Source organism: Nocardia sp. NPDC003979, assembly GCF_053605015.1.
The window spans coordinates 1-43,650 of the sequence record NZ_JBSGIJ010000032.1 but is presented as its reverse complement, the minus strand read 5'-3'; the positions used below and the strand labels follow the sequence as shown (position 1 = coordinate 43,650).

The 43,650-nt window shown below is 68.1% G+C and carries 43 protein-coding genes; 26 read left to right on the top strand and 17 right to left on the bottom strand.

Translation table 11 applies throughout. The features are described from left to right. Positions 1–120 precede the first annotated feature (120 nt). Complete coding sequence (locus tag ACWEVR_RS32630) at positions 121–1,092, bottom strand: helix-turn-helix transcriptional regulator (RefSeq protein WP_452470057.1); 972 nt, start codon at positions 1,090–1,092, stop codon at positions 121–123. Between the two features lie 61 nt (positions 1,093–1,153). On the opposite strand from ACWEVR_RS32630, the gene ACWEVR_RS32625 reads away from it, so the two are divergent. The 10 genes from ACWEVR_RS32625 (at position 1,154) to ACWEVR_RS32580 (ending at position 9,965) form a co-directional block, all read left to right on the top strand. Next, positions 1,154–1,645: a pyridoxamine 5'-phosphate oxidase family protein gene (locus ACWEVR_RS32625; protein WP_452470056.1), complete on the top strand. Its 492-nt coding sequence runs from the start codon at positions 1,154–1,156 to the stop codon at positions 1,643–1,645. A 65-nt stretch (positions 1,646–1,710) separates the two neighbouring features. Continuing rightward, positions 1,711–2,280: a TetR/AcrR family transcriptional regulator gene (locus ACWEVR_RS32620; protein WP_452470055.1), complete on the top strand. Its 570-nt coding sequence runs from the start codon at positions 1,711–1,713 to the stop codon at positions 2,278–2,280. Beyond that, positions 2,277–2,810, top strand: a complete 534-nt coding sequence (locus ACWEVR_RS32615; RefSeq protein WP_452470054.1) for a hypothetical protein — start codon at positions 2,277–2,279, stop codon at positions 2,808–2,810. Before ACWEVR_RS32620 ends, ACWEVR_RS32615 begins: the two co-directional genes overlap by 4 nt. A 58-nt stretch (positions 2,811–2,868) precedes the next feature. Further along, positions 2,869–4,092 (top strand): cation:proton antiporter, encoded by a 1,224-nt coding sequence (locus tag ACWEVR_RS32610; protein ID WP_452470053.1) that lies wholly within the window; start codon positions 2,869–2,871, stop codon positions 4,090–4,092. 27 nt (positions 4,093–4,119) lie between these two features. Continuing rightward, complete coding sequence (gene argC / locus ACWEVR_RS32605; RefSeq protein WP_452470052.1) at positions 4,120–5,178, top strand: N-acetyl-gamma-glutamyl-phosphate reductase; 1,059 nt, start codon at positions 4,120–4,122, stop codon at positions 5,176–5,178. Next, positions 5,175–6,401: a bifunctional glutamate N-acetyltransferase/amino-acid acetyltransferase ArgJ gene (gene argJ, locus ACWEVR_RS32600; RefSeq protein ID WP_452470051.1), complete on the top strand. Its 1,227-nt coding sequence runs from the start codon at positions 5,175–5,177 to the stop codon at positions 6,399–6,401. The genes argC and argJ overlap by 4 nt, the downstream gene beginning before the upstream one ends. Next, positions 6,398–7,303, top strand: a complete 906-nt coding sequence (gene argB / locus ACWEVR_RS32595; protein WP_067644438.1) for an acetylglutamate kinase — start codon at positions 6,398–6,400, stop codon at positions 7,301–7,303. The genes argJ and argB overlap by 4 nt, the downstream gene beginning before the upstream one ends. Continuing rightward, positions 7,296–8,498, top strand: a complete 1,203-nt coding sequence (locus ACWEVR_RS32590; RefSeq protein ID WP_452470050.1) for an acetylornithine transaminase — start codon at positions 7,296–7,298, stop codon at positions 8,496–8,498. The genes argB and ACWEVR_RS32590 overlap by 8 nt, the downstream gene beginning before the upstream one ends. Continuing rightward, positions 8,495–9,427, top strand: a complete 933-nt coding sequence (gene argF, locus ACWEVR_RS32585) for an ornithine carbamoyltransferase (RefSeq protein WP_067644433.1) — start codon at positions 8,495–8,497, stop codon at positions 9,425–9,427. The genes ACWEVR_RS32590 and argF overlap by 4 nt, the downstream gene beginning before the upstream one ends. A gap of 34 nt (positions 9,428–9,461) precedes the next feature. After that, positions 9,462–9,965, top strand: coding sequence for an arginine repressor (locus ACWEVR_RS32580; RefSeq protein WP_067499094.1), 504 nt, complete (start codon positions 9,462–9,464; stop codon positions 9,963–9,965). A gap of 166 nt (positions 9,966–10,131) precedes the next feature. Here the strand turns inward: ACWEVR_RS32580 and ACWEVR_RS32575 are convergent, their stop codons facing one another. From ACWEVR_RS32575 to ACWEVR_RS32560, 4 genes are all read right to left on the bottom strand, one after another. Beyond that, the gene (locus ACWEVR_RS32575) at positions 10,132–10,932 is read right to left on the bottom strand and encodes an aldose epimerase family protein (RefSeq protein WP_452470049.1); all 801 of its coding nucleotides are present in this window, start codon (positions 10,930–10,932) and stop codon (positions 10,132–10,134) included. Between the two features lie 56 nt (positions 10,933–10,988). Then, positions 10,989–11,141 carry a hypothetical protein gene (locus ACWEVR_RS32570; protein WP_157102182.1) on the bottom strand — a complete coding sequence of 51 codons (153 nt, stop codon included), beginning with the start codon at positions 11,139–11,141 and terminating at the stop codon, positions 10,989–10,991. 245 nt (positions 11,142–11,386) lie between these two features. Further along, positions 11,387–11,521: a hypothetical protein gene (locus ACWEVR_RS32565; RefSeq protein ID WP_255284058.1), complete on the bottom strand. Its 135-nt coding sequence runs from the start codon at positions 11,519–11,521 to the stop codon at positions 11,387–11,389. A 21-nt stretch (positions 11,522–11,542) separates the two neighbouring features. Continuing rightward, a complete protein-coding gene (locus ACWEVR_RS32560) occupies positions 11,543–11,683 on the bottom strand; it encodes a hypothetical protein (protein ID WP_166655845.1) in 141 nt (46 codons plus the stop codon). Between the two features lie 174 nt (positions 11,684–11,857). On the opposite strand from ACWEVR_RS32560, the gene ACWEVR_RS32555 reads away from it, so the two are divergent. From ACWEVR_RS32555 to ACWEVR_RS32545, 3 genes are all read left to right on the top strand, one after another. Further along, on the top strand, positions 11,858–13,060 hold the full coding sequence (locus ACWEVR_RS32555; protein WP_452470048.1) for an argininosuccinate synthase: 1,203 nt from the start codon (positions 11,858–11,860) through the stop codon (positions 13,058–13,060). A 194-nt stretch (positions 13,061–13,254) separates the two neighbouring features. Beyond that, on the top strand, positions 13,255–14,676 hold the full coding sequence (argH, locus tag ACWEVR_RS32550; protein ID WP_067644424.1) for an argininosuccinate lyase: 1,422 nt from the start codon (positions 13,255–13,257) through the stop codon (positions 14,674–14,676). Between the two features lie 31 nt (positions 14,677–14,707). Further along, positions 14,708–15,031: a DMT family transporter gene (locus ACWEVR_RS32545; RefSeq protein ID WP_067499105.1), complete on the top strand. Its 324-nt coding sequence runs from the start codon at positions 14,708–14,710 to the stop codon at positions 15,029–15,031. Positions 15,032–15,064: 33 nt separating this feature from the next. Here the strand turns inward: ACWEVR_RS32545 and ilvA are convergent, their stop codons facing one another. After that, complete coding sequence (gene ilvA, locus ACWEVR_RS32540) at positions 15,065–16,279, bottom strand: threonine ammonia-lyase (RefSeq protein WP_452470047.1); 1,215 nt, start codon at positions 16,277–16,279, stop codon at positions 15,065–15,067. Positions 16,280–16,396: 117 nt separating this feature from the next. Further along, complete coding sequence (locus ACWEVR_RS32535) at positions 16,397–17,575, bottom strand: serine hydrolase domain-containing protein (protein ID WP_452470046.1); 1,179 nt, start codon at positions 17,573–17,575, stop codon at positions 16,397–16,399. Positions 17,576–17,681: 106 nt separating this feature from the next. Between ACWEVR_RS32535 and ACWEVR_RS32530 the strand changes: the two genes are divergently transcribed. The 3 genes from ACWEVR_RS32530 to ACWEVR_RS32520 all read left to right on the top strand — a co-directional run bounded on the left by ACWEVR_RS32530 (position 17,682) and on the right by ACWEVR_RS32520 (position 20,706). Next, entirely contained in the window at positions 17,682–18,404 is a 723-nt protein-coding gene (locus tag ACWEVR_RS32530; protein WP_452470045.1) for a GntR family transcriptional regulator, read from the top strand. An 83-nt stretch (positions 18,405–18,487) separates the two neighbouring features. Next, positions 18,488–19,975, top strand: coding sequence for an NCS1 family nucleobase:cation symporter-1 (locus tag ACWEVR_RS32525; RefSeq protein ID WP_452470044.1), 1,488 nt, complete (start codon positions 18,488–18,490; stop codon positions 19,973–19,975). Continuing rightward, complete coding sequence (locus ACWEVR_RS32520; protein WP_452470043.1) at positions 19,975–20,706, top strand: aspartate/glutamate racemase family protein; 732 nt, start codon at positions 19,975–19,977, stop codon at positions 20,704–20,706. Before ACWEVR_RS32525 ends, ACWEVR_RS32520 begins: the two co-directional genes overlap by 1 nt. Before the next feature lies 1 nt (position 20,707). Here the strand turns inward: ACWEVR_RS32520 and ACWEVR_RS32515 are convergent, their stop codons facing one another. The 4 genes from ACWEVR_RS32515 to ACWEVR_RS32500 all read right to left on the bottom strand — a co-directional run bounded on the left by ACWEVR_RS32515 (position 20,708) and on the right by ACWEVR_RS32500 (position 24,954). Next, positions 20,708–21,079 (bottom strand): hypothetical protein, encoded by a 372-nt coding sequence (locus ACWEVR_RS32515; protein WP_243750151.1) that lies wholly within the window; start codon positions 21,077–21,079, stop codon positions 20,708–20,710. Between the two features lie 238 nt (positions 21,080–21,317). Continuing rightward, complete coding sequence (locus ACWEVR_RS32510) at positions 21,318–22,193, bottom strand: geranyl diphosphate 2-C-methyltransferase (protein WP_452470042.1); 876 nt, start codon at positions 22,191–22,193, stop codon at positions 21,318–21,320. Beyond that, positions 22,190–23,536: a family 2 encapsulin nanocompartment cargo protein terpene cyclase gene (locus ACWEVR_RS32505; protein ID WP_452470041.1), complete on the bottom strand. Its 1,347-nt coding sequence runs from the start codon at positions 23,534–23,536 to the stop codon at positions 22,190–22,192. Before ACWEVR_RS32505 ends, ACWEVR_RS32510 begins: the two co-directional genes overlap by 4 nt. A gap of 11 nt (positions 23,537–23,547) precedes the next feature. Continuing rightward, a complete protein-coding gene (locus ACWEVR_RS32500; RefSeq protein WP_452470040.1) occupies positions 23,548–24,954 on the bottom strand; it encodes a family 2B encapsulin nanocompartment shell protein in 1,407 nt (468 codons plus the stop codon). A gap of 485 nt (positions 24,955–25,439) precedes the next feature. On the opposite strand from ACWEVR_RS32500, the gene ACWEVR_RS32495 reads away from it, so the two are divergent. After that, positions 25,440–28,397 (top strand): AMP-binding protein, encoded by a 2,958-nt coding sequence (locus tag ACWEVR_RS32495; RefSeq protein WP_452470039.1) that lies wholly within the window; start codon positions 25,440–25,442, stop codon positions 28,395–28,397. Between the two features lie 57 nt (positions 28,398–28,454). Here the strand turns inward: ACWEVR_RS32495 and rffA are convergent, their stop codons facing one another. Further along, positions 28,455–29,591 (bottom strand): dTDP-4-amino-4,6-dideoxygalactose transaminase, encoded by a 1,137-nt coding sequence (gene rffA, locus ACWEVR_RS32490; protein ID WP_452470038.1) that lies wholly within the window; start codon positions 29,589–29,591, stop codon positions 28,455–28,457. Continuing rightward, positions 29,588–30,628: a glycosyltransferase gene (locus ACWEVR_RS32485; RefSeq protein WP_243750153.1), complete on the bottom strand. Its 1,041-nt coding sequence runs from the start codon at positions 30,626–30,628 to the stop codon at positions 29,588–29,590. The genes rffA and ACWEVR_RS32485 overlap by 4 nt, the downstream gene beginning before the upstream one ends. Before the next feature lie 214 nt (positions 30,629–30,842). Here ACWEVR_RS32485 and ACWEVR_RS32480 point away from each other — a divergent pair, with 214 nt between their 5' ends. The 3 genes from ACWEVR_RS32480 to ACWEVR_RS32470 are packed head-to-tail and all read left to right on the top strand — an operon-like array spanning position 30,843 to position 33,749. Continuing rightward, positions 30,843–33,074, top strand: a complete 2,232-nt coding sequence (locus ACWEVR_RS32480) for a hypothetical protein (protein ID WP_452470058.1) — start codon at positions 30,843–30,845, stop codon at positions 33,072–33,074. Then, on the top strand, positions 33,071–33,514 hold the full coding sequence (locus ACWEVR_RS32475; protein ID WP_067499127.1) for a GtrA family protein: 444 nt from the start codon (positions 33,071–33,073) through the stop codon (positions 33,512–33,514). The genes ACWEVR_RS32480 and ACWEVR_RS32475 overlap by 4 nt, the downstream gene beginning before the upstream one ends. Positions 33,515–33,524: 10 nt before the next feature. Further along, positions 33,525–33,749 carry a Trm112 family protein gene (locus ACWEVR_RS32470; RefSeq protein WP_067499129.1) on the top strand — a complete coding sequence of 75 codons (225 nt, stop codon included), beginning with the start codon at positions 33,525–33,527 and terminating at the stop codon, positions 33,747–33,749. A 6-nt stretch (positions 33,750–33,755) separates the two neighbouring features. On the opposite strand, the gene ACWEVR_RS32465 is transcribed toward ACWEVR_RS32470, so the two are convergent. From ACWEVR_RS32465 to ACWEVR_RS32450, 4 genes are all read right to left on the bottom strand, one after another. Beyond that, positions 33,756–34,376 carry a TetR/AcrR family transcriptional regulator gene (locus tag ACWEVR_RS32465; RefSeq protein WP_452470037.1) on the bottom strand — a complete coding sequence of 207 codons (621 nt, stop codon included), beginning with the start codon at positions 34,374–34,376 and terminating at the stop codon, positions 33,756–33,758. A gap of 52 nt (positions 34,377–34,428) precedes the next feature. Next, positions 34,429–35,184: an ABC transporter permease gene (locus ACWEVR_RS32460; RefSeq protein ID WP_452470036.1), complete on the bottom strand. Its 756-nt coding sequence runs from the start codon at positions 35,182–35,184 to the stop codon at positions 34,429–34,431. After that, positions 35,181–35,912: an ABC transporter ATP-binding protein gene (locus ACWEVR_RS32455; protein WP_452470035.1), complete on the bottom strand. Its 732-nt coding sequence runs from the start codon at positions 35,910–35,912 to the stop codon at positions 35,181–35,183. The genes ACWEVR_RS32460 and ACWEVR_RS32455 overlap by 4 nt, the downstream gene beginning before the upstream one ends. Before the next feature lie 73 nt (positions 35,913–35,985). Further along, positions 35,986–37,482 (bottom strand): multicopper oxidase family protein, encoded by a 1,497-nt coding sequence (locus tag ACWEVR_RS32450; RefSeq protein WP_452470034.1) that lies wholly within the window; start codon positions 37,480–37,482, stop codon positions 35,986–35,988. Positions 37,483–37,637: 155 nt separating this feature from the next. On the opposite strand from ACWEVR_RS32450, the gene ACWEVR_RS32445 reads away from it, so the two are divergent. The 6 genes from ACWEVR_RS32445 (at position 37,638) to tyrS (ending at position 43,274) form a co-directional block, all read left to right on the top strand. Next, positions 37,638–38,810, top strand: a complete 1,173-nt coding sequence (locus tag ACWEVR_RS32445) for an NAD(P)/FAD-dependent oxidoreductase (RefSeq protein WP_452470033.1) — start codon at positions 37,638–37,640, stop codon at positions 38,808–38,810. A gap of 4 nt (positions 38,811–38,814) precedes the next feature. Further along, positions 38,815–39,693: an RNA polymerase sigma-70 factor gene (locus ACWEVR_RS32440; RefSeq protein WP_439268877.1), complete on the top strand. Its 879-nt coding sequence runs from the start codon at positions 38,815–38,817 to the stop codon at positions 39,691–39,693. 38 nt (positions 39,694–39,731) lie between these two features. Continuing rightward, positions 39,732–40,355 (top strand): DNA-3-methyladenine glycosylase, encoded by a 624-nt coding sequence (locus ACWEVR_RS32435; RefSeq protein ID WP_452470032.1) that lies wholly within the window; start codon positions 39,732–39,734, stop codon positions 40,353–40,355. Positions 40,356–40,463: 108 nt separating this feature from the next. Further along, complete coding sequence (locus ACWEVR_RS32430; protein ID WP_452470031.1) at positions 40,464–40,889, top strand: DoxX family protein; 426 nt, start codon at positions 40,464–40,466, stop codon at positions 40,887–40,889. Positions 40,890–41,090: 201 nt separating this feature from the next. Beyond that, positions 41,091–41,936 carry an alpha/beta hydrolase gene (locus ACWEVR_RS32425; protein ID WP_452470030.1) on the top strand — a complete coding sequence of 282 codons (846 nt, stop codon included), beginning with the start codon at positions 41,091–41,093 and terminating at the stop codon, positions 41,934–41,936. 51 nt (positions 41,937–41,987) lie between these two features. After that, positions 41,988–43,274, top strand: coding sequence for a tyrosine--tRNA ligase (tyrS, locus tag ACWEVR_RS32420; RefSeq protein ID WP_452470029.1), 1,287 nt, complete (start codon positions 41,988–41,990; stop codon positions 43,272–43,274). Positions 43,275–43,650: the final 376 nt, after the last annotated feature.

Below are 43,650 nucleotides of genomic sequence, written 5' to 3'. Positions count from 1 at the left end.
GACTCGCGCTTCGCGCATGCGCTTCGAGCGCTGTTCGCGCGGCCGGGCCGCTGCGCCGCTTCGCGGCGGACCCTCCTCGAGGTCGGGTCGTGCGGGGCTGGGAGTGCGGTCATGGCGGATTTAGGTGGTGCGGTAGCGTGCGGCCATGGCCTCGGTGATTGTCCGGAGGTGGGCGCGGAACTCGGGTGGAGCGAGGACCTCGACGTGGTTTGCCAGGGGGAGTAGGGCGTGGGTCAGTACTTCGTAGGACTCTGAGGGGATGGTGATGTCGGCCCAGCCGTGGGGGTCGGTTGGGCCGAGGGAGGCCAGTGCGGCGTGGACGGCTGCCGGGTCGTTCATGAGGCGCAACAGGCCGAGGTGTGCGGTGGCGATTCGGCATTGCGCGGTGACTTTCAGCATGGAACGCCCGAAGTCGGTTGCTGCGGCCTGCCAGTGGTCGGCGAGGTCGAAATCGGTTGGGCGGTTGAATGTTTCGCCGGTGAAGTGGGTTGTGACGATCCGGCTCGCCCGATAGGAACGGATATCGGAGCGGACGCGCGCGACGAGGTACCAGGTGCCCGCTTTCATCACCAGGCCCAGCGGGTCGACCGTTCGTTCGACCGCGTCGTCACCTCGCCGGTAGGTGATCGCGAGGCGGCGGTCGTGCCAGACGGCGTCGGCGATGGTTGCGAGAGTGGGGGTTTCGTCGGGGCGGTGGAACCAGCCGGGCATATCGATGTGGACGCGCTCGGCGATGCGGGTTGCCCGGCCGCGCAGTTCCGGTGGCAGCGCGGCCAGCATTTTCAGCTGCGCGGTGGCGAGGACGGTGCCGAGGCCGAGGTCGGCGGCGGCGCCCGGTAGGCCGGCCAGCAAGACGGCGTCGGCCTCGTCGGAGGTGAGGCCGGTGAGCCGGGTTCGGTACCCGTCGACCAATCGCACCCCGCCGCCGCGCCCGGGTTCGCTGTACACCGGCACACCCGCCGCCGACAGCGCCTCCACATCCCGGTACACCGTGCGCACCGACACCTCCAGCTCCCGCGCGAGCTCCCCGGCCGTCGACCCGCCGTTGGCTTGCAGCAGGAGCAGTAGCTGCACCAGCCTGCTCGCTCGCATACCCCGAGACTAGCCGTGAACCTTGACACAGGATGTCAAGGTTGGGTCGTAGCGTGAGCGTATGACCACTTGGAGCCAGTTCACCGAGGAAGCGCCGCGTATCGCCGAGCTGTTCCTGCGCAGACACCGAGCCACCGGCAAGCTGTGCATGCTCGGCACCCTCCGTGCCGACGGATGGCCACGGATCAGCCCGATCGAACCGATGGTCTTCGAGGGCATGCTGGTGCTGGCGGGCATGCCGGACACGCGCAAGTTCGACGACCTCGCCCGTGACCCACGCTTCTGTCTGCACACCGCAACCGTTGACACCAACGTCACCGAAGGCGACGCCAAACTCTTCGGCACCGTCACCGACCTGAAGGACGAATCCGTCCACGCCCGCTTCGCGCAGAAACTCTTCGACGACAGCGGTTTCGACATCCGCGGCCAGAAGTTCGACCACTTCTACATCGCCGACCTCACCAGCGCCTCCACTGTCGAAGTCGCCGACGACCAACTCGCCATCACCATCTGGAAACCCGGCGAGGGCGAACGAGTCGTCACCAAACGCTGAATCCCTCCACCGCCCGCGTCCGACTGACTATGGACTATGGCTGACTGGTCAGTCATTATAAATTCATGCCGAAGCGAGTGGATATAGAGGCGCGGCGGACCGAAATTCTGGAGGCGGCCGTCCGGGTCTTCGCCAGGAAAGGGTTCGCCGCGTCGCGGATCGAAGATGTGGCGGCGGAGGCCGGGGTCGCGAAAGGAAGTGTCTACCTCGCGGTCAGCAGCCGGGAAGAACTGCTGACCGCCGCGTTCGACCAGTACCGTGCCCGCGCGGAACAGCAGCTCGCCGCGCCCGGAAGCGGTCCAGCGCTCGATCGGCTGGCGCAGCTGATCCGGTCGACCGTGGCGATGCTGGCGGCCCACCCGGACTACGCGCGCGTATTGCTGGACGTGTGGTCGGCCAGGACACCGCTGGATATGGCCGCCGTCTACGAGGGCTACCGGGCGGCCGTCGCGGAACTGCTGCGTGCGGCCGACGCCGAGGGGCAATTGCGGGCGGGTATCGGTGACGCGCACGCCGCGGTGATCGTCGGCGCGATCGAAGGGTGCCTGGTGCAGTGGCTGGCCGACGACCGCGTCTCCCTCACCGAGATGACCGAACCCCTGGTGCAGGTGTGCGTGGAAGGTATCCGCCGATGACGATCACCGACCGGCTCATCGCCCCTGGAGCCACGAGAAGTGAAGCAGCCCTGTGCTATTCGTCGGCGGTCGTCGGTGGGGTGACAGCTGCGCTGCTCGCGAGAAGCGCGGGTGGCTCCGCGCTGGTCGTCGCGGTGGTCGCCCTGATCGGCTTCGACCTGTTCGGCGGTGCCGTGGTCAATGCGACGGCATCGGCCAAAAACTGGTTCCACCGGCCCGGCCGAACCTCCCGTCATCACCTCGCCTTCGTCGCCATCCACGTCCAACCGTTCCTGCTGGCGCTGGTGGTCCCGGGGTTCGGGTGGTGGGTCGCGGCGGCCATCTACAGCCTCGTCCTCGCGGCGGCCGTCGTCGTGCTCTCGGTGCCCGATCAGCTGCGCGTGCCGGTCGCCTTCGCCGCCACAGTATTCGGCGTCGCGATCACCACGACAATGCTCACAGTGCCGACCTTCCTGCTCTGGTTCGGCCCGGTCCTGCTGATCAAACTCCTCCTCGCGCACCTGCAACCCGATACACCGCACGCAAGGTGACGGATCGCCCGCGCGCGGTGTCGGGGATCGGCTGGTGCGCTGTGCCACGATGACCCGCATGGAGCTGCTCGCTTCCGCCGGTGCCGACGGGCCGACGCCGATCGTGTCGCTGTTCTGGATCGCGCTGGTCGCGGTGATCGCACCGGTGGTGTCGCGCCTGCTGCGCGGATATCTGCCCGATGTGGTCATCCTGCTGGTCGCGGGTGCGGTACTCGGCCCGTACGTCCTCGGATGGGCCGACACCGGAGGCGGCGTCGACCTCGTCAGCGAGCTCGGGCTGGGGATGCTGTTCCTGCTCGCGGGCTACGAACTCGACCCGGCCCTGCTACGAGGGAAATCGGGGCGAACGGCCTGGCTGGTCTGGCTCGTGTGCCTGGTCTTCGCGTTCGGGATCGTCACGCTGGCCACCGACCGGTCGACGGGCACCCGCATCGCCGTGGCCATCGCGCTCACCTCCACCGCGCTCGGCACACTCCTGCCGATTCTGAAGCAGGCCGGAATCGCCGACTCGCCACTCGGTCGCGCGGTGATGACGCACGGCGCGGTCGGCGAACTCGGGCCCATCGTCGCGATGTCGGTGCTGCTGAGCAGCCGCGACTCCATGTCGGCGCTCGTCACCGTGCTGATGTTCGTGATCGCGGCGGTGCTCGTCGGGCTGATCCCGGTGCGCATGCTCGACCGGATGCCCGACCTCGGATCGGCGCTCGGCCGGCTCGACGGCGGCACCTCGCAGCTCCCGGTGCGCGGCGTCGTGCTGCTACTCCTCGTCCTGATGGTGATCGCCGAGGAATTCGACCTCGACGTGGTGCTCGGCGCCTTCGCCGCGGGCATGATCCTGCGCAAACTCATCGCCGCGGGCCACCCCGACGTGGACGCCTCGCTCGAGGCCATCGGTTACGGCCTGCTGATCCCGGTGTTCTTCGTGGTCTCCGGAATGGGTATCGACGTGTCCGCCGTCGCGGGCAATCCGGCGCTGTGGGTGTGGTTCGTGCTCACCATCGCGATCGCACGCGGTCTGCCGGTGTGGCTGAGCGAACGTTTCGTGCCGCACGGGCTGAACCTGCCCACCGGCCGCGAACGGGTGCAGTTGGCCCTCTACGCGGCCACCGGTCTGCCGATCATCGTCGCGGTGACGCAGGTCGCGACCCGCAGCGGCCTGCTGAGTAGCGAGGTAGCCTCGATACTGGTGGCCGCGGGCGCCACAACGGTGTTGGTGTTCCCGCTGGTCGCGCGACTGATCGGGGCACGTGGCGCCGAGTCCGTCACACCCGCGCATGAATGAGCTTGCATACTCGTGCATAATCATCACATGGTGGAAACGTCCGGAGGACCCGTATTACGGGTGGCGGTTGCCGGTGCCAGTGGGTACGCCGGTGGCGAGGTGTTGCGTCTGCTGCTCGGCCATCCCGAATACCGAGCCGGGCGCCTCGAGATCGGGGCGCTGACCGCCGGATCCAACGCGGGCACCGCCCTCGGCGCACTGCAGCCGCAGCTGCTGCCGCTGGCCGACCGCGTCCTGCAGGAAACCACCCCGGAGACCCTGGCCGGACACGACATCGTGTTCCTCGGTCTGCCGCACGGCCAGTCCGGCGCGATCGCGCAGGCCCTGCCCGAGTCGACGGTCGTCATCGACTGCGGCGCCGACTTCCGGCTCACCGACCCCGCCGCCTGGGAGAAGTACTACGGCAGCGCCCATGCGGGCAGCTGGCCCTACGGTCTGCCCGAACTGCCCGGCGCGCGCGCCCGGCTCACCGGTGCCCGCCGCATCGCGGTGCCCGGTTGCTATCCGACGGTGTCCAGTGTCGCGCTCGCCCCGGCCGTCGCGGCGGGCATCATCGAGCCGAACGTGAACGTCGTCGCGGTGAGCGGCGCCTCGGGTGCGGGCCGCAAACTCGACATCGGCCTGCTCGGTTCCGAGGTCATGGGCAGCGTGCGCGCCTACAGCGTGGCGGGCGCCCACCGGCACACCCCGGAGATCGCGCAGAACCTGAAAGCCGCGGGCGGCGTGGATGTTTCGGTGTCCTTCACGCCCGTGCTCGCGCCGATGCCGCGCGGCATCCTCGCCACCTGCACCGCACCGGTGAAGGTCGACGCCGCGCAGGCCCGGGCCGTCTACGAAAAGGCCTACGCCGACGAACCTTTCGTGCACCTGCTGCCCGAAGGCATGCTGCCGCAGACCGGTTCGGTGCTCGGCTCCAACGCCATCACCCTGCAGGTCGCCGTCGACGCCGACGCGGGCCTGCTCGTGGTGATCGGCGCGATCGACAATCTGACCAAGGGCACCGCGGGCGCCGCGGTGCAATCGATGAATCTGGCCGTCGGTTTCGACGAGACCGCAGGACTTTCCACCGTAGGAGTGGCACCGTGACAACCCCTGATCCGCACGCGCCGGACCACGGCAAACTCATCCACACCCAGGGCGTCACGGCCCCGCTCGGCTTCCGCGCGGCGGGCATCGCGGCGGGCATCAAGGCCAGCGGCAAGCCCGACCTCGCGCTGGTGCTCAACGAGGGTCCCGAATACGCCGCGGCGGGCGTGTTCACGCGCAACCAGGTGAAGGCCGCCCCGGTGCTGTGGTCGCAGCAGGTGCTGAAGTCCGGTCACGTACGCGCCGTCATCCTCAACTCCGGTGGTGCCAACGCGTGCACCGGCCACGGTGGTTTCCAGGACACTCACCGGACCGCCGAGGAACTCGCTGCCGCACTGAGCAATTGGGGTACCGAGACCGGCGCGGGCGAGATCGCGGTCTGTTCCACCGGCCTGATCGGTGACCGGCTGCCGATGGACAAACTCATCCCCGCGATCACCGAGATCGTGCACGAGATGGGCGGCGGTCTCACCGGCGGCTCCGACGCGGCCCACGCCATCATGACCACCGATACGGTGCCCAAGGAATCGGCCTTCCACCACGAGGACAAGTGGAACGTCGGCGGCATGGCCAAGGGCGCGGGCATGCTCGCACCCTCGCTGGCCACCATGCTCGTCGTGCTCACCACCGACGCGGTGGCCACCCCCGAACAGCTCGACGAGGCGCTGCGCAAGGCCACGAAATACACCTTCGACCGGCTCGACGTCGACGGCTCCTGCTCCACCAACGACACCGTGCTGCTGCTGGCCAACGGCGCGAGTGGCGTCACCCCGTCGCAGGACGACCTCGACGCCGCCGTGTTCACCGTGTGCGACGACCTGGCCGCCCAGCTCATGGCCGACGCCGAAGGCGTCACCAAGCGGGTGCGGGTCACCGTCACCGGTGCGGCCACCGAGGACGAGGCGCTCACCGTCGCCCGTGCCGTCGCCCGCGACAACCTGGTCAAGACCGCGCTGTTCGGCTCCGACCCGAACTGGGGCCGGGTGCTCGCCGCCGTCGGCATCGCCCCGGTGACCCTCGACCCGCATCGGATCGCGGTGTCGTTCAACGGGAATCCGGTCTGTGTCGACAGTGTCGGCGCTCCGGGCGCGCGAGAGGTCGACCTGTCCGGCGCCGATATCGACGTGCTGATCGAGCTCAATGTGGGTGAGGGCACCGCCATGGTGCGCACCACCGACCTCTCGCACGGCTACGTCGAAGAGAATTCGGCGTACAGCTCATGAACGCCGGTGTGCTGCACAGCCTCTCGGCACTCGACAAGGCGCATGTCCTCGCCGACGCGCTGCCGTGGCTGCAGAAGTTCCGCGACAAGATCGTCGTCGTGAAGTACGGCGGCAACGCCATGATCGACGACGACCTCAAGTCCGCCTTCGCCGCCGACATGGCGTTCCTGCGCACCGTCGGCGTGCACCCCGTTGTCGTGCACGGCGGCGGCCCGCAGATCAATGCCATGCTGAAGAAGTTGGGCATGGAAGGCGAATTCCGCGGCGGTTTCCGCGTCACCACCCCCGAGGTGATGGATGTGGTGCGGATGGTGCTGTTCGGTCAGGTCGGGCGCGAGCTGGTCGGGCTGATCAACGCGCACGGGCCGTACGCGGTCGGCATCTCCGGTGAGGACGCGCACCTGTTCACCGCCACCCGGCGCACCGTCGCCGTCGACGGGGTGGCCACCGATATCGGCCTGGTCGGCGATGTCACCGAGGTCAATCCCGGCGCCGTGCTCGACCTGATCGACGCGGGCCGCATCCCGGTGGTCTCCACCATCGCCCCCGACGCCGACGGCGTGGTGCACAACATCAACGCCGACACCGCCGCGGCCGCGCTGGCCGAGGGCATCGGCGCCGAGAAGCTCGTCGTCCTCACGGATGTCGAGGGTCTCTACACCGACTGGCCGGACCGATCCTCGCTCACCAGCCGGATAGACGCCGACGCTCTCGCCGAGTTGCTGCCGAGCCTGGACGCGGGCATGGTGCCGAAGATGGAGGCCTGCCTGCGCGCGGTCCGTGGCGGAGTGCCGAGTGCCCACGTGATCGACGGGCGCGTCCCGCATTCGGTACTACTTGAACTGTTCACCGGAGAAGGAATCGGAACCATGGTGACCCCGGGGGAGGCCGAAGATGAGTGAAGTGGCGAAACTGCAGCAGCGGTGGTCGGCCGCGATGATGAACAACTACGGCACCCCGAAGGTGGCGCTGGTGCGTGGCGCCGGGGCGGTGGTCTACGACGCCGACGGCAAGCGCTACGTCGATTTCCTCGGTGGTATCGCGGTCAACAGCCTCGGCCACGGGCATCCCGCCATCCTCGAGGCGGTCACCCAGCAGCTCGGCACCCTCGGCCACGTGTCGAATCTGTACGCCAGCGAACCCGTGATCGAACTGGCCGAGAAGCTGCTCGCCCACTTCGGTGACGGCGAGGGCAAGGCGTTCTTCTGCAACTCCGGCACCGAGGCCAACGAGGCCGCGTTCAAGATCGCCCGGCTCACCGGCCGGTCCAAGATCGTCGCCGCCGAGGAGGCGTTCCACGGGCGGACCATGGGCGCGCTCGCGCTCACCGGTCAGCCGTCCAAGCGGGCGCCGTTCGAGCCGATGCCGCCCGGCGTCGTGCATGTGCCCTACGGTGACGCCGCCGCCCTGGAAGCCGTCGTCGACTCCGACACCGCCGCGGTGTTCCTCGAGCCGATGATGGGGGAGAGCGGTGTGGTCGTCCCGCCGTTCGACTACCTCGCCAAGGCGCGCGAAATCACCTCGCGGGCAGGCGCTTTGTTGATCCTGGACGAGGTGCAGACCGGAATCGGCCGCACCGGAACGTTTTTCGCACACCAAGCGGCCGGCATCGTGCCCGACGCGATCACCCTCGCCAAGGGCCTGGGTGGTGGCCTCCCGATCGGCGCCGTGCTGGCACAGGGACGGGCGGCCGAACTGCTCACCCCGGGTCTGCACGGCACCACCTTCGGCGGCAATCCGGTCTGCGCCGCGGCGGCGCTGGCCGTGCTGCGCACCATCGACTCCGAGGACCTGCTGAGCCATGTCGAATGGGTCGGCAAGAAGCTCAGCGACGGCATCGCCCTGCTCGAGCACCCCGAGATCGACCACGTGCGTGGGGCGGGTCTGCTGATCGGCATCGTGCTGAAGAACGACATCTCCGCCCACGTGGACGAACGGGCGCGCGAGGCGGGATACCTGCTGAATCCCGCCAAGCCCAACGTGATCCGGTTGGCACCGCCCCTGGTGCTCACCGAAACCCAGGCCGACAATTTCGTCGCCGACCTGCCCGAGATCCTCGACAAGGCCGCCGCCGATGCCAAGGGAGCGACCAAGTGACCCTGCGCCATTTCCTGCGCGACGACGACGTGAGCCAGGCCGAACAGGCCGAGATCCTCGCTCTCGCCGCCGAACTCAAGAAGAACCCCTTCGCGCACCGCCCGCTGGAAGGCCCGCGCGGAGTGGGGGTGATCTTCGAGAAGAACTCCACCCGCACGCGGTTCTCCTTCGAACTCGGCATCGCCCAGCTCGGCGGGCACGCCGTTGTCGTCGACGGCCGCGACACCCAGCTCGGCCGTGAGGAAACCCTCGGCGACACCGGCAGCGTGCTCTCGCGTTACGTCGACGCCATCGTGTGGCGCACCTTCGAGCAGTCGCGGCTGGACGAAATGACCGCCACTGCAACGGTTCCCGTGGTGAACGCGCTGTCCAACGAGTTCCACCCGTGCCAGGTCCTCGCCGATCTGCAGACGATCGCCGAGCGCAAGGGTTCGCTGGCCGGACTCAACCTCACCTTCTTCGGCGACGGCGCCAACAACATGGCGCACTCGCTGCTGCTCGGTGGTGTCACGGCGGGCATGAACGTGACCGTCGCCGCGCCCGCCGGTTTCGAGCCGCTGCCCTGGATCATGGAGGCCGCCGCCAAGCGTGCCGCCGAAACCGGTGCGACGGTGGCGGTTACGGGCGATCCCGTCGCCGGAGCCACCGGCGCCGACGTGCTCGTCACCGACACCTGGACCTCCATGGGTCAGGAGAACGACGGGCTCGATCGCGTCGGGCCGTTCCGCCCGTTCCAGCTCAACACCGAACTGCTGGCCGCCGCCAACCCAGAAGCGATTGTCCTGCACTGCCTTCCGGCACACCGTGGCGAGGAGATCACCGACGAGGTGCTCGACGGTTCGCACAGTGTGGTGTGGGACGAAGCCGAGAACCGGCTGCACGCCCAGAAGGCGCTGCTGGTGTGGCTGCTCGCGAAAGCCGCCGCGTGAGACCGCGATCCGGGGCCGGCGCGGAGGGCAGGCGATGAGCGCACCCGAGAAGGGCACACCCGCCATCGCCCGCACCCGCGCCGGCCGCCAATCACGCATCGTCGAATTGCTGTCGGCGCATTCGGTGCGCAGCCAGACCGAACTGGCCGCACTGCTGGCCGCCGAGGGCATCGAGACCACCCAGGCCACCCTGTCGCGTGACCTGGACGAACTCGGCGCGGTGAAGCTGCGAGCCGCCGACGGCGGCGCCGGGGTCTACATCGTCCCCGAGGACGGCAGCCCCGTCCGCGGCGTCACCGGCGGCACCGGCCGCCTGTCGAAACTGCTGGCCGACCTGCTGGTCTCCACCGATTCCAGCGGCAACCTCGCCGTCCTGCGCACCCCACCCGGCGCCGCCCACTTCCTGGCCAGCGCCCTCGACCGCGCCGCCCTGCCCTACATCGTCGGCACCATCGCAGGCGACGACACCATCGCCGTCATCGCCCGCGAACCCCTCACCGGCGCCGAACTCGCCGCCAAGATCGAAAGCCTGGCCTGAACCGGCACGACAGCCGGATGCCTCGCGATCCGAGCCTCACCTCATGCGCCATCGATCGCGGTGGGCGACCTGCCAAATAAGCACGTTGCCTTGCCTGTGAGCGGGCTCGGTAGGTAGTAGACGAGGTCAGGGGCGATCGAGCCCGCGATCAGCGCGACCGGCGGGGTCAGTTGTTCGTCAGCTGCCGCCAAGCCCAATCGACTCGCACATCCAGAGGGTTGTTCGGTGTGACAGTCCTCGGCTCGGTGTTGAGTCCGTCCGGTGGGCCGGATTGGGCTTCGACCGACAGCGATTCCTCCGGCAGTGTCCACACCACCACGTCGGTGACGGGGCTGGTGATCGTGAACTCGAGGAAGCCCGGCCAGGTGAGGCGGGCACGGACGCCGTCGGGCATGGCGAAGCAGTCGTCCCACGGTGGAGGAGTGGATGGGATGTGGCGGCCGGTCGGGAGGTAGTCGGGGCCGCGTTCGTACTGCCAGGCGGGGTGGAAGTCGAGTTCGAGTGGGCCGGTGGCGGGGGCGACCTCGCGTAGGAACCACGGGTGCCAGCCGCCCTGGGCGGGGAACGGGTCGTGGTCGGTGGTGATGCGCATCGCCAGGGTCAGGCCCGACTCGGTGAGGGTGAAGGTCTGCACGACCGTGCCCGCGAACGGCCAGGGCGCTGTCAACCGGCAACGCAGTATCGCCTCGTTCGCCGTCCTGGACACGACTTCCCACGCCCTGTCGCGGACGGTGCCGTGAATGCTGTGCGGCGGGTTGTCGATCGGCAGCTGGTAGGTGCGATCACCCACGGTGAGCTTGCCGTAGCCGAGCCGGCCTGCCCATGGCGCCATCACGAAACACCCGGTCCCGGGGTCCTGGCGCAGCAATTCCGTGCCCGCCACGGTGAGGCTGTGGATCGCACCCCCGTCGTCGGGGGCGATGGTGACTGTCGCGGTACCGGCGCTGAGCCGCACGTCGTCGCTCATGCCGGGGACACTATCGGCGCGGGCCCGTCATCCGGCGCAGCCCGCGCCGATCGACATCAGTTGAACGGGTAGTCCCCGCCACCCGCGCCACCGTTGTGGCCCGGTGTGGCGACATCGATGATGTCCTGCACCAGCTCGACCACGGCGCGACCGACATCGAGCACACCGTTGCCGAGCGTCGAGAATTCCTGCGCGATGTAATGAAGCATCTTGTTCGTCCTCACTTCTGGCGGGCCGAATAGTGCTGTCCCAGAGTGCCGTACACCATGTACGGCGCACTACCCTGCGACGGTGCTTCCCGATCTCGCGCCCTTCAAACCGTGACCCGACCCCCGGCCGCGCGGTACCGCAGGCGGGCGATCAACCTGCCTGGCGCGCACGGCGACCGGCCGACTTCGCTGAGGAGTTGCGCGAGCTGAACGCGCGCTGCCCGCGCGAGCCGGTACGACCGCGTTCAGGACGCGAGGAAATTCAGGACGGCGAGAATCAGGGGTGAGCTGAGGTCGAACAGCACGCGGCCCACGTGCAGGCCGACCGCCGCGCCGGGCTCGTAGTTCTCCATGAGGAATTGCAGGATGGCGTCTTCCATGGTGTCCTCCGGTGCCGAGGGTCAGGCGAAGAAATCCTGGAGAATGGGGGTGCTCAGGTCGAACAGGGTCTTGCCGACGGTCAGGGCGAAATTCCCGACGCCGATGACGACGAGCCCGATGAGGTCGTAGTTGGCCTGAGCGAAATCACGTAATTGCTGCATGTTTACTCCTCGACCCCGACTGGATGAGTAGCTACTGTGACCAGCGTCTCATAGATGGTGTCGGCCGTCGAGGAGTCGCACCCCGGTGATGAATGAGCTTGCATCATCGTGCATAATCATTTGCAGCAACGGCGCGAGCCGTCCACAGACACCAGTTCAAGGAGCGCAACAGACATGTCCGATCGCGTCGTACTCGCCTACTCCGGTGGGCTTGACACCTCCGTCGCCATCAGCTGGATCGCGAAGGAGACCGGTTCCGAGGTCGTGGCCGTGGCCATCGACCTGGGCCAGGGCGGCGAGGACATGAACGTGGTGCGCCAGCGAGCCCTGGACTGCGGCGCCGTGGAGGCCATCGTGGTCGACGCGCGCGACGAGTTCGCCGACGAGTACTGCCTGCCGACCATTCAGGCCAACGCCATGTACATGGGCCAGTACCCGCTGGTCTCGGCCATCAGCCGGCCGCTGATCGTCAAGCACCTCGTCGAGGCCGCCAAGTTCCACAACGCCACCACCGTGTCGCACGGCTGCACCGGTAAGGGCAACGACCAGGTGCGCTTCGAGGTCGGCATCGGCGCGCTCGCGCCCGACCTGAACGTCATCGCGCCGGTCCGCGACTACGCCTGGACCCGCGAGAAGGCCATCGCCTTCGCCGAGGAGAACAAGCTCCCGATCAACGTCACCAAGAAGTCGCCGTTCTCCATCGACCAGAACGTGTGGGGCCGCGCGGTCGAGACCGGGTTCCTCGAGGACCTGTGGAACGCGCCGACCAAGGACGTGTACGACTACACCGCCGACCCGACGGTGAACTTCGAGGCGCCCGACGAGGTCATCATCACCTTCGACAAGGGTGTGCCGGTCGCCATCGACGGCCGCCAGGTCACCGTGCTGCAGGCCATCGAGGAGATGAACACCCGCGCCGGTCGCCAGGGCGTCGGCCGCCTCGACATGGTCGAGGACCGGCTCGTCGGCATCAAGAGCCGCGAGATCTACGAGGCGCCCGGCGCCATCGCGCTCATCACCGCGCACCAGGCACTCGAGAACGTCACCATCGAGCGCGAGCTGGGCCGCTACAAGCGGCAGGTCGAGCAGCGCTGGGGCGAGCTGGCCTACGACGGCCTGTGGTTCTCCCCGCTCAAGCGCGCCTTGGACGCCTTCGTGCAGGACACCCAGCAGCACGTCTCCGGCGACATCCGCATGGTGCTGCACGGTGGTTCCGCCGTGGTCAACGGCCGCCGCTCCGAGCAGTCGCTCTACGACTTCAACCTGGCCACCTACGACGAGGGCGACACCTTCGACCAGTCGCTGGCCAAGGGCTTCGTCCAGATCCACGGCCTGTCCTCCAAGGTCGCCGCCCGTCGCGATCTGAACCAGAAGTAGGACGAGCTTCCCGCGTCCCCGGTTCCGACATCCGACGGGCCGGGGACGCGGCGTGTTCGCACCCGGGAGCAGACACCCGGGTCCGGTGTCTCGTCGAGATGCCGGCGTGGCCGGGTGGCACCGGCACCCGCGACGCTGGTTACGGTGGTCACGGGCAATTCCCCCGCACTTCGATCCGAGGAGACCTGTAGACCATGACCGACGGCGGCAGCACGAACACCGGTGCCCTCTGGGGTGGGCGCTTCGCGTCCGGGCCCGCCGAGGCGATGGCGGCGCTGAGCAAGTCGACCCACTTCGACTGGGCGCTGGCTCCCTACGACATCCGCGCCTCCCAGGCGCACGCCCGGGTGCTGCACAAGGCGGGGCTGCTGTCCGACGAGGATCTGTCCGGCATGCTGGCCGGGCTGGACGCGCTGGCCGCCGACGTGGCCTCGGGGGCGTTCGGTCCTGCCGACTCCGACGAGGATGTGCACGGCGCGCTCGAGCGGGGACTGATCGAGCGGGTCGGCACCGAGCTCGGCGGCAGGCTGCGGGCGGGCCGGTCGCGGAACGATCAGGTGGCCACCCTGTTCCGCATGTGGCTGCGTGACGGTGTGCGCCGTGTGGCCGCCGGTGTGCTCGATGTGGTCGACGCACTCGTCGCCCAGGCCGCCGCGCACCCGGACGCGGTGATGCCGGGCAAGACCCATCTGCAGGCCGCCCAGCCCGTGCTGCTGGCCCACCACCTGCTCGCCCACGCGCATCCCCTGCTGCGCGACCTGGAACGCCTGCGCGACTTCGACAAGCGCGCCGCGATCTCGCCCTACGGTTCGGGCGCGCTCGCCGGTTCCTCGCTCGGTCTCGATCCCGAGCAGATCGCCGCGGAACTGAATTTCACTGCCTCGGCGGCCAACTCGATCGACGCCACCTCTTCGCGTGACTTCGCCGCGGAGGCCGCGTTCGTCCTCGCCATGATCGGTGTCGACCTGAGCCGCATGGCCGAGGAGATCATTCTCTGGAGCACACCGGAATTCGGCTACGTCACCCTCGCCGACGCCTGGTCCACCGGCTCGTCGATCATGCCGCAGAAGAAGAACCCCGACGTCTCGGAACTCACCCGTGGCAAGGCGGGCCGCCTGATCGGCAACCTGACCGGCCTGCTCGCCACCTTGAAAGCCCAACCGCTGGCATACAACCGGGACCTGCAGGAGGACAAGGAACCCCTGTTCGACTCGGTCGCCCAGCTCGAACTCCTGCTGCCCGCCATCGCCGGCCTGGTCGGCACCCTCACCTTCCACACCGACCGCATGGCCGAACTCGCCCCCGCCGGTTTCACGCTCGCCACCGACATCGCGGAATGGATGGTGCGCCAAGGTGTTCCGTTCCGTGTCGCCCACGAGGCGGCCGGTGCGTGCGTGCGCGCCGCCGAGGCACGAGGTGTCGGCCTCGACGAACTCACCGACGAGGAATTCGCCGCCATCGACCCATCGTTGACCGCCGGTGTACGCGAAGTACTCACCGTCCCCGGCTCGATCGCCTCCCGTAACGCCCGCGGCGGCACCGCGGGAGTCCGCGTCGCCGAACAACTCGACGAGGTCCGCGAGAACGCCGACGAAGCCCGTGCCTGGCTGAACTGACCAGCCGGCCGCGCCCCGCTAGTCTGCCGCCATGACCCTGCTCTTGCTGGCACTGGCCATCGCATCCGAGGTGACCGCGACCGTTTCGCTGAAACTGTCGGAAGGATTCACCAAACCGGTGCCGTCGGTGGTGGTCGTGCTCGGATACGGTGCGGCCTTCTACTTCCTGTCCCAGGTGCTGAAGCGGGGGATGGGTATCGGCGTCGCGTACGGGATCTGGTCTGCCGTCGGGGTGGCCGCCATCGCCCTGATCGGTGTGCTGTTCCTCGGTGAGCGGCTGTCATTGGTGCAGGTCGGCGGAATCGGCTTGGTCATTCTCGGCGTGCTGGCACTGGAACTCGGTGGCGCGCACTGACTTCGGGCGGCGCCGACGTGGATCCCGCTCGGCTCACAACTCGGCGCGAACCCGGAAACCCGCGTCGCGCAGCGCGTCCAGCACATCGTCGCGGTGCGCGGGTCCCCGCATCTCCACGGTGAGTGACACCTCCACCTCGTCGACCGCGAGCCACGTCCCGGTTCGGGAGTGGACCACATCGACGACACTGGCCCCCGCCCGGCCGACCACTCCGAGCAGCGCCGACAACGCACCCGGCCGGTCCGAGATCGTCACCCGCATCGCCAGATAGCGTCCGGCAGCGCTCAGGCCGTGGTTTATCACCCGGGTGAGCAGCAGCGGGTCGATGTTGCCGCCCGACAGAATCACCACGATCGGACCGGGCAGGTCACGCAATTCGGCGCCGAGCAACGCCGCGACCCCCGCCGCACCCGCCGGTTCGACAATGAGTTTGGCCCGTTCCAGGCACAGCAGCAGAGCCTTGGACAGCGATTCCTCGTCGACGGTCACGATCCGCGACACCAGTTTCGACACATGATCGAACGGCACCGCACCCGGAATCCCCACCGCGATACCGTCGGCCATCGTCGACATCCGCGACGCCCGCATCGGCGTGCCCGCCCGCAGCGAATCCGGCCACGCCGCCGCCTCGGCCGCCTGCACGCCGACCACTCCGACCTGCGGCGCACAATGATTCATCGCGATCGCCACCCCCGCGAGCAACCCACCACCGCCGGTCGGCACCACCACGGTCCGCACATCCGGCACCTGCTCGAGAATCTCGAGCGCGACACTCGCTTGCCCGGCGACGATGTCGGGATGATCGAACGGATGAATCAGTGTCGCCCCGGTGCGCTCCGCGAATTCCCTTGCCGCGACCAGTGATTCATCGATCGTCTCACCGACCTGATGCACTTCCGCCCCGTAGGCCCGGGTGGCGACGAGCTTGGGCAACGACGCCCCGATCGGCATGAATACCGTCGAGGTGATCCCCAGCTCCGTTGCCGACCACGCCACCCCCTGCGCGTGATTGCCCGCGCTCGCCGCCACCACTCCGCGAGCCCGCTCCGCAGGCGACAGATTCGCGATCCGGTTGTACGCGCCCCGCGGCTTGAACGACCCGGTCCGCTGCAGGTTCTCGCACTTCAACCACACCGGCACCCCCGCCCGCTCCGACAGCACCCGCGACCCGACCACCGGCGTCCGCCGCACCACCGCCCCCACCACCCGCGCCGCGGCCTCCACCTGCCCGAACTCAACGCTCTCCATCGCCCCATCGTGCCAGCCACCGCCCTCCCGCGGACCTGGACGCGCGATCACCCCGCTCTGGTGGCGGCTGCCACCAGGTCGATGCTGCCACCGGAGCGTGGTGATCGAATGACCAGTTCAGGCGCGGAGGGCGGCCTTGGCGATGTTGTGGGCGATGGTGCCGAGGCGGGTGAGGCGGGCGTCGCCGAGGGGCGTGAGTTTGCCGCCGAGGCGATTGGTGACGAAGGCGAGGGACAGGCCGGTTTCGGGGTCGGCGAAGGCGCCGGAGCCACCGAGGCCGAAGTGTCCGAAGGCCGAGATCGGTTCGGCACGTGAGGGTTTCATGGGGACGCCGTGATAGCCCATCGCCCAAGGGATGCGGAAGGCGAGCACATAGTCGGGGGTGAAGACCTGACGGGTGGCGGCGCGGCGGATCGTGTCGGGGGACAGGATGCGAGTGCCGCCGAGTTCGCCACCGTTGGCGAGGGCGCCGTAGACGCGGGCCAGGGCGCGGGCCGAGAAGACACCGTTGACGCCGGGCATCACCGCGTCGTGCACACGCGGGTCGACGATGAGGTCGGCGAAACCGCGCGGGGTGGTTTCGGCCGCCGCCGCGAATCGGGTGCGGGTGAGCAGGTCGGAGCCGCGCTCCCAATCCATGCCCGCCGCGGTGAGGCGGGGGAACGTGGTGGCGATGCGATGGCGTTCCCCGGCGGGCACGCGGAACCAGAGCTCCTCGGCGTCGAGAGGTTCGGCGAGTTCGGTGCGGACGACGTCGACGAATTCGCGGCCGGTGACTCGCCGCACCAGTTCGGCGGCCAAGTGCCCATAGCTGATCCCGTGGTAACCACTGGTGACGAGATGACGAGGATCCGGGGTGGCGGCGGCGAGCGCGGCGGTGACCGCCTTGTCGTCGAGGAAGGTGTCGATCGGCCCCGAGATGAGGCCGCGCAACCGGTGCAGCCCGGCTCGGTGGGTGAGCACATCGCGAACCGTGATGCGGCCCTTGCCCGCCGCCGCGAACTCGGGCCAGTACTCGGCGACCGGGGCGTCGTAGTCGAGCTCGCCACGCTCGGCGAGCTGGTGAATCACCGTGGAGGCCACGCCTTTTCCGGTGGAGAAGGCCAGCGCCACCGAGTCCGCCGTCCACGGCACCCCCGGGCGTGCGTACCCGGCCCACACATCGACCACCGGTTCGCCGTGCAGGTACACGCACAGCGCGCCACCCCCGTGTGACGGCTTGCGGAACAACTGGTCGAACACGGTGACCAGACGGACGAAACGGCGATCCACCGACTGCGTTGTCGAAACTCCCATCACCCGAGCATGCCAAATCACCGATGGGACCGGTCGGTACGGTGATCTTTTCCTGACCGTCACATCCGGCAGCGTGGGCGCAATACTCGGGTCATAGCGTGCACGCATGTCCTCGAGACGACGATCGGCGCTGCTCGCGAGGCTTGTGGTGGACGAACCCGGTAGGCCACAGGTGATCCTGGGCGAACTGCGCCGCGTGATCCTCGACGGTGCCGTCCCGCCGTGCACCGTGATCCCGCTGCGCGAGGTGGCCGTGCTGTTCGGAGTGAGTCACATCCCGGTGCGCGAAGCGCTGAAAACCCTGATCGGGGAGGGACTGGTCACCCACCGGCCGCAGCGTGGGTACCAGGTCGCGCAGCTGACGGCGCGTGAACTGCGGGAGATGTACATCGTGCGCGACACCCTGGAATCGGCGTCGCTCGCCGCGGCCGCGCTGTCGGCGGACGACGCCGAACGCGCCGAACTGCTCGCCGTGAACGACCTGCTCGAGCGGGCGATCCTCGACGACGATCCGGCGGCGTATCAGCGCCAATCGCGCTGTTTTCATGTGGCGCTGACCCGCCCGTCGCGCATGTTCCGCCTGTTGCAGATGCTCGAATCCGCCTGGAATGTCACCGAACCCGTGCAATCGATGGTGCACGTCGACCGCGCCGACCGTGAGCTCCTGCACACCGACCACCTCGCGATGCTCGACGCCTTCCTCGCCCGTGATGTGGCCCGTCTGCTCGCCGCGGCCGAGGAGCACCATCGGCGACTCGAATCGGTGATCGCGACCCTCCCCACCGACACCGGTCTGCTCGCGCCGGAGGATATATCTTCGGCGCAATAGCGGCGAAATTCGCGGGAAACCGCAGGGCAACTGCTCGAACCTACGGTCATCGCAGCAGCTGAACCCTTCGGATGGGAACGACCATGACCGATACCATCACCGTCGCCACCGGTGCGCCCGCCACCGATCCGCCCGCCTACGATCCACGATTGACCAACGAGGATCTCGCACCGCTGCGCAAGCAGACATGGGGCACCTACAACATCTTCGCGTTCTGGATGTCGGACGTGCACAGCGTCGGCGGGTACGTCACCGCGGGCAGCCTTTTCGCGCTCGGCCTGGCGAGTTGGCAGGTTCTCGTCGCCCTGCTGATCGGCATCGTCATCGTCTACTTCTTCTGCAATCTGGTCGCCAAACCGAGCCAGGTGACCGGTGTTCCGTATCCGGTGATCTGTCGCAGCGCGTTCGGGGTGCTCGGCGCCAATATCCCCGCGATCATCCGCGGACTGATCGCGGTGGCCTGGTACGGAATCCAGACCTTCCTTGCCTCCGCCGCGCTGGATGTCGTTCTGGTGAAACTGTTTCCGGGGCTGGCGCCGTACGCCGTCACCGCCGACTACGGTTTCCTCGGTTTGTCGGCGCTGGGCTGGGGCAGCTATCTGCTGCTGTGGGTGGTGCAGGCGTGCGTGTTCTGGCGCGGCATGGAATCCATCCGCAAGTTCATCGACTTCTGTGGTCCCGCCGTGTATGTCGTGATGTTCGTGCTCTGCGGTTATCTGATCGCGCGCGCCGGTTGGAGCGCCATCGACCTGAACCTGGGGGAGGTGACCTACACCGGCTGGGCGTCGGTGCCGGTGATGCTCGGCGCGATCGCCCTCGTGGTGTCCTACTTCTCGGGCCCGATGCTCAACTTCGGCGACTTCTCCCGCTACGGCAAGAGCTTTCCGGCCGTGAAGACCGGCAATCTGCTCGGCCTGCCCGTGAACTTCCTGCTGTTCTCGCTGCTCGTCGTGGTCACCGCCTCGCTGACGGTGCCCGTCTACGGCGAGCTCGTCACCGATCCGGTCGCGACCGTCGCCCGCATCGACTCCACGTTCGCGATCGTGCTCGGCGCGCTCACCTTCACCATCGCCACCATCGGTATCAATATCGTCGCCAACTTCATCTCGCCCGCGTTCGACTTCTCCAATGTGAGCCCGCAGCGGATCAGCTGGCGTGCGGGCGGGATGATCGCCGCGGTCGGTTCGATCCTGATCACGCCGTGGAACCTCTACAACAATCCCGAGGTGATCCACTACACGCTCGAGGTGCTCGGCGCCTTCATCGGACCGCTGTTCGGCGTGCTGATCTGCGATTACTACCTGGTGCGCAAGCAGAAGGTGATCGTCGACGACCTCTTCACCATGTCGGAGCGGGGCAGCTACTACTACCGCAAGGGCTACCACCCTGCCGCGATCGTCGCCACGGCGGTCGGCGCGGGCGTCGCGGTGTTCCCGGTGCTGGCCAACGGTTTGCCGGGCATGCACACCGCGGCTCAGTACAGCTGGTTCATCGGCTGCGGCCTCGGTTTCGTCACCTACTACCTGCTCACCGCAGCCAGGCGCAGGACCCGGCCGGAGGTTCTCGCCTGATGCGAATCCGGGTCGTCAATCCGAACACCACCCGGGCGATGACCGACACGATCGAGCAGTGCGCCCGGGCCGTCGTCGGCGCGGGCACCGTGCTCGACGCGGTCACCTCCGCGACCGGACCGGTCTCGATCGAAAGCCACTACGACGAGGCGATGAGCGTTCCCGGACTGCTGGCCGCCATCCGGGAAGGCGAGGCCGACGGTGTCGACGGCTACGTCATCGCCTGCTTCGGAGATCCGGGACTGGACGCCGCACGCGAACTCGCGACCGGACCGGTGATCGGGATCGCGGAGGCGGCGATGCGAACAGCGAGCCACCTGGGCCGGGGCTTCAGCGTCGTCACCACCCTCCAGCGCACCACAGGCCGCGCGATGGATCTGGCGGAACACTATGGGCTGCGACGTTTCTGCTACGGAGTGCACGCGTGCGAACTGCCCGTGCTCGCGCTGGATATCGACCCGGACGCACGCAAGGTCGTCACCGAGGCGTGCCGAGCGGCGGTGCTGGCCGATGGTTCCGACGCGGTCGTTCTCGGCTGTGCCGGAATGGCGGATCTGTGCGCGCACATCCGAGCGGAGATCGGCGTACCGGTGATCGACGGTGTCGCGGCCGCCACGTCGACCGTGCAATCTCTGCTCACCCTCGGGCTGCGCAAGTCGGGGAGGGGCGAGTTCGCGACACCGCCGGCGAAGCCCTATACCGGGCTGCTGGAATCGTTCGGGTCGGAATAGGTCAGGCGTCGGCCAGCTCGCCGGTCAGGGCGTCGAGCACCGCGTCGAGGTTGTCGACGTCGACGACCAGGCGGGTGAAGTCGGGTCCGTTCAGGTCGATGCGGACCGCGTTTCCACCGAAAGTGGTGTCCCAGAACTCTTTCCGGCCCTTGCCTCGGTAGACGCCCGCGGCGATCACGCCGGGGATGAAGGTGCCCGGCGCGCGGACCCACGGCGGGCGCAGGTCCACCTCGGCGGTGGTGATCTCGGTGATGGCGGCACGGTCGATCACGACCTGCTGGCGCAGCGCGAGCAGCCGATGCCCACCGAGTACATGGACCGTCACCGTGTCGTTGTCGACCTCGAGCTCGACCATCGCTACCTCACTCACCATCTGCGGAAACGTTCCCTGTCGAGGGTGCTCCCGTGGCCTGGCTTGCGACTGTGGCGAGCCTGTGAGTTAGCCAAGGAAGTTACAGGCATACTCAAATGTAGATATACGCATCTATCTGAGGCCGCGTTTCGAGTTCAACTCGCCGGGGGTGGCGGGAAAAGATGGCAAGGAGGGGAACGGGTGTGCCCGGCAGTCGATGGCGACTACCGGGCACTCCGAGGGCATGGCGGTCAGAGGTTCAGCAGGCGACCTTGTCCGCCACGATCAGCAGATACTGGAAGCTCCCCTCCCGGTACGCCGTGAGGAACGGCTGTTCCACCCCCGTCGCGAGTTCCGAATGCGTCCGCAGATCCCAGTACGGAATCGTGTCCGGTGTCAGATCGATGACCGTGGTCGGCACCAGACCGTTCTCCGACAGCGCACGGAAGTACTCGCTGCGCGGGTGGATCATGCAGCCGTAGTGGGCGTCGATCCAGCTCACCGATGCGGACCGGCCGCCGATCACATCGTTGGAGCAGCCGGTGATGCACACATAGCGTCCGCCCGGTTGCAGCACGCGGGAGAACTCCGCGAACAGCGGGAACAGATCGACGTACATGGTGGTCTCGTTGGTCCACACGGCCCGGACCGACTCGTCGTCGAAACCGGTGTCGAGCATATTGCGGAAGTGGAAGCGCACCCGATCGGAGACACCGCGTTCGACGGCCTGGTCGTTGGCGAAACCGACCTGGTACTCGGAGATGCTCACCCCGTCGACCGAACAACCGAAGCGCTTGGCGGCCATGAAGCTGGTTCCGCCGCGACCCGAACCGCCGTCGAGGAGGCGGTCGGCGGGGGTGATGGCGCCGAGGTTGTCGAGGAGGAGGTCCGCCTGGGCGGTCTCGAGGCGGTGCAGTTCGCGCACAAGGCGCTCCTGCCGGGTGTCCTCGGGCCCTTCGATGACCGACCAGTCGGGTTCACCGATGCCGTAGTGGTGGTGGTAGAGACCGTCCACCTCGCCGAGCTTCGTGTTGACCCGGTCGTCGTTGGGATTGTTGTTCCAGTAGGCAGCGACCGAACGCTGGTAGGTGGTGCGCAGCACGGAGCTGTCGGTGTGGGCGTTCGCGATGGTCATCGGTCGTCCTCTCGTGGTGCGGTGTCGTGGTACCGGCGGCTGTCGGCGTGCCAGGCGCGGTTGCCGCCCATCCAGGCCCACAGGCCCGTCAGGAATCGGCGCAATTGCGGTGAACCCGCAGCGGCCAAGGGTGCGGCCTCGCGTTCGAATCGGTGCATGAGTTCGTCGTGGATCTCGGCGGTGCGCAGCACGGCATCGGCCCGGCTGCACCCCTCCTCGGCGGCGAGGACGGTCGGCAGGTTGAACTCCCGACCGCCCGAAAGGTCTTCGCGCGCCATCGAATACAGATCGTTGACCATCTGTGCGGCCAGGGCCGCGGTGGTGACGACCCGCCGGACGGCCGGGTCGGTGTACTCGGGGGCGCCGAGTTCGTAGCGGCCGACCGCGTCGATCGGCGCCATACACGGCAGGAAACTGTGCGGTTGCCGGTTGGTCAGGTACTCCCACACCGGCGGCATCCGCCCCGCCGCCCGCCAGCCGGCCTCGGCGCCGAGCGCGATGAACCAGCCCGCGATCTCGGTCCGGAGCCTGGCCAGCTGGGCGTCGCTCGCGTACCCCGCCAGGTGCGCGAACGAGGTGCGGAACGCGCGGAGGATCGGGTCGGCCTGCATGGCCTGTTCGAGCCGTGGCGCGTAGCGCATGGGCAGGTGCGCCGGGTCCATGGCGGCGGCGGCGAGTTCGAGCCGTGGCCCGAGTTCGGCGGCGGCGCTGGACGGGGTGCCGTCGGGTGCGGTGTCGCCAGGGGCGTCCTCCTCGCAGTAGTAGTCGTCGACCGACCATTCGGCGACGGCGCAGCGGGCCGCGGCGAGCAGCAGATCGGGGTCGTCGCAGTCGGGGTGGGCCAGCATGATGAGCCTGCCGAAATCGGCCTTGCCGAGTTCGTCGAGGCGGCCCTCGTACAGGCCGATCTCGGCGGCCCACGCGAGCAGTCCGACATTGACGGCTTCGGCCAGGGCGGGGTCGTCACGTTCCGGCGGCGGGCAGTAGAGCGCCGGGATGTCTTGTCTTCCACCGTTTTCGGGCTGCTCGGTCGTGCGGTTCGCGAGCAGGGACACCTGCAGGCCCGACGTGCCGAGCCCGGTCGGACCGCGCAGCCGGTGCGCGGCGGGCGGGCTCACCACAGCGGACGTGCCGCTCCGCGCCGCCGAGGTGGGTGTCGCGAGCCGGGGGACACGGCCGATGAGCTCCGCGCCGCGATTCGGATGGAGCGTGAAGGGCCGGGCGACCGGTGACGCACCCGCGAACACGTCGGCCGGGGCTGACGCGCCGTGTAACAGGGCGACGACAGTCGCGGCGAGGTCGCCGGCCGCCGGGGGAGCGGCGGCTCTGCTGAGCAGGGACATGGCCCGACCGTTCAGTCGGCCCGGCGCGCGACGAGGACGTCGTCGAGCACACCGAGCGCGTCGGGCACCAGCACCGCCGCCGAGTAGTAGCAGCTCACCAGGTACGACATGATCGACTGATCGTCGATCTGCTTGAACCGCACGTTCAGACTCGGCTCGTACTCGTCGGGAATGCCGGTCTGGTGCAGGCCGACCACGCCCTGGTCCTTCTCGCCGATACGCATCGCCATGATCGAGGTGGTCTGGGTTTCGCTGATCGGGATCTTGCCGCACGGCAGAATCGGCACACCGCGCCAGCCGGGCACCCGGTGGCCCTGGAATTCCACCGGGTCGGGGTACAGGCCGCGGCGCGAACATTCACGACCGAACGCGGCGATCGCCTTCGGGTGGGCGAGGAAGAATTTCGTTCCACGGCGCATGCTGAGCAATTCGTCCATGTCGTCGGGGGACGGTGCGCCGGATTCGGTGGTGATGCGCTGTTTGAGATCGCAATTGTGCAGCAGGCCGAAGTCGGGATTGTTCACCAGATCGTGTTCGCGACGCTCGTAGAGCGCCTCGACGGTGAGTCGCAGCTGCTGGTCGACCTGGTTCATCGGGTCGTTGAACAGGTCGGCGACCCTGGTGTGGATCCGCAGCACACTCTGGGCCAGGCTCAGTTCGTACTCACGTGGACTGGCGTCGTAGTCGACGAAGGTGCCCTCGAGCAACGGTTCCCCGGAATGCCCCGAGGCGATCTCGATATCGGCCTCGCCCTTGGAATTCTGGTTCCTGGAAGACGCGGCCGACGTATCCGCTCGGATCCGGGCAAGGCCTGGGGTCGATTCGAGGAATTGTTCGAATTCCTGCCTCGGCAGGCAGAGAACGGTGGTCTTGGTGACCGTTTTGACGGTGTCGGGCCAGATCGCCGACGGGTCGGTGAGCATCTCTTCGCCGTAATAGTCACCACCGGACAGCAGGCCGAGTTTGGTGGCCTCCCCGTACTCACCCGAACCGATCCTGGCCAATTTCCCGTGGACGACGAGAATGACCTGATCCATCGGATTCCCGAATTCCGCGAGCACGGTTCCGGGGTCGAGATCATATTGCACGAAACTGTCCGCGAGGGGACGCAACAGGTCGTCGTCGTCGATTTCGCGCAGCGGGGGCAGTTCGCGCAATTCCTGCGGGATCACCCTGGCCCGGGCGCCGTCGACGACGAATTCGACCTCCCCGTTGCCGACGGTATGGGTGAGCCGTCGGTTGACCCGGTAGATACCGCCCGCCACCTGCACCCACGGCAGTGCGCGCGAGAGCCAGCGCGAGCTGATGCCCTGCATCTGTGGCTCGGATTTGGTGGTGTGGGTGAGCTTCTGTGCTGCGTTGGTGGACAGGCTCTTGCGTACGGAATTGTCTGTGGGCAGCGGCATTTCGATGGTCATAGCATCCTCACCTCGAGTGGATTCGGGTACGGCCGATCGACCTGTCGTCGCGCGACGACAGGTTGGGACGTTGGTGAAGCGAATGCGAATGGTCCTGCGCGGGCGAACCCGGCGTGTGAAACGTGTTGCACGAAAAGTGATGTGCGGCAGAGCGTTCCGGACGACAACGATGTTAGGTGCTGGAGGCCTTGCGCACGCACGATCGCCAAAAATCGGGTCCTGACCGGGAGATCCCTTGTGCGATAGGCGATTGCGGACACGGCGGTGTCCGTGGACGGCCTGGACTTCCGGCTCCGCAACACGCTCGTTTCGGACTGCGGCCGCGCCGGTGACGAAGGGGTCCCCGATCGGCGTGGTGTGACATGAAACGCCGCAACATGCGGCCTGTCACAGCCGACACATAATGGAGGTCCGGTGTGGTTAGCTCATATGAGCACATCGGGGTGTGTGAGGTGCATCACAGTCGGTAGGGTCAGGTGGGAACGGTGAATATCAGTCCAAAAGGTGTGGTCGGGTCGGTGCAGCGATTGCTGGCTACCGCGCAGAACGGGCTGGAGGTGATCCGCTTCGGCGGACTGGCGCACGACGTCGAGTCCTCGCCGTTCGAGGTCGTCGAACGCAGACGCATGTACCGCCTGCGGCACTACTTCCCCGACGACACCACACCCGGTCGTCCGGTGGCGCTGCTGGTTCCGCCGCTCATGGTGAACGCCGACATCTGGGACGTGAACGCGGCGGGCGGTGCCGTCGGGATTCTGAACGCGGGCGGAATCGACTGCTGGGTCATCGATTTCGGTTCCCCCGCCACCGAGGAGGGCGGCTGGGAACGCGACCTGGCCGATCACGTGCTTGCCGTGAACTCCGCCATCGACACCGTGTGCGAGGCCACCGGTGCGCAGGTGCACCTGATGGGCTACTCCCAGGGCGGCATGTTCGCCTACCAGACCACCGCCTACCGCTACGGCAAGGGCGTCGCCTCCATCGTCACCTTCGGCAGCCCCGTCGACATCGTGGCGGGCATGCCGTTCGGGCTGCCCTACGGCCTGGTGTCCGAGGTGGCCGACTTCCTGGCCGACCACGTGATGCACCGGCTGCCGATCACCGAATCGATGGTGCGTTTCGGCTTCCAGATGCTCGACCCGGTGAAGACCGCGAAGTCGCGCATCGATTTCCTGCTGCAGCTGCACGACCGGGAGGCGCTGCTGCCCAAGGAGCGTCAGCGCCGCTTCCTCAACAGCGAAGGCTGGGTCGGATACGCGGGCCCTGCCGTCGCCGATCTGCTCAAGCAGTTCGTCGCACACAACCGGATGATGCTCGGCGGCTTCGTGATTCGCGATCATCCCGTCTCGCTCGCCGAACTGAAGTGCCCCATCCTCGCCTTCGTCGGCGAGGTCGACGACATCGGCCAGCCTGCCGCGGTGCGCGGCATCGTGCGTGCCGCGCCGCACGCCGAGGTGTACGAGGCCAGCCTCGTCGCGGGTCATTTCGGTCTGGTCGCCGGTTCGACCGCCACCAACCACACGTGGCCGATGGTGCGCGACTGGATCGCCTGGATGGACGGTCACGGCCCGCTGCCCGAGACCATCGTCCCGATGCAGGAACACGTGCCGGGCAACGCACCGCGCACGGCGGCCACCCGCATGGTGCACACCGCCGCCAGCCTCGCCGAGGCCGGCGCCGGGGTCGGCAAGGCGCTGGAAGGCGTCGCGGGCAGCACGATTCGTGGCTCCATCGAGATGGCGGGCGAGGCGGCGCGCGCACTGCCGCGCCTGACCCGCCTGGGCATGATCCAGCCGCACACCCGCATCTCCCTCGGCAAACTGCTCAGCGAACACGCCAGGCGCGCCCCTCAGAAGGACCTGGTCCTGTTCGACGACCGCGTGCATACGAATGCCGCCGTCGAGCAGCGGGTCGACAATGTGGTGCGCGGCCTGATCTCGGTCGGTATCCGGCCCGCCATGCGCGTGGGCATCGTGATGGAGACCCGCCCGAGCGCGCTGGCCTCGGTGGCCGCGCTCTCGCGCCTCGGTGCCGTCGCCGTGCTGCTCGCCCCCGGCGCCGAACTCGATCGGGCCATCGAACTCACCGGCGTGAAGACCCTTGTCACCGACCCGGAGAACTTGCGTGCCGCCGCCGGGACGAACGCCCGGGTGCTCGTGCTCGGCGGCGGAGACCAGCGCCGGCTCGCGGTGCCGACGAGCGACCGGGTGATCGACCTCGAACAGATCGACCCCGATACGGTTCGCGTGCCCGCGTGGTACCGGCCCAACCCCGGCCTCGCCCGCGAACTGGCCTTCGTGCTGGTGCTCGGCACGGGCGACCGGCTCGAGGCGAAGTACATCACCAACCACCGCTGGGCCCTGTCCGCCTTCGGCACCGCGAGCGCCGCGGACCTCGACCGCCGCGACACCGTGTACTGCCTTGCGCCACTGCACCATTCGTCCGGGCTGCTGGTGAGTCTCGGTGGCGCGATCGCAGGCGGCAGCCGCATCGCGCTGGCCAGGCCGGTGGACATGGACCCAGGCCGGTTCGCCGAGGAGGTGCACCGCTACGGCGTCACCGTCGTCACCTACACCTGGACCATGCTGCGCGATCTGCTCGACGCGCAGGTCTTCCCGGCCGGGTACAACCATCCGATCCGGTTGTTCATCGGCTCCGGTATGCCCAAGGGGCTGTGGCGCAGGACCACCGAACAATTCGCGCCCGCGCGGGTGCTCGAGTTCTACGCCTCCATCGACGGCGACGTGGTGCTCGCCAATGTCACCGGCGCCAAGATCGGTGCCAAGGGCAGGCCGGTTCCCGGCACCGCGACGGTGGAACTGGTGGCCTACGACCCGGTCAGCGAGCAGATCCTCGTCGGCGACGACGGCTTCGCCCGGCGCTGCGCCGACAACGAGCCCGGCCTGCTGCTCGGCAAGGCCGTCGACGGCGGTGACATCTCCGACGGCGGGCTGCGTGGGGTGTTCCGTGCGGGCGACGCCTGGTGGCCGACGGAGAATCTGTTCCGCCGCGACGGCGACGGCGACTACTGGCTCGTCGACCGCCGCGACACGGTGATCCGCACCGCTCGTGGTCCGGTGTTCACCCAGCCGATCGTCGACGTGCTCAACGACATCACCCCGGTCGACCTCGAGGTGGCCTTCGCCCTGCCGACCCCGTCGGGAACCCTTGCCGCGGCCGCGCTGAGCGTGCGCGACGGGTTGCGGATCGAACCGGGCGATGTCACCGAGGCGATGCGTGCCCTGGACCGCAGTCAGCGGCCCGACCTGGTCTACGTGGTCGAGGAGATCCCGCGCAGCGCGAGCTTCCGGCCCTCGGCGACGGCGGTCCAGGCGGCCGGATACCCGAAGGCCGGGCCGGGCACCTGGGTCTACAACCGGGAGACCGACACCTACGAGGTGCTCACCGACGCGGGCGCGGCGGCACTGTTCGGCGGCGACTGACACAGCGACGACGAAGGCCGCCCGGCGAAACCGGGCGGCCTTCGTCATCTCCGAAACCTAGACGCGGTACTCCGTGACGGCATCGATGACGCGACCGAGCTGCGCCTCGCTGAGCATCGGCCACAACGGCAACCGCACGATGGTGGCCGAGAACTCCGCCGACCGCGTGCACGGCACCGGGGTGCGCCCGTACTTGAGCCCCGCCGGGCTCGAATCGAGCGGAATGTAGTGGAACGGGGCGACGATCCCGCGCTCGGCGAGGTGCGCGATGATCCCGTCGCGGCTGTCCTCGGTGGGCATCCGCAGGTAGAACAGGTGCGCGGTGTGGCCACGGTCGGCGGGCACCGTCATCGGGCGCACGTCGTTGGCGGCGGCCCAGTCGGGCAGCGCGGCCGCGTAGGTGTCCCACACCCGGTGGCGGGCGGCCTGGATGGTGTCGAACTCGGCCAGCTGCGCGTCGAGGACCGCGGCGTTCAGTTCGCTGGGCAGGTAGCTGGAACCGATGTCCTGCCACGAGTACTTGTCGACCTGCCCGCGCAGGAAACGGGCCCGGTCGGTGCCCTTCTCCCGCATGATCTCGGCGCGACCCATCAGGATCTCGTCCGACAGCAGCAGCGCGCCACCCTCACCGCAATGGACGTTCTTGGTGTCGTGGAAACTCTGGGTGCCCACTGTGCCGATGGTGCCGAGTTGCCTGCCGCGCCAGGTTCCGCCGAGGCCGTGCGCGTTGTCCTCGATGATCGCCACACCGTGCTGCGCGGCCAGTGCCAGCAGCGGTTCCATGTCGGCGGCGACACCGCCGTAGTGCATCACCACGATCGCCTTGGTTCGGTCGGTGATCGCCTCGGCGGCCGCGGCGGGGTCGATATTGCCGGTCGCGTCGTCGATGTCGACGAACACACAGGTCGACCCGCGCAGCGCCATCGCGGTGGCGGCCGAGGTGAACGCGAAACTCGGCACGATCACTTCGTCGTCGGGGCCGAGTTCGAGCAGCAGCGCACCGAGTTCCAGCGCGTGCGTGCAGGAGGTGGTGAGCAGCGCGTGGTCGGCGCCGGTGATGGCCTTGATCTTGGCCGTTGCCGACCTGGTGAACTGGCCGTCGCCGTGGCTGTGATCGGAATCGAGGACGGCCGACAGGTTGGCGCGCTCGGCGGCGGCACGGAACGGCCTGCTGAAGATGATGCGGTCGTTCACTCGCGGAGGTCCTTGTCCGTCACGGCTGCCGGCACCGCGACGTCGACTCGATGGTTGGAGACCGGCGCGTGCATCGTATCCGGGCGCGGTGTCGGGGTCTGCACGGTCAGGTACAGCGGCTTACCGACCAGGATGTGCAGGGCCACACCGAGATACTCCGCGATCAGGCCGAGCGAGAACAGGGTGGCGCCCGAGCACAGCAGCAGCACGACGATGATCGACGCCCAGCCCTCGGGGTCGTGATTGTCCTGGGTGAGCGCCTGCACCACGATGAACGCGGCCATCGCGACACCGGCGAGTGCCAGGCTCACCCCGAGCATGCTCACCAGCCGCAGGCCACGAGTTCCGCTGCACAACACCATCTTCCAGAACAGCGAGAACAGGCGACGGTAGTTGTAGCCGGACTCGTCGCGGCCCTCGGCGCGCAACACCACCGGCACCGAGACCGTATTGCCGACCACCCAGGTGAGCGCCACGTCCAGGTACACGCCGTTGGCCGCGACCTCGGCGAGCTGACGGCCGATATCGCCCCGGATCAGGCGGAAGCTCTCGAACCGGGTGGAATCGGGGAAGGCGAACACCGTGGCCAGCACGATCTTCGCGCCGCGCGAGGTGAGGTTGCGCAGGAAGCCGTGCGGGCGGGTGTTGGACGGCTTGGAGTAGACGAGGTCCGCGCGCGAGGCCAGTGCCGCGTCGAGGAAGTCGGCGATGAAGGCCGGGTCGTGCTGGCCGTCCTCGTCCATCGTGACGATCCAGTCGCCGCGCGCGGCCGCCATGCCCGCGATGGTCGCCGCGTCCTGGCCGAAGTTGCGGCTCAACCACACCGCGCGCACCTGCGGGTAGGAGCCTTCCAGTTCCTGCAGTACCACATCGGAGCGATCCGGCCCGTTGTCGTGGACGAGGATGATCTCCTCCACCGCGAACCGCGCACCCGACGGGGTCGTGCTCGGCCCGGTGAGCCCGTCCAGTTCGGCGACCAGCGCGGCGATCGTGTCCTCACCCCGGTAGACGGGGACGACCACCGACACCGAATGCACCGGATGCGAGCCGTTGCGCTCGGCGGCGCCCGCGCGTGGCACAGCGCCGGACCGGGACGAATGTGCGGTGGGAAGCGGCATGGGTCGACTTTCGGTGTCTTGGCAGGCGAGGGGTGTGGGCACTCTAACACCGCACGGTGACGGGTCGGCGGTGCCGGATCGGGCTGTGCGAGGCGCTGTCACGCGGGGATGCCTGTAGGGTCTGGTGCTCGTGGTGGAAAGTAGAAACCCGTCCCGACGTTCGGTCTACATCTGGGGCTTGATCACCGCCCTCGGCGTGATCGCGGGCTATGGCGCGGTGCTACTCGCCAACGTCCGGCACTTCTACACCGACGACACCGAATCGCAGTATGTGCCGCTGTGGGTGATGCTCGGCAACCGGCTGCGCGACGGCGACCTGCCGGTGATGGTTCCCGAGCACTGGATGGCGGGCAATTACGCCATCGAGGAAGCGGGCCTGCTGAATCCGCCGCAGCTGCTGATCGACCTGATCGCGCCCTCGGTGGACAATCTCGTGCTCTACGCGACCGTGGTGAAGCTGATCTTCGCCATCATCCTCGGGCTCGGTGTCTACCGGATCTGCCTGGTCTACGGCTCGCGCGTGCAGTGGGCGGCGCTGGCCGGTGTGTCTATCCCGTTCACGGGCTGGCTGATGTTCTTCGACGAGGCCAGCTGGATGACGGCGTTCACCGGCACCGCGTGGATGGTGCACGCGTGGGCGTCCGGTGTCCGCTACGCGCGCGGAAACGGTGGCCCGATCCCCGTTTTCGTGTATCTGTACCTGGCGATTTCGGTGCAATACATCTTCCCGGCGGTCGAGGCCGGACTCATGATCGGCGCGGTCGCCATCGGCGAACTCGTTTACCAGCGGACCTGGCGACCGACGCTGCGGCTGCTGTTCGTCTCCGGCCTCGCCGCGCTGGCCGGGCTGGCCACCTACCTGCCGAGCATGCTGTCGGCGAAGGTCACCTGGCGCGGCACCGCCCAGATCAACAACGACCAGTTCCTCACCGTGCCGTGGTCGGAGTCGCTGAACGCGAGCCTGCCCTCCACGCTGCCCGCGTTCACCTCGTGGTGGGGTTACGTGCAGCCGATGCCGGTGGTCTACATCGCCTGGTTCCTCGTTCCGGCACTGGCATTCGTGGACTGGAACCGGGCGCGCGGTGCGTGGCGTGAACTCACCGGCATCGCGGTGTTCGCGATCGCCGCACTGATGTGGACCGCGGGTCCTGGCACCATCGGCCCGCTGCGCTGGCCGGCCCGGGTGCTGCCGATGGTCGCGCTCGGTCTGCTGCTGCTGGTCTGTGTGCTGCTCGGCCGGTTCGCGACCTTCAAGGACTGGCGGGCGCGAGGCATCGCGGCGGCTGTGCTGATCGGACTGCTGTGGGTGCGGTCGTTCTCGGCCGACCCGCACAACTGGATCGCCCATGTGATCGCCGCGCTCGCGCTCGCGGCGCTCGGTGCGGCCGTGGTGTGGCTGGCGGTGCAGAAGAGCACGACCGCCGCGGTCGCCCTCGCGATCATCGCGGTGTTCCCCATCGCCTACATCCAGGTCGAGCGCGCCCAGCCGACACCCATGAGCTGGAACCTGCCGAGCGACCGGGCCGCCGCCCGCGCCGCGTTCCCCGAATTCGCGGGCACCACCTTGCAACTCGGTGATCGTGCGTTGATCCCGCCGGGGGAGCGCACCCTCGACGGCGCCTACGGTTCGCTGGTGTTCGGCAACTACGCCAAGGACATCGAACGCACCTACGTCAGCGGCTACACCCCGAACGGGCACTACTGGTTCGGCGACATGCTCTGCATGCGCTGGGACACCAGCGTCTGCCCAGACGCCTACCGGCGGGCCTTCGCCGTCGAGCCGTCGACGGGCAAGACCGTGGTCGACCTGATGAACGTCGACCGGGTGGTCCTGCACCGCGCACTCTATCCGGACGCCGCCACCCAACCGGCCCCGACGGGCTGGAAGTGGGTCGACTACCCCGGACACGAGAAGTACATCGCGGTGCTGGAACGCGAGGACGGGCTGATCTCCACCCGCAACGGCCGCATCTCGGCCGTCGAGAACGCGACCGCCGTCTCCACCTCCGAGAGCGACACCACCAGCAAGCTGCGGGTGAGCTCGGACAACGGTGGCCGCGTGGTGTTCGCGCGGCTCGGCTGGCCGGGCTACCGGGTGAGCCTCGACGGCAAGGACATCCCGTTCAAGGTGGTCGCCAAGAGCTTCGTCGCCGTCGACATCCCCGCCGGAACCACCGATGCCGAACTCGAACTGACCTGGCGCCCGCCGGGCTGGAAGATCGGTGGCGCCGCGATCGGCCTCGGCCTGCTCGGGCTCGCGTTCTTCCAGTGGCTGTACGTGCGCGGCCGCAAACCCGAACAGGAAGCGCCCGCCGCCGAATCCATCCCCGACGGCGACGCCGAACTCGCGGACGCGCTGCGATGACCACCGAGGCGGTCCCCGCCGACGGCGTGCTCGCCACGCCGGGCCCGCTGCTGCGGATCGTCAAGCGTCAGGAGCTGGCGTTCGCGATCGTCGGCGGGTTCAACACCCTGCTCGGCATGGTGCTCGTCGTGTGCTGGTTGCAGGTGCTCGGCGACGACCGTCCCGGCCTGTCGGTGGTCGCCGCGTACGCGGTGAGCACGGTGGTGGCGTTCGTCCTGCACCGGACCCTGGTTTTCCGGGTCAGCGGCAGACTCCTGCGTGACTTCGTCGCCTTCTGTGGCGTGAACGCGGGTGGGCTCGTGCTGAACGTGGTGCTCGTGGAACTCGCGGTGAAGGCGTTCGGGTTTCCCGCCGAACCCGCGTCGGTGGTGGTGATGGGTCTGGTCGCGGTGCTCAGCTTCTTCGGACACCGCTACATCTCGTTCCGGCGGGCGCGGTAGGTTAGGCACCATGGCGCACGAATCCACCATCGACGCAACTCTGCTCGGCCTGCTGGCCTGCCCCCAGGACAAGGGCCCGCTGCAGCTGGTGCGCACCGAAGCCGGTGCCAGCGTGCTCTACAACCCCCGCCTGCGTCGCGCCTACCCGGTCGACAACGGCATCCCGGTGCTGCTGATCGACGAGGCCCGCGACGTCACCGACGCCGAGCACGAATTCTTCCTCGCCGAATCCTGAGCCGGTTCAGTACGGCTGAGCGGCATCGATTCGGCCCGTCAGGTACCGCTGCATACTCGGCCCGACCGCCTCGACGACCGCGTCGAGCGGCATCGAGGCAAGCGGCTCCACACAGATCACTTTGCGCGCGATCAGGACACCCATCATCTGAGCCGCCGCCAGTGACACCCGGGCGTGACCGTCGTCGTCCGGTCGCGCGATCCGGGCCCGCACCCGTTCCAGCACCACCTTCAGCAGGAATGTGCGGGTCATGTCGGCGTCGCCGGTGAGCATGCTGCGCACCATGGCGACGATGCCCGGCCCGGCGGGGGAGTCCCAGATCCCGACCACCGCGCGCACGATCGCCGCACCGAGCTCGTCCAGCGGCGCCGAATCCACAATGGCGAGAGTGGCTTCCGGGTCGACCGGGAATTCGACGACGGCTGCGAACAGCTGCTGCTTGGTGCCGAAGTAGTGGTGCACGAGGGCGGGGTCGACCTGCGCGGCGGCGGCAACCGCGCGGATCGAGGTCTTGTCGAACCCGGCCTCGGCGAAGCGCGCGCGGGCGGCGTCGAGGATCGCCGCCCGGGTGTCGACATTGCCCGGCCGTCGCCCCGACCGTGTGCCGGGCGATCTCTTCGCGCTCATCCCAGGACTCCTCCACCGACCGACGCGCGGACCCGCTCCGCGCCGTACTTCGCTACGGCGTGCGTCTGCGCAGCGTCGCCGCGCCAAGACACAGTGCCACAACCGCGAAACCGGCAACGACGGCGATATCGCGCCACATCGCCGCGGTGGGCTCCGCATTGGTCGACACCTCTTGGAGCGCGTCGACGGCGTAACTCAACGGCAGCACATCGCTGATCGCCTCGAGCCAGCCGGGCAACCGATCACGCGGAACGAGCAAGCCGCACAGGAAGATCTGCGGCGCCACGATCACCGGCATGAACTGCACCGCCTGGAACTCGGTGCGGGCGAAAGCGCTGGCGAGCAACCCGAGCGCCACCCCGCACACCGCGTCGACCACGGCGATCAGCATCACCCACCCCGGATTGCCCGCCGCCTCTAGATCGAGCAGCCAGAACGCCACAACACAGGCCACGGCGGCTTGCGCGGCGGCAGCCAGCGAGAACGCGGTGCCGTATCCGGCGAGCAGATCCAGTTTGCGCAGGGGAGTGGTGAGCAGCCGTTCCAGGGTGCCCGAGGTGCGTTCGCGCTGCATGGCGATGGCGGTGATCAGGAACATCACGATGAACGGCAGGATGCCGAGCATGGTGATGCCGACCCGGTCGAACAGGGTCAGCGGCGCGTGCGGTGCCCTCGGTGCGTCCTGATAGGTGAAGTACAGCAACGTCATCAGCAGGGCGGGCACTACCAGGATCATGGCGACGGTGCGGTGATCGTTGCGCAGCTGCCGCAGGATCCGGCCGGTGGTCGCGGTGTAGGGAGTGCTCATGCCCGCGTTCCCTTCGTGATCAGTGCGAGGAACGCCGTTTCGAGATTCTGTTCGCCGGTGCGTTCCCGCAGTTCGGCGGGGCTGAGCTGGGCGACGAGCTCGCCGTCGCGCATCAGCAGCAGTCGGTCGCAGTGTTCGGCCTCGTCCATCACATGACTGGAGACGAGCAGCGTCTTTCCCGCCGAGGCCAATTCGCGGAATCGCTGCCACAGTTCCACCCGCAGCACCGGATCGAGGCCGACGGTCGGTTCGTCGAGAACCAGCAGCTCGGGCCTGCCGACCAGTGCGCACGCCAGCGAGGCGCGGGTCTTCTGCCCACCGGAGAGCTGGTCGCCCAGCTGGTCGGCGTGATCGGCCAAACCGACTGCGGCGAGGGCGGATTCGGTGTCGTCGCGGTCGCGCCCGTACAGCGCCGCGTAGTAGGCGACATTGTCGCGGACGCTGATATCGGCATAGATGCTCGGCGCCTGGGTGACGTACCCGACCCGGCGTCGCAACCCGCTTGCACCCGCGGCTTCGCCAAGCACGGTGACCGTGCCCGATTCCACCAGCTGGGTGCCGACGATGCTGCGCATCAGGGTGGTCTTGCCACATCCGGACGGCCCGAGCAGCCCGGTGATGGTTCCCGGCTCGATTTGGAGATCCAGTCCGTGGAGCACGGTGCGTTTCCCTCGGCGGACGGTCAGTCCTACCACCTCGACGGCAGGTGGTGATGCGGTGCGCGACATGGTCGCCTCAATTCATCAAGTGTTGAATTCACTACCTGTTGAATTTAACGCCGCACCGGCGGCACGGCAAGGGTCAGTGCTCGTGACCCGGGAGTGTCGCGGCGGCCCGACCGGGCTCGACGACCACGAACTGGCCCATCATTCCCTGGTCCTCGTGCCACAGCAGGTGGCAGTGGTACATGTACGGCGTGTCCGGATCGGCGGGCCCGTCGAAACGCAGTACCAGCCGCGCCGACGTGTTCGGCGGCAGGAACACGGTGTCCTTGGCACCGGTAAGTTCGGGCGGTGGCGGGCCGCCGTTGTACTCGCTGATCCGGAATTGCACATCGTGAACGTGGAAGTTGTGGGGCTGACCGTCGACATTGGCCACCACCCACGTCTCCGTGGCGCCCCGGGTGACGACGGTGTCGATCCGGTCCATGGCCATCGCGCTTCCGTTGATCGCCATACCGGCGAGCTCGAACCGCCGTTGGGTCACCGAGTCGTCGGGGTTCGGAAGAGTTTGCGCGGCAAGGTGTTCCGGGACGCCCTTCGAGGGCCTCAGCGTCTCGGCCGCCCGCAACTCGAGCACGTCGAAACTGTCGTCACCACCGGAGAATCGGGTTCCCCAGAAGTCCATGCCCACATCCAACCGGCCACTGCGCAACACGGTGCGCTCACCCGGCCGCATCCGAACCACGATCTCGGCGCGTTCGCCAGGCGAGAGCCGCACCCGATCGAGAGTCACCGGCCGTTCGAGTAGCCCGCCGTCGGTGCCGACCAGGGCGAACGATCGATTGTCGTCGAAGGCGAAGGTGTAGACGCGCGCGGTCGAGGCGTTGAGCAGTCGCAACCGGACGAGCTCGTCGGCCACCTCGCGAAACGGGTCGAGGGTGCCGTTGACCATCGTCCGATCGCCGAGGAAGCCGGAATTGCGGAAGATCTTGTGCGCGCCGTCGAGCCGGTTGTCGCGTAGTCGCACGTCCTGCACGATCACCGGCAGATCGTCGACGCCGTAGGTGCTCGGCAGGGCGGGTGAGGGTCCGTCGTCGACGAGGAACATGCCTGCGAGTCCGCGCCGCACGTGGTCTTCGGTTTCACCGTGCGGGTGTGGGTGGTACCAGAGTGTCGAAGCGGGTTGTGCCACTGTCCATTCCGGCGTCCAGGTGCCGCCCGGTTCGACCATCTGATGCGGTCCACCGTCCATCTCGGCGGGCAGGTGCATTCCGTGCCAATGCACGGTCGACGCCTCGGGCAGCTCGTTGCGCACCCGCACCCGAACCTTCTCGCCCCGGTTCGCCCGCAATGTCGGCCCGAGATAGCTGCCGTTGAATCCCGAGGTCTCGGTGGCTCGACCGGTCTCGAATTCGGTTGTCCCCGTGCGCATATCCAGGGCGAAGACCCTGGTCCCGTCGGCAGCGATGGTGCTGTCGGCCAGGGGCGGAATGTTGAGCGGTCGCGTGAACTCTGTTGTGCCGACCGTCGATACGTCGGCCGACGACCACGTCCACGTCACCACGCTCGCGATCACTGTGACGAAAGCGATCGCGAGTGCGCAGATGCCGAGGACGAGCCGGCGGAGAGTTCGCATGTTACGACGCTAGGTCTGCGCGACCCGCCGTCACATCGGGAGCGTCACCCATTCGGACCCTGACTTTCCGCTGTGATGCGGGTCACTTCGACTGGTTGTCACGTTCGACCGTCCTGTCTTGTCCCATGCACGACCTCACCGAGAAGGAGCAGGACATGACCACCACGCACCGCATCGTCGTCCTCGGCGCCGGCTACACCGGCTTGCTCGCGGCCGTCCGCCTGGCTCGCCGCACCAGGAAGACGAACGTCCACATCACCCTGGTCAACCCATCGGCCCGGTTCACCGAACGGCTCCGGATGCACCAGATCGCGGCCGGTCAGGAACTCGCGCACCACGACATCCCGACGATCCTCGACGGCACCGGAATCCGCTTCGTCCAGGGGTTCGCCACCGCCATCGATCCGGACGCCCGCCGCGTGTACGTCGACGGATTCGGCGACATCACCTACGACGACATGATCTACGCCCTCGGCAGCAGCACCGACATCTCCGTGGTCCCCGGCGTCGCCGACCACGCCTGGACACTGAACGACCCCCGGCGCGCGCACGACTTCGCGCGCCGGGTGGCCGCCTGCCGCACCGTCACCGTGTGCGGCGGTGGCCTCACCGGGATCGAGGCGGCCACCGAGATCGCCGAAAGCCACCCGGACGTGCGCGTCACCCTCGTCGGTTCCGGCGAACTCGGCGCCATGATGGGCACCAAAGCCCGCGCCTACCTGAACACCGTGCTCGACCGGCTCGGCATCGTGCGGGAGATCGGTCAGCGGGTGACCGAGGTGACCGCCGATTCCGTCGTCCTCGCCGACGGCCGACGAATCGCCACCGATCTGACCCTGTGGACCAGCGGCGTGCGCGTGTCACCCCTGGCCGCCGAGTCCGGGATCGCGACCGACGAACGCGGGCTGATCGTTGTCGGGCCCACGTTGAAGTCGGTTTCGCACCCCACGATCCGCGCCATCGGTGACGCCGCCGCGATCCGTCAACCGTGGGGCCGGATCCACGGCACCTGCCAGAGCGGCCTGCCCTCGGCCACCTACGCCGCCGATGCGATCGCCGCCGAGCTGCGTGGAAAGACTGTGCGTCCCTTCCGCTTCGGCTACTTCCACCAGCCCGTCAGCCTCGGACGCCGTGCCGCCGTCATCCAGTTCACCCGCGCCGACGACACCCCCGGCCGGTTCTACCTCACCGGCTGGGCCGCCCGCACCTACAAGGAAATGGTCAGCAGCACCCCCGTACCGGCGATCAAGGTGACCAAGCGGGTGCCCGTCGACGTGCAGTTGTCCAAGGGCGGCGCGGCGACCCGCGATCTCCTCCGTCATGGTTGAGCACATGCAGGAGCACGACCCGTTCGTCGACCATCGCAGGCTGCTGTTCGCCACCGCCTACCGCATGCTCGGTACCGTCACCGACGCCGAGGACGTCCTGCAGGACGCCTGGCTGAAGTGGCACGAGACCGACCGGTCGGCGGTGGCCAACCCCCGCGCCTACCTGGTCCGCACCGTCACCAATCTCGCACTCAACCGGCTCACCAGCGCCCGCGCCGTCCGCGAGAAGTACGTCGGCCCGTGGCTGCCCGAGCCGGTGCTCACCACACCCGATATCGCCGAGGACACCGCATTGGCCGACACCGTCTCCACCGCCATGCTCGTCGTACTGGAAACACTGACCCCGGTGGAACGGGCGGTCTTCCTGCTGCGCGAGGTGTTCGGCTACTCCCACGCCGAGATCGCCGAAACACTCGACCGCTCCGAGGCGGGCATCCGCCAGATCGCGCACCGCGCGAAGAGCCACGTCCAATCACGACGCCCCCGCTTCGACGCCGACAAGGCCGCTCGCGCCCGCGTCACCGAACAGTTCATGGCCGCGTGCTCCGGCGGCGACCTGAACGCCTTGATGAACCTGCTCGCTCCCGATGTGACGTGCTGGTCCGACGGCGGCGGCATCGTCACCGCGGCTCGCCGCCCCCTGCACGGCCCCGATCATGTCGCGCGCTGGATCCTCGGTGTGCTCGCCAAACCGTCGTCGACCGGCGCCGAACTCGCCGCCACCGACATCAACGGTGAACTCGGCGCACTGATCACCTTCGCGGGCACGCCGGGTGCCGCCTTCACCTTCGACCTGGTCGACGGCCGGATCCAGAACCTGCGCTTCCAGGTCAACCCGACCAAACTCGCCGGCCTGAACCAGGGTCGCGACCTGCTCGGCTGACGGGGGTGTGGCGCCCGCGTCGATCGTTGCGGGTGAGAATGGGCGTCGTGTCTGCTCAGGAACTCGCTGTCGACCCGGCCGCCGCGGCGTGCCGGGTACTCGGATCGGTGTTGAGGTCGGGGCCGGTGGCGATGCGCATCGTGGAAGTCGAGGCCTACGGGAGCGATGCGACCGGGCCGTGGCCGGACCCGGCGGCGCACTCGTGGCCGGGTCCGACCGCGCGCAACGCGGTGATGTTCGGCCCCGCCGGGCGGCTCTACGTGTACCGCTCGTACGGAATTCACCTGTGCGTCAACGTGACCGCGGGCTTCGACGGTGTCGCGTGCGCGGTGCTCGTCCGGGCCGGGGAAGTGATCGAGGGGACCGAGATCGCCCGGGAACGCAGGCCCGCCGCACGCGCCGACGCCGACCTCGCGCGGGGACCGGGCAATGTGGGCAGTGCGCTGGGAATCAGCCTGTCCGACTACGGAACCGAGCTGTTCGACCCGTTCTCGCAGGTGCGGCTCGAGCTGAATCCCCCGGTGCCGCTCGTCGAGATCGCCTCGGGTCCGCGCGTGGGGGTGAGCCTGGCCGCCGAGGTGCCGTGGCGGTTCTGGTTGCCCGGCTCGTCGGCCGTCTCGACCTACCGGCGCAGTCCGCGTGCCACCAAACCCGCGATCTAGCAGGGATTTCGAAATTCTTCGCCGACAGCGATGAGTTCTGCGGCGACGGTCCGTCCTATCTGTTGAACGCGCTACCCACCGAGCGCGACCGACCAGAAGGACGAGAAGATGACCACCGCCACGATTTCCGCGAACTCCACCTCCGCCGCCACCTACCGCCCCGGCAAGACCCGCAACCGCGTCCTGTGGACCCTGCAGATCGTGCTCGGCCTGTTCTTCGTCATCGCCTCGGGCGGCCCCAAGCTCGTCATCCCGAACACCCTGATGGAGAACGGCGCCGCGAACTTCACCATCCCCTTCGGCCTGTTGATCTTCATCGGCGTGGTCGAGGTGGCGGGCGGTATCGGCCTGATGGTGCCGCGACTCAGCGGTCTCGCTGCCGTCGGCCTCTCCGTGCTCACCGTGCTCGCCGCCGCCACCCAGGCCTTCATCGCCGACCTGCCCCGAATGGCGATCTTCCCGCTGGTGCTCGCCGCGATCTTCGCCTGGATCGCCTACGAACGCCGCGCCACCATCACCGCGCTGACGCGATGAGCCACAACCCGGCACGCTGACGATCACCGGACACCGAGTCCGGTGATCTCGGCGTGTTCGGGGCAGTCCCGCGACCGAACGGTGGGTTCGGTCGCGGGAGACAAAGTGTCGGCGCGGATCTCGTCTGCGAAGCCACTGTGGCGCGCGCCACGCAGGTGCGACGATCAGGGACCGGTTCGAGATCGCATCCCAGGAGCGCCCGTGTTCAGTTTTTCCAGCACCGACGGCACCGAGATCCATGTGCGCAGTTGGCTGCCGTCGGACACCGAACCGCAGGGCATCGTGCAGATCGCGCACGGCATGGGCGAACACTCCGAGCGCTACGGCCATCTCGCCGAGCGGTTGTCCGCTCTCGGCTTCGCCGTCTACGCCGACGACCACCGGGGCCACGGCCTCAGCATGGGGGAGGTACCGGGCGAGCTGGGCCCCGACGGCTGGAACCTGCTCGTCGCCGACCTGGTCGCGCTTACCGAGATCCTGCGCGAACGTCATCCCGGCCTGCCGGTGACCCTCTTCGGGCACAGTCTCGGATCTTTCGCCGTGCAGCAATACATCCTCGATCACGCCGACCTCGTCGACGAGGTCGTGCTCTGCGGGTCGACTGCCGTCGACGGGCTGTTCGCCGAGATGGCCGCGGCGGGCGGGGACCTGACCGCCTTCTTCAACGCCCGATTCCAGCCGACCCGGACCGACGCCGACTGGATCAGCCGCGACGAAACCCAGGTCGACGCCTACATCGCCGATCCCTGGTGTGGCTTCGCCATCGACCCGACGAACCTGGGCGAGCTGGCCACCGTCGCCACCGAGCGGTTGGCGAAGCCGGTCGTGCGTCCCGATCTGCCCATCTATGTGATGGTCGGCGACCAGGACCCGCTCAACGCCGGACTGCGACTGAGCGATCTGCTGGTCCAGCGCTACCGCGACGCGGGCCTGACCGACCTCACCTACCGGGTCTACGCCGGTGCCAGGCACGAGGTCCTCAACGAAGTCGACCGCGACGAAGTCGAAGCCGAGCTGATCGCCTGGATCACCCGCGTCCGGACCTGAGGAGATAACCGGGGTGCGCCCGGCCGACGCGATGCGCAAAGATAGATCCTCGTGACCGGCGACATCTTCGACGAACTGACCTGGCGCGGCCTGATCGCGCAGTCCACCGACCTCGACGAGTTGCGCGCAGCCGCGGCCGCGCAGCCGTTGACGCTGTATGCCGGCTTCGACCCCACCGCCGCCAGCCTGCACGCGGGCCACCTCGTCCCGCTGCTCGCGCTCAAGCGCTTCCAGCGCGCGGGCCACCGCCCGATCGTGCTCGCCGGCGGCGCGACCGGCCTCATCGGCGACCCTCGCGACGTGGGCGAGCGCACCATGAACTCGACGGACACGGTCGCCGAATGGGCTCAGCGCATTCGCGGCCAGCTCGAGCGGTTCGTCGACCTCGACGATTCGCCGACCGGCGCGGTGATCGTGAACAACATGGACTGGACCGGGCCGCTCACTACCGTCGACTTCCTGCGCGATATCGGTAAGCACTTCTCCGTGAACGTCATGCTCGCCCGCGACACCGTCAAACGGCGTCTCGAAGGCGAAGGCATCTCCTACACCGAGTTCAGCTACATGCTGCTGCAAGCCAACGACTACCTGCAGCTGCGCCGTGAACACGGCTGCACACTGCAGGTCGGTGGCTCGGATCAGTGGGGCAACATCATCGCCGGCGTCGAACTCAACCGGCGAGTCGACGGGGCGCACGTGCACGCGCTCACCGTCCCCCTGGTGACCTCGGCCGACGGCAAGAAGTTCGGCAAGTCCACCGGTGGCGGCAGCCTCTGGCTCGACCCGGAACTCACCAGCCCCTACGCCTGGTACCAGTACTTCGTGAACACCGCCGACGCCGATGTCGTCCGTTACCTGCGCTGGTTCACCTTCCTGAGCCGCGAAGAACTCGACGAGCTGGAACAGGCCACCGCCGAACGGCCCTTCGCACGCGAGGCCCAGAAGCGGCTGGCCGCCGAAATGACGACTCTGGTGCACGGCGAAGCCGAGACCCGGGCGGTGGAACTGGCGAGCCAGGCCCTGTTCGGTCGTGGTGATCTGCGCGAACTGCCCGAGTCGATGCTCGGCGCGGCCCTGCGCGAGACCGCAATCGACGGCAAGGTCGCCGAAGTCGCGCCCGGCAAGCCCGACACCATCGTCGACCTGCTCGTGGCCTCGGGCCTGTGCGAGAGCAGGGGAGCGGCACGGCGCGCGGTGAACGAAGGCGGTGCCTCGGTGAACAACGAGCGCATCAGCGACATCGACTGGACCCCGTCGGACGCCGACTACCTGCACGGGCAGTGGCTGGTGCTGCGTCGTGGAAAGAAGAACATTGCGGGTGTCCGTCGGATAGCCTGACCCAGGAGCGGAGGCCTGAATCACATTCGTGTGATTCAGGCCGGTTCCGCGGCGTCCATCGAGGCGCTGACCTGCGGGGATCCAGTGGTGTCCAGGCGATTTGACGTTGCGTTATCCGGCGCGTAACTTATTGGAAGTCAGAGCGACACGGACGCAAGAGCCGGAGAGCGCCTGACAGGCCAAGATCAAGTGACCAGGGTAACGATTGACATCGCCTGGGAGCGTGGTTAGGCTGGAACAGTTGCCCAACGGAAGATCTGAAGATATTCAGTGATCTGCTGGTGCGTGTGTTCTTTGAGAACTCAATAGTGTGTCGATGAATGTCAGTGCCAATATTTTTATTGGTTCCAGCCTTCGCGTACCCCCCGGTCGTGGG

Excerpts from the sequence above, each read along its gene's own strand:
- ACWEVR_RS32440 (WP_439268877.1), top strand. The coding sequence starts at position 38,815 with ATGCAGGAGCACGACCCGTTCGTCGACCATCGCAGGCTGCTGTTCGCC.
- ACWEVR_RS32590 (WP_452470050.1), top strand. The coding sequence starts at position 7,296 with ATGAGTGAAGTGGCGAAACTGCAGCAGCGGTGGTCGGCCGCGATGATG.
- ACWEVR_RS32455 (WP_452470035.1), bottom strand. The coding sequence starts at position 35,912 with ATGTCGCGCACCGCATCACCACCTGCCGTCGAGGTGGTAGGACTGACC.
- ACWEVR_RS32560 (WP_166655845.1), bottom strand. The coding sequence starts at position 11,683 with ATGCAGCAATTACGTGATTTCGCTCAGGCCAACTACGACCTCATCGGG.
- ACWEVR_RS32625 (WP_452470056.1), top strand. The coding sequence starts at position 1,154 with ATGACCACTTGGAGCCAGTTCACCGAGGAAGCGCCGCGTATCGCCGAG.
- ACWEVR_RS32565 (WP_255284058.1), bottom strand. The coding sequence starts at position 11,521 with ATGGAAGACGCCATCCTGCAATTCCTCATGGAGAACTACGAGCCCGGC.
- ACWEVR_RS32450 (WP_452470034.1), bottom strand. The coding sequence starts at position 37,482 with ATGCGAACTCTCCGCCGGCTCGTCCTCGGCATCTGCGCACTCGCGATC.
- ACWEVR_RS32580 (WP_067499094.1), top strand. The coding sequence starts at position 9,462 with ATGAGCGCACCCGAGAAGGGCACACCCGCCATCGCCCGCACCCGCGCC.
- ACWEVR_RS32610 (WP_452470053.1), top strand. The coding sequence starts at position 2,869 with ATGGAGCTGCTCGCTTCCGCCGGTGCCGACGGGCCGACGCCGATCGTG.
- ACWEVR_RS32515 (WP_243750151.1), bottom strand. The coding sequence starts at position 21,079 with ATGGTGAGTGAGGTAGCGATGGTCGAGCTCGAGGTCGACAACGACACG.
- ACWEVR_RS32430 (WP_452470031.1), top strand. The coding sequence starts at position 40,464 with ATGACCACCGCCACGATTTCCGCGAACTCCACCTCCGCCGCCACCTAC.
- argB (WP_067644438.1), top strand. The coding sequence starts at position 6,398 with ATGAACGCCGGTGTGCTGCACAGCCTCTCGGCACTCGACAAGGCGCAT.
- ACWEVR_RS32620 (WP_452470055.1), top strand. The coding sequence starts at position 1,711 with ATGCCGAAGCGAGTGGATATAGAGGCGCGGCGGACCGAAATTCTGGAG.
- ACWEVR_RS32465 (WP_452470037.1), bottom strand. The coding sequence starts at position 34,376 with ATGAGCGCGAAGAGATCGCCCGGCACACGGTCGGGGCGACGGCCGGGC.
- ACWEVR_RS32530 (WP_452470045.1), top strand. The coding sequence starts at position 17,682 with ATGTCCTCGAGACGACGATCGGCGCTGCTCGCGAGGCTTGTGGTGGAC.
- ACWEVR_RS32445 (WP_452470033.1), top strand. The coding sequence starts at position 37,638 with ATGACCACCACGCACCGCATCGTCGTCCTCGGCGCCGGCTACACCGGC.
- ACWEVR_RS32525 (WP_452470044.1), top strand. The coding sequence starts at position 18,488 with ATGACCGATACCATCACCGTCGCCACCGGTGCGCCCGCCACCGATCCG.
- ACWEVR_RS32630 (WP_452470057.1), bottom strand. The coding sequence starts at position 1,092 with ATGCGAGCGAGCAGGCTGGTGCAGCTACTGCTCCTGCTGCAAGCCAAC.
- ACWEVR_RS32435 (WP_452470032.1), top strand. The coding sequence starts at position 39,732 with ATGGGCGTCGTGTCTGCTCAGGAACTCGCTGTCGACCCGGCCGCCGCG.
- argC (WP_452470052.1), top strand. The coding sequence starts at position 4,120 with ATGGTGGAAACGTCCGGAGGACCCGTATTACGGGTGGCGGTTGCCGGT.
- ACWEVR_RS32520 (WP_452470043.1), top strand. The coding sequence starts at position 19,975 with ATGCGAATCCGGGTCGTCAATCCGAACACCACCCGGGCGATGACCGAC.
- ACWEVR_RS32475 (WP_067499127.1), top strand. The coding sequence starts at position 33,071 with ATGACCACCGAGGCGGTCCCCGCCGACGGCGTGCTCGCCACGCCGGGC.
- ACWEVR_RS32555 (WP_452470048.1), top strand. The coding sequence starts at position 11,858 with ATGTCCGATCGCGTCGTACTCGCCTACTCCGGTGGGCTTGACACCTCC.
- argH (WP_067644424.1), top strand. The coding sequence starts at position 13,255 with ATGACCGACGGCGGCAGCACGAACACCGGTGCCCTCTGGGGTGGGCGC.
- ACWEVR_RS32470 (WP_067499129.1), top strand. The coding sequence starts at position 33,525 with ATGGCGCACGAATCCACCATCGACGCAACTCTGCTCGGCCTGCTGGCC.
- ACWEVR_RS32505 (WP_452470041.1), bottom strand. The coding sequence starts at position 23,536 with ATGTCCCTGCTCAGCAGAGCCGCCGCTCCCCCGGCGGCCGGCGACCTC.
- ACWEVR_RS32570 (WP_157102182.1), bottom strand. The coding sequence starts at position 11,141 with ATGCTTCATTACATCGCGCAGGAATTCTCGACGCTCGGCAACGGTGTG.
- ACWEVR_RS32615 (WP_452470054.1), top strand. The coding sequence starts at position 2,277 with ATGACGATCACCGACCGGCTCATCGCCCCTGGAGCCACGAGAAGTGAA.
- ilvA (WP_452470047.1), bottom strand. The coding sequence starts at position 16,279 with ATGGAGAGCGTTGAGTTCGGGCAGGTGGAGGCCGCGGCGCGGGTGGTG.
- ACWEVR_RS32510 (WP_452470042.1), bottom strand. The coding sequence starts at position 22,193 with ATGACCATCGCGAACGCCCACACCGACAGCTCCGTGCTGCGCACCACC.
- ACWEVR_RS32575 (WP_452470049.1), bottom strand. The coding sequence starts at position 10,932 with ATGAGCGACGACGTGCGGCTCAGCGCCGGTACCGCGACAGTCACCATC.
- ACWEVR_RS32535 (WP_452470046.1), bottom strand. The coding sequence starts at position 17,575 with ATGGGAGTTTCGACAACGCAGTCGGTGGATCGCCGTTTCGTCCGTCTG.
- ACWEVR_RS32500 (WP_452470040.1), bottom strand. The coding sequence starts at position 24,954 with ATGACCATCGAAATGCCGCTGCCCACAGACAATTCCGTACGCAAGAGC.
- ACWEVR_RS32460 (WP_452470036.1), bottom strand. The coding sequence starts at position 35,184 with ATGAGCACTCCCTACACCGCGACCACCGGCCGGATCCTGCGGCAGCTG.
- ACWEVR_RS32545 (WP_067499105.1), top strand. The coding sequence starts at position 14,708 with ATGACCCTGCTCTTGCTGGCACTGGCCATCGCATCCGAGGTGACCGCG.